Here is a 56,537-nt window from a genome sequence, read left to right as displayed (position 1 = left end):
GGCCAGGACCTCCGCCGCGGGCGCGTCGGCGGAGACGAACCGCACCCGGGTACGAGGGGTCATCACATCGGCCGCCGTACGCTCGCCGAAGTCGATCGAACGCGCGACGAGTTCCGCGGTCCGGGCGTCGAGGGTGCCCTCGCGGCCGGACCGGCTGACGAGCGAGGCGAGTTCCTGCGGGGATCGCGCCGAGGCCAGTTCCTCGGTTGGTTCGATGCCCATCAGGCGCAGGATCCGGTTGGCGGTGCCGTTGAGGACACGGATCAGCGGGCCGGCGGCGGTGGTGAAGCCGCGCTGCGCCCCGGCGACGGCGCGGCCGACGCGCAGCGGTTCGGAGATCGCCCAGTTCTTGGGTACGAGCTCACCGAAGACCATCTGGAAGCCCGTCGCCAGTGCCAACGCCAGCGTCAACGCCACCGCGGTCACCGCGGAGTCGGAAAGGCCGGTGAGCCCGAGCGGGCCGCGCAGCAGCGTGGCCAGGGACGGCTCGGCCAGGAACCCGACGACCAGACTGGTGACCGTGATGCCCAACTGCGCCCCGGACAGCTGCGTCGACAGGGTCCGCAACCCTGCCAGTAGTCCGGCGGCGCGGCGGTCGCCGTCCTGCGCCCGGCGCTCGACCGTCGCCCGGTCGACCGTGACGAAGGCGAACTCCGCGGCCACGAACAGCGCGTTCGCCGCGATCAGCAGGACCGCGACGGCCAGCAGCAGCCACTCGGTCACCGGCACGCCGCCTCTCGGACCTCAGGCTGGCTGGTACTGGGAGGCTCTCCGTCACGGAACATGCCGGCCAGGTTAGGCAGGCAGCCTGAAACCTTGCTGTGTGCCCACTGCCACGCCGTAACCGGGGAACACCACGCGGTGATGTGGGTACCGCTCCACCGAAGGCGAGTAGGCATCAGCGGTCCGTTGTGCTGGATTGTGGGGTGTATGGGCTTCTGTGTGCCGGCCACCGTTACCGTTGATGCTCCGGATGGTCCGGTCGAGGAGGCGTCGAACAGGCCGTGGGTGGCTATGGCGTGCAGGTCACGCTGGTGTTCGTGTTGGTGTTGGTGAACGCGGTGTTCGCGGGCAGCGAGATGGCGTTGGTGTCGCTGCGGGAGAGCCAACTGCAGCGTCTGGAGCGGACCTCCCGGGCGGGGCGGGTGCTGGCGAAGCTGGCGCGGGACCCGAATCGGTTCCTGGCCACCATTCAGATCGGCATCACCCTGGCCGGTTTCCTCGCCTCGGCGGCGGCGGCGGTGTCGCTTGCGGCACCGCTGGTGGAACCGCTGGGGTTCCTGGGGTCAGCGGCGGAGCCGGTGTCGATCGTGCTGGTCACCATCGTGCTGACCTTCGTCACCCTGGTTTTGGGTGAGTTGGCGCCGAAGCGGATCGCGATGCAGCGCGCGGAGGGCTGGGCGCTGCTGGTCGCCCGCCCGCTGGACGCGTTGTCGGCGTTCTCCCGCCCGGCGGTGTGGCTGCTGAGCAAAGCCAGCGACGCGGTGGTGCGGCTGACCGGCGGTGACCCGCGTGCCCGGCGGGAGGAGGTCACCACCGAGGAGTTGCGGGACATGGTCGCCGCGCAGCGCAACCTCACCCCCGAACACCGGTTGATCATTTCGGGGGCGTTCGAGGTGGCCGAGCGGATCCTGCGGGAGATCCTCGTCCCGCGCCGGCAGGTGGTCACCCTGTCCGAGACGCTGTCCGCGCCGCAGGCGCTGCGGGAGCTGGGCAGGTCGGGGCAGACCCGCGCCCCGGTGGTGGGCCGCGGCGGCCTGGACGACACCGTCGGCGTGGTGCACATGCGGGACCTGCTCGACCAGGACGGCCCGGTCGCCGAGCACGCCAGCCCTGCGCTGTATCTGCCGGAGACGTTGAAGGTGACCGAGGCGATCCGGGAGATGCGCGCCCAGCGGCAGCAGTTCGCCCTCGTCGTGGACGAGCGGGGCTCCATCGACGGCATCGTGACGATGGAGGACCTGGTCGAGGAGATCGTCGGGGAGATCTACGACGAGACCGACCGGGACGTGCAGGCCGTCGTGCGCGAGGCGGACGGGTCGCTGCTGATGCCGGGCGGCTTCCCGCTGCACGACCTGACCGACGTCGGCATCGACCTCGACGAGGACGTCCTCGAGGCCGGCGACTACACGACCGTGGCCGGCCTGGTCCTGGCCCACCTCGGCCACATCCCGAAGACGCCCGGCGAGGTGATCGATCTACCGGGCCTGACCGCCGAGGTCGCGGAGGTGACCGGACGGGCCATCACCCGGGTACGCCTGCGCACCACACCGGTGCGCGGCGACGGGCACGAAGCCAGCGGGGACGAGACCACCTCCTGACAGGCCCGACCGACGACTGACGAGCGCGTGCGGTGAGGGGTGGCGGCCACACTCGACGAGGGCAGGATCCGACAGCCACACCATGCTATCCGAGAGTAACGCTGCGAATGCACTCAGCTACTTCTCAGGTGGCGTTGGTAGCTTCCCGGCGCGACGGCATCCAATATGGACGTCGTTGATCTCGTTGCGACACAAGGGTTCTGGTGGAAATCCCACCGGATCCGGGTGTCGTTCGTCCGGTGGCCGTCGAGGGAGAGGCTCGTGGTGTTCAAGAAGATGCTTGGTGCGTTCGGAGTGGGCGGCCCGAGCGTCGATACAGTCCTGTCCAATCCGAACACCCGCCCAGGGCTGATGCTGGGCGGGCAGGTCAACCTGACCGGCGGCAGCCACGACGTGGAGATCGACCACATCACCGTCGGGCTGGTCACCCGGGCGGAGATCGACGGGGCGGAGGAGGAGTACGACGCCCTCGTCGAGTTCCACCGTGTTCAGGTCGCCGGTGGCCTGCACCTGCGCGAGGGCCAGCAGTTGTCGCTGCCGTTGCAGGTGGCGATGCCGTGGGAGACGCCGGTGACCGACCTGTACGGGCAGCACCTCCACGGCATGACCATGGGCCTGCGCACCGAGGTGGCCATCCGTGGTGCGGTCGACAAGGGCGACCTCGACCCGGTGTACGTGCACCCGCTGCCGGTGCAGGAGCGCATCCTGGAGGCCTTCGGCCGGCTCGGCTTCGGGTTCAAGGGCGCCGACCTGGAACGCGGGCACATCTCGGGGCTGCACCAGAGCCTGCCGTTCTACCAGGAGGTCGAGTACTACGCCGCCCCGCAGTACGCCCACACCGTCAACGAGGTCGAGCTGACCTTCGTCGCGAACGAGCACGGCGTCGATGTCGTGCTGGAGTTCGACAAGCGCGGCGGCATGTTCACCAGCGGCCACGACTCCTACGGCCGCTACCACGCCGCGCACGCCGACGCCGACCGCGTGGACTGGGCCGCGCAGGTCGACGGCTGGGTCCGCGAGGCCCTCGACGGCTACCAGAGCCTGCACGCCGGCCACGGCTACGCCCCGCCCGCCCAGGGCTACGGCACACCGGGCTACCCGCCCCCGCCGCCCGGCTACGGGCAGCCCGGCTACGGGCACGCCGGACACGGCCACCCCGGGGGGCATTACAAGGAGGAGCACCACGAGCGGCATGGCGGCCCCGGAATGGGTGCCGTCGCCGCGGGTGTGGTCGGCGGCGCCGCGCTCGGCTTCGCCGGCGGCATGGTCGCCGACGAGGTCTTCGACTCCTTCGGCGACGAAGAGGGCGGCGACGAGGAGGCGTGAACCACTGCGATCCACAGTGGATTCAAGCGTCCACTCCATGATCTAATTCCGCAGGTTTGTCCGTAGCCGGTCGGATTGCCCGACCGGGACTTCGAAGGAGTGTGCATGCCCGTCACCGCCGACCTCACCAAGCTGGTCGACAAGGCCTACCAGGACAAGACCCTCACCGAGATCGTCGACGCCCCGGTGTCCGCCCTCGCCGGGGTCAGCGACGGCGACGCCAAGCTGCTCAAGGACGCCTTCAACATCACCACCGTCGGCGATCTGGGCCGTAACCCGTACTTCCGCACCGCCAACGCCCTGGTCGCCCTCACCGGCGGCAAGTAGCTCCCTCGCGGCGTGGTGCCGGGCTTCCGGCGCCACGCCGCACGCTGTGGTGTGCGCTACCGGCTCGGCAACCTCGGATTTCGTGCTCCCACCTGCGCGAGCACGCCCGCACGGGCCGAACCGACGGCCGCGCGGGTTGTCGGACGCGGCTCAGCTGGCCAGGACGGCGACGATGGCGAGGTAGCTGCTCGTAGCAGGACACCCTCGAAACCCACTCGGCCCCAGCCGCGGGGTTGGCGGACCAGCATGCCGGCGAGGACGACGGCGGTCATGAAAAGACCTGCGGCGGTGACGAAGAGCTCGTCGGTCTGTGCGGTGTGCATGGGAGGCTCGATGGGTATCGACGACAAGGTCGGTAACGCCTCCGAAGAGGCCACCGGCAAGCTGAAGGAAGGCGCCGGCCGGGCTACCGACGACGAGCAGCTCGAAGCCGAGGGCCGCAGCGACCAGACCAGCGCGAACGTCAAACAGGCCGGCGAGAAGATCAAGGACGCCTTCAAGAGCTGACCCGCACCGCGCAGGGCGCGGCACGGGTGAGACGACATACAACGGCCACGGCGGCACCGTCCGCCGTGGCCGTTGTCGGCGCCAGCGGCTACCGCTCGACCACCGGCATCGTCCCCACCCGGAGGGCGATGTCGTCCCCGGCCTTACGCGCCCACCGGCCGGCGATGACCGCGTAGCCGACCGCGAGGCAGCCGTAGCCGACCGCGGCGACACCGAGCAGCACCGGTGACCGCCCGTCGTCCGGGATGAACCGGGACGCGACCACCATGCCGAGCACGTAGGCGAGGTTGAACGCCGTGTCGTTCACCGCGAACACCCGCCCCCGGAACGCGTCGGCGCACTCGTGCTGCACCGTTGTGTCCACCACGATCTTGATGCCGTGCCCGGCCACGTTGACCACCAGCACGACAACGACCAGCAGCAGAGGGTCGAACGGCAACCCGAACACCGGCAACACCACCGCCACCGCCGCGAGCAACCCGACCACCCACCGCCATCCGCCGACCCGGCGGGCCACCGCCGGAGTCACCGCCGCCGCCAGCAACACGCCGGCCGCGCCCGCGGCGAAGACCAAACCCAACTGCGCAGGTACGCCGTCGAGGTCGTCGCCGGCGAACCGGTTGCGGTAGAGCAGCAGCATCGCCAGCGCCAGCACCCCGAACAACAGCCGGAACCCCGCCTGAGCCCCCATCGCGTACGCGGCACCACGCGCCCGCCCCAGGTGCCGTACCCCGTCGACCATGCCCCGTACCACCGCCGCCGCCTCCCCGACGAGGCCCGGCCGGTGCGGCAGGGCCTCGTCGGGGCCCAACTCGTCGCGGGCGAAGGAGAACCGGGTCAACACTGCGGACGCCAGGTAGCCGACCGGCGCGAGCAACGCGATCCCGGCGTAGCCGGCGTCCCCGGCCGGAAAGACGCTCTGGAGCAACAGCAGGGCACAACCCAGCCCGAGCGAGTACGCCACCGACCCCGCCGTACCGCCGACCGCGTTCGCGGTCACCAGCCGCTGGTCAGGCACCACGTGCGGTGTCGCCGCCGACAATCCCGACAACAACAGCCGGCCCAACCCGATCACCACCACGGTCGCCACGAAGAACAGCGGCCCTTCCGACCCAAGGAAGATCAACGCGGCGATCGGCAGCACGACTCCTGCCCGGACCAGGTTGGTCACCACGGTCACCGTCCGGCGGCTCCACCGGTCCAGCAGCACCCCCGCGAACGGACCGACCAGGGAGTACGGCAGCACCAGCACTGCGGCGGCGAACGCGATCGCCGACGGCGTGGCCTGCCGGTCCGGGTTGAACAACACGCTGCCGGCCAGGGCGGCCTGGAACACCCCGTCGGTGAACTGCCCACCGAGGCGGACGGCCAGCAGTCGCCGGAACGCCGGCACGGCGAGCAGGGCACGGAGGTGGTGAGTACGGCGATGAGCCATGATCCGGCAAGCCTACGGTGGCGCGTCCGCCACACGGACCTCGACGACCACCCGGCGCCCACCACCATCCCCGACCTGTCCCACCAACTCAGCGCCACCGCCCTGCCACTGGGCTGCCGACGTCGACCGCCAGTCAGCCGATCTGAGAGGCGCGACCAGCCCGAAGACGCAGCCGCCGCACGATGGCCCCGCCCATTGGCCTCATCGATGCTGGTATCGAACGACACTGACATCCGGTGTAGGTGAGAGCGACGTAGCCACCCATTGAGCCTTCCGAAGGCCACCGGGCCCCAGACGCCACCGACACCTACTCTGTCGGCCAGCTGGTATGGGTGTACCGAACGGCTTGGCAGACCGGAATCGCCCTCGACGCGTCCCTGCGCGCGGTCCTGGTCCGTTACCGCCGCCACGGGCAGACGCTCGGCGTCGACACGGTGCTGCCCTCGTAGGCAGCGGCGCGCGAAGAGCCGCACCCACTAGTCCTGCTGACGCTGGTCGCGGAGACACCCCGCCGGCGCCGGCGCCGGCCGCGTCGGCAGACCCCTCCGCCGGGCGCACTCAACCTGCTGGACTCCCTCGTCCAACCGGCATTCATCGAGGACCGATATTTCGACATCGTGGCTTCGAACAGCCTGGCCAGGGCGCTTTCTCCGAGCCTCACCGTGGGCGGCAATCAGCTCAGAGACCTATTCCTGGATCCGGCCGAGCAGGCCCTGCACCCGGAACGGGAAAACGTCACGGAGTGCTTGATCGCCAACCTGCGGCAGGCCGTGGGCAACGATGTCGACGATCCGCGCTTCATCGAACTCACCGGAGAACTGTCGCTCGCGAGTCCCCGATTCCGTCAGCTCTGGGCCCGCCATGAGGTCCGCGGGCAACGGGGGACGCCCATTCGCATGAACCACCCGCAGGTCGGCGAGCTCACCCTCAACCGGGAGAGGCTGACCGTCGCCGGAACCGACGACCTCATGATGGTCGTGTACCACCCGGACGCCGGTTCGGACAATGCCGAAAGCTCGCCCTGTTGGCTTCCGCAAGCCTGGCCACGGCGAACACCAGATCGCCGTCCGCGTCAGTCCGGCACTGACGCCGGTAGCAGATCCACACCCCTCGACGACGTACCTCCGAAAGGACATCCGTGACCACGATCGGCATCATCGGCGCTGGTGAGGTCGGGAGCCAGCTCGCGCGGGCGGCCATCGCCGAAGGCTACGACGTCGTCATCGCCAACTCGCGCGGACCGGAAACCCTCCGGGCGCTCATCGCCGAGCTGGGCCCGTCGGCGCGCGCCGCGTACGCCGCCGACGCCGCCGCGGCCGCAGACTTCGCAATCCTCGCCTACCCGTACAAGCCCAGCGACACCTTGCCCGTCGAGGAACTCGCCGGCAAGGTCGTGCTCGACACGAACAACTACATGGTGTGGCGCGACGGCCATCACCCGGACATCGACTCCGGCCGCAAGACGGAGCACGAGCTGCGCCAGGAACAGCTGCCGACGTCGAAGATCGCCAAGGCGTTCACCCACGTCCAGGCCCCCAGCCTGTTCCGGCTGGCCCGCCCCGCCGGCGCGCCCGACCGACGCGCCATGGTCGTCTCGAGCGACCACCCCGAAGCCGTCGCACTGGTCACCAGGTTCTACGACCAGCTCGGATACGACACCGTCGACAACAGCCCGCTCAGCGAAGCCTGGCGGAGCACTCCCGGCACACCCATGTGGCGCCACCACGTGCACGGGCAGAGCCGTCAACAGCTCATCGACAACCTGCGACGAGCACAGCGCACCGCCCGGCCGTGACGACGCGCCGGCCCGGCCCAGCGCGCGAGTCCGTACCGGGGCGGCACCCCACGTTTTGAGCTGAGGCTCCCCAGCACGGCGGGCCCGGCGCTTTCTCCCACCGACCGATGCGTACAGCAGCGGTCGTGTCGGTGACGATGGCGCCGGGCCCGAGCTCGTTGTGACGTCTCCGACCGGCCCGGGCGTGCACGTTCCTGAGCGGCCTGATCCGGCTCGGCCGGGTCGCCGTCCACGGGCCGCACCCACATGCCGGCGAGGATCCGCACCCGACGATGCGCGAAGCCACCGCAGAAAAGAATGTCACGGAGCGTGATGACACCCGAGTGGCACCCACCGTCCGAACAGGCCGGACAGCAGAAAGGGCCCGAACCGCGTTTCCGCAGTCCGGACCCCTCTTGATCTTGTGCGCCCGAAGGGACTCGAACCCCTAACCTTCTGATCCGTAGTCGGGCGGGCAGGGCGACCCTGACCTGGAGTTTTGCAGGTTTGTCCGGGTTCGGTATGTAGCAATGTCGACGGAACGTGACGGCAGACGCGGTTTCCCTCCCCTACCGCGCGCCCATGGGCGCGCGACCTCGCGCCGGGTCTCCGACTCGTTCAAGCCACCTCACCCTCCGGGGCGGCGGTGTCTCGGACCGCGTGGAGGATCGTGATCAGGCGGTCGACATCGGCGGACGGGAAGATCGAGTCCGGCCCGTGCGGGGCGATGTCGCTGAACGGCGAGTCGTAGAGGCGCTCGGGCTCCATGACACCGTTCTGGGTCAGGTGGGCGACGATCAGGTTCACGAAGTTGAACTGATTCGCGCTGAGCGTCCGGCCGGTCAGGAAGTCGCCGAACGCTTCGGTGGCGGCTTCCCTGTCGAGTCCGACCAGCGAGCGGATGAACAGCCCGAGGCCGTGGGCCGAGCGGCGGGCCTCGTTGATCTCCTCGGTGCCGCCGCCGCTAGCCGCGAGCATCCGCTCCAGCTCGTCGAGGTCGGTCGGGGCGAGTTGCTTGTTGCGGCGCAGCTTCTGCAATGCCAGGTGGTCTTCGTGGGCGCGCAGGTACACCCGCGCCTTGGCGCGGAATCGCTCGAAGTCCGTACCGATCTTGATGTCGTTCAGCGTGACGACAGAAATCTCGCCCAGCTCATCGGTGAAGTCGGTGTAGACGATGGCCCGCTTGGACCTCTCGATCAGCTTGACCAACCCGCGCAGGCGGCGGCGCATCAGCTCCAGCAGGGGCAGGGTGACGTCCTGCCACCACTCGTCGCCGGCCACCTCGTCAAGGAGCTGCTGCTGCTCGCGGACCGCCGGGATGCTGGTCTGCTCCAGCAGAGTCGAGGCGATGTCCTGCACCTGCCGGCGCAGCCGATCGTAGGCGGGTTCCACGTCGAGCTGGCCGAGCTGCAGGCGCAGCGCCATAAGGTCGAACCGCTTGGCCGCCTCGTCCTCGTCCTTCACAGCGGTGGGTAGGCCGGCGAGGTTGCCGCCGATTTCGTCGACGGCTTCAGGGGTGAGGTGGTGCCAGTGCTCGAAGTCGATGTAGTACTCCACCAGGCGCCGCTTGGGGCGGACGACGAAGTTGTCGAGGTAGATGTTCTCCACGCGGCGGTGGAGGTTGCGTGCGATGTCCCAGCGCAGCGCGGCCTCGCTCTGCGTCCCGTCGCCCTCCGAACCGCTGCCGGAATCGGAGGGGAGGCGCTGGTCGAGGCGGTAGATCAGTTCGAGCTGGGCCTTGAACAGCCGCTCGGTCAGCGACTCGCCCAGCTTGCCCTCGGCCGCCTTCGGGTTGTGGTTGAAGAACTCGAAGTTCTGGCAGAAGTCGAAGATGTAAAAGTTTTGCTTGTCCTGGCCGGGGCCGTAGAGGTCCTTGCGGAGTCGGGTGCCGCGGCCGATCATCTGCCAGAACTTCGACTTCGACCGCACGATCTTGAAGAAGACCAGGTTGACGACCTCGGGTACGTCGATGCCGGTGTCGAGCATGTCGACCGAGATCGCGATGTGCGGGTTCTTCTCCTTCTGCGAGAAGGCGTCGATGAGGCTCTGGGCGTACTCGGTCTTGTGGGTGATGACCCGGGCGAGGTGGCCGCGGTGCATCGGGTAGGCGAGGTCGAACCGCTTCTGGATGAAGTCGGCGTGGGCGTTGTTCTTGGCGAAGATGATGGTCTTGCCGATCCGGTCGCCGCCGGCGACGTGGTGGCCGTGGGTCATCAACGCCTCCAGGACCTTGTCCACGGTGTCGGCGTTGAACAGCCACTTGTTGACCGCGTCGGGGTCGACGCTGTCCGGTGGCCCGTCCTCACCCCAGTCGAGGGCGTCCCAGTCGTCCTTCTCCTCCTCGGTGAGGTCGTCGTAGCGGATGCCGTCGCGCTGGAACTTCAGCGGTACGGAGACCGCGCGCGGCGGGACGAGGAAGCCCTCGTTGACCGCGTCGTCGAGGTCGTAGTGGTCGGTGGGGACGCCGTCTTCGAGGTTGAACAGGCTGTAGGTATTGCGGTCGATCTCGTTGCGCGGGGTCGCGGTGAGCCCGACCAGGAGGCTGTCGAACCAGGAGAAGATCGCCCGGTACTTCTGGTAGACCGAGCGGTGCGCCTCGTCGATGATGACCAGGTCGAAGTAGCCGGGGCCGAAGCGCCGCTCGCCGCTCGCGGTCTCGTTGATCAGGCCCATCATGGTCGGGTAGGTCGAGACGTAGACCCGGGCCTCTGCGGTCTTTTCCTCGACCAGGTTGACCGTCGCCGCATCGGGCAGGTGCGCCTTGAACGCGTTGACCGCCTGCTTGACCAGGGCGTTGCGGTCGGCGAGGAACAGCACCCGCTTGACCCAGTTCGCCCGCATCAGCAGGTCGACCAAGGCGATCACGGTGCGGGTCTTGCCGGCACCGGTGGCCATCACGACGAGCGCTTGGCGCTGCCGCTGCGTCTCGAACGCCTCGCCGATGGCCCGGATCGCCCGGTGCTGATAGTACCGCTCGACGATCTCCTGCTTGATGGGCACTTCCGCGAGCGGCTTGCGGGTGGCGCGGCGCCGGATCAGGAGCTGAAGTTCCTCCTTGGTGTAGAAGCCCTGCACGGGGCGCGGAGGGTAGGCGGTGTCGTCCCAGAGCCAGGTCTCGTAGCCGTTGGTGTAGAAGATGACCGGGCGCTGGCCGTACCGCTGCTCCAGGCAGTCGGCGTACAGCTTGGCCTGCTGCTGGCCGACCGTGGCGTCCCGGCGGGTCCGCTTGGCCTCGACCACCGCGAGCGGCTTGCCGTCGTCACCCCACAGGACGTAGTCGACGTACCCGGTGTCCGTGGTGTTGGGCATGCCGGTGACCTCGAACTCGCGGTCCTCCGGGCGGTCGAGGCGCCAGCCGGCCTCACGCAGCATGAGGTCGATGTAGAGGTCTCGGGTCTGCGCCTCGTCGTAGTCATGGTCGTCGGGACGAGCCTCGTTAGCGGCCTTCGCGGCGGCGATCTCGGCGCGCAGCTTCGCCAACTCGGCGTCGAGGGTGGCGGACTTCTCCCGCTCGGCGGCCAGCGCCGCGTCCTGCGCGGCGAGCTTGTCAGCAAGCGCCTTGAGCTCGACCTGCGTCTGCTGCCGGACCTGCGAGGGGATCGGCCGGGGGATCAGGTCCAGGTTGAAGGCCAGGGCACTCGCCGGGACCTTCGCCTGATCGCGCGTGTAACGCCGGGCGATCCAGTACATGACGTGGAACAGCTCACGGACGACCGGCACCGCCTCTTTCGACGTCACCGGCGTGCTCTTGTGAACGGCCGTGTTGCCCTGCTTGCGGATGATGTTCATCTTCGCCTGGAGACTGTTGCCCACCAGGTTGCGCAGCGACGGCTCGTGGATCATCGCCGACAAGTCGTCCTTGTACGGCTTGGTGAGGGTGCTGTCCGCCTCGAAGAGCCAGGTGAGGGCGAGTTCGAGCGTGCGCCGGGCGTAGAAGCACGAGGCCCGCGGGTCAGCGACGGCCAGTCGCTCGGCCCGCAGGGCCTCGTCAAGCAGCTCGGGCCACTCGGCCCGCAGGAACGCGAAGTTGCTCATCGAACGCCAACTCCCCACAGTCGACAGCCCTCGATCGTCTCACATCAGAGCAACCCCCGAAAGGCCCGATCCTGCAACGACGCGAACAGCCCATCGAGTTCCGCCAGGTGTGTGCGTTGTAGTGTGCGCAACTCGTCGAGGGCCTTCACTCGTTGGGCAAACTCTTCTTGCAGGGGCATCGGAGGTAGAGCTACGGGAAGCTCACGCAGTCGAGCAAGGGTGATTTCCCGGAAAGTCGCACCCTTGATCTGTCGGCTAATCCAATGCTGGGCGGCCGATGAGCGGAGGTAGTGCAGGAGATAGGTCCCGTTGGTGCTTCCACCCGGGGAGATGCGAGCTGTTCCTTGCGTCAGGTTGGCCCCGTCGAGCCCTGCCGGGACCAGAGCAGTTGTGCCGACAGTCGCCCGGATACTCATGACGATGTCGCCAGGGCTGACGGAAGATCGCGCGAAGCGGTTAGCAATCTCCGGATCGGTGTGACGCAGTCCTGCTACCGCAATTTCTCCGTCGATGATGTCACCGGTCCGGATGTATGGCACACCACCGGCGAACTCCTCGCCCGCTTGCACGATCCCATACGTGACGATGGTGCCCGACTTGACGACCTTCTGCAGCTCTGCAGTCGGCCACTTCGAGAGGTACCCGGAGCCGAACATGTCGAGGAAAGTGGACCGAGTGAGGTCATCGAGGTGGGCAAGGGCTTGACGGCGCTTGGCACGCAGCTCGTCCGCCCTATCCAGCACGTCCGCCACCCTCCGCTGCTCCTCAAGCGGAGGCAGAGGTATCTCTACCTGCGAGACGATGGCTTTGGAAATCTCCTTGAAGGTGGCACCGTTGCCAAGGCTCTCCAGATAGGACCTGTGTGCCTTCAGCCACCAGTACAGATACTTCGCCTCGACTGCCCGGGCGTCAGGGACGAGGCTCTTGAAGCCCTGATTCGTGGCCATCGGAATGGTGTTGATGGCAACGTGTCCGATTGGCGCCCTGGAGCTGAGTAGAACCGAGCCAGCCGGAAGTACCGATGCCGCACAGCTTTTCAAGCCAGCTGCTGTGATCTTCCGGGGCGTGTCATGAAGATAGGCGCCGCGAAGGACGCTTAGGTCCTTCGGCGTTGCCCAAGGAATCTCGCCGTCCCAGTATCCCTCGACACCAGTTTTGGGCGTGGCGCCGGAAACGATCTCGCAGCAGTCGCTCAGCCTCGCCTTTTGCCACGCGCTCATGCGAGAAGCGCCTTCAGGTCGGACATGCCCTTCTGGATCTCAGTCTCCAAGCGTTCCAGGTCGGCGAGAATGGCGAGCGGCGAACGATGCTCGGCCTCCTCGTGGACAACCTCCTTGTAACGGTTGAGGCTGAGGTCGTAGCCCTGCTCGATGATGTCGGCCTTGGGCACGCAGAAGCTCTGCTCGGTCCGCGCCCGCTGCAACTCGTCGCCGTCACGCCGGAACCACCGCACCAACGCGTCCGGAAGATTGTTCTTCGCGTGCTCGCCCTCGGCCAACGCCACGTCCGGCACCGGCCCAAGCTTCTCGGCCGGCAGCAACGGGGCGCGCTTGTCGTCGAGGCTCCAGCCGTCGGCGGTCGCCTCGTAGAACCAGACGTTGTCGGTGCCGCCGCTGTTGGTCTTGGTGAAGAGCAGGATTGCGGTGGAGACTCCGGCGTAGGGCCGGAAGGCGCCACTCGGCAGCTTGACCACGCCGTCGAGCTTCTGGTCCTCGACCAGCATCCGGCGCAGCTCCTTGTGGGCCTTGCTTGAGCCGAAGAGCACGCCGTCCGGCACGATGACCGCCGCACGACCACCTGGCTTGAGCAACCGCAGAAAGAGGGCGAGGAAGAGCAGCTCGGTCTTCTTCGTCTTGACGACCCGCTGGAGGTCCTTCGACGTGCTCTCGTAGTCGAGGCTGCCGGCGAAGGGCGGGTTGGCCAGAATCAGTGAGTACTTCTCCGACTCGTTGCTGACGTTCTCGGCCAGGGAGTCTCGGTAGCGAATGTCCGGGTTCTCCACACCGTGCAGCAGCATGTTCATGCTGCCAATCCTCAGCATCGTGCGGTCGAAGTCGAAGCCGTGGAACATGCTCTCGTGGAAGTGCTTCCGCTGCATCGCATCGAAGATCGCGCCGGGATGGGTGCGGCGGACGTACTCTCCCGCCTCCACCAGGAAGCCTGCGGTCCCGCAGGCCGGGTCGCAAATCTCGTCCAACGGCGTTGGGGCGGTCATCTCGACCATGAGCTGGATGATGTGCCGCGGGGTACGGAACTGTCCGTTGTGGCCAGCGGTGGCGATCTTGCCGAGCATGTACTCGTAGAGGTCGCCCTTCGTGTCCCGGTCCTCCATCGGGATTTGGCCGAGCATGTCGACCACGCGGGCGAGCAGCGCCGGGTTGGGGATGGTGAACCGGGCGTCCTTCATGTGGTGCGAGTACGTCGACCCGTCGCCGCCGAGCGTCCGCAGGAACGGGAAGACCCGCTCGCCGACGATCTCGAACATCTCGGCCGGCGCAGCGCTCTTGAAGTGCGACCAACGCAGGTCGTCGTACTTACGCCACTGGTCGTCGCAGCCCTCCGGGAAGACCCGGCGCTCCATCGGCTTGCCCAGCCGGTTCGCCTTGTTCTCCTCCAGCGTGTGCAGGTCATCGAGCCGCTTGATGAAAAGCAGGTAGGTGATCTGCTCGATTACCTCCAACGGGTTCGAGATCCCACCCGACCAGAAGGCATCCCAGATGCGGTCGATCTTGCTCTTCAGCTCACCGGTAATCACGTAGCCTCGGTCCCACCCCGTCGTACTGCCAAGTCGACCTAGGTTAATCCCGCCTCCCCGCCGGGCGGGATCGGGTGTTGGGGCGAAGACTCCCCATGCCAGCACAACAGCGCCCAGCAGAACATGGGTTCGACCTGTGCCCGGCTCGCGGGCAGCGACCACCCGAGCATCTGACTCGTCGACAGGGCCGCCGTCACGACCCGACCACTCCCGCGCCGCAGGAACGGTGCCATGGGCCACTCTCCGTCACGGGAAAGCAGTGTCGGCGGCCGGCGCGCGCCCATGGGCGCGCAAGAAAATGCCCCTCCGTCGATGAACGGAGGGGCATTTTCCCTGGTCAACTCTGTGCGCCCGAAGGGACTCGAACCCCTAACCTTCTGATCCGTAGTCCGAAGTCCTGAGCACACACTCCTACAAATAGCACTCTACCTAAAATCCGTCCGGCCGCAAGCGTTCCGGTCCGTTCAAGTCCAACTGCGTCCTCCCAGGTCCGCGCCCTGAACAGGCAGCCAATCCGCAGTTGTCGATAGAAGAACGGGTGTCGCGTTTCCTGGTGGGTCCGGTTGCGTAGCGCTAAATCCGCGTCAGTTCCCCGTCGGCCGAGCAGCCACCGAGCAGCCACGATCGCTGCGGACCCAACCGTCGCGCCCGCCGCCACCGTTCGAGCAAACGGCATCACCGCTCGCACCACCTCTGCCGGCACGCTGACCACCGCCATGGGGAGTTACCCCCGTCTCGCCACGACCCCGTGGCGACGGGCAGGGGAGCTGGCTGGCTACTGACCCGACCTGAGCTTGGCCCACTTGGCGGCTGCGCGTTGTGCGACGATCCGTGCGCCCGTTCCGTTCATGCGCCAGCGCGCGACCGGAAGGCTGACGTCGAAGAGGTCCGCCACTTCTTCGTCGGTCCTGCGCTCCTTGGCAGCTTTGTATGCGGCAGCCAGCGGCAGAAGCAGCTCGACGCCAAGTTCTTCGGCTTCCCACTCCTGGTCCTTGCTGCTGGGGTTGGCGCAACCGTGGCGCCCCTCGGCGCTGAACATGACCCGGTCGAATTCGTGTTCAAGGAGTACGTGGGCCATCTCGTGGGCGACGTTGAATCTGCGGCGGCGCGGCAGGTGTGAGGTGTTCTCCACGATGAACTGGCCCGTTCCTGCTGGCACCAGCGCCGCAGACCAGACATCCGGACGCTCGGAGGCGTAGAAGGTGACGGAGCCTTCAGGGCACCCGAACTCTGTCAGGCCGTCGAGCGGGTGCACTGCGATCCCGTGCTCGCGGGCGAGTTCGTAGGGGCACAGCTGGACGAATTCGGTGAGATCGAGGTCGTTCTTGCGGATGTCGATCGCCCGGCGCTGGATCTCGGCCTTGGAGAGCCTCTTGGCCACGGGTCACCGGTTCCGAGCCGCGCGTTGGGTGGCGTGCAGCTTCATGGCCGCCTCGAGCACGTTCTGTAGGTGTTGCCTCTCCTCCTCGCCGAGGTCTTTGCGAGCCCGCAGGAGAACGCCGACCTCGGCGAGGAGTTCGGGCTCCTCGTCTTGGCTTTCTTCTGTCTCGGAGATCCAGAAGGTTTCCGCTGGCATCTTCAGCCACTGGGTGAGGGTCATGAAGGCGTCGGCGTCCGGCCGGTAGCCGTTGGCCAGGCGGGTCATCGTTGAGGGACTGCATCCCACCTCTGCGGCGAGTTGTCGCCAGGAGAGGCTCTTGCTTTTCCTGGCTGCATCGAGGGCGGCGTACAGCGCGGGCACGTTGATCCTGGTCTGAGCCATGGACAGGGCTTCTCCTCGCAGGGTTGCGCGAACCACCTTTCTACCACCGTTCGACACGTCGAACACTCGCATGGTAGCGTCGATCTCGTTCGAGAAGTCGAACGGTGTCCTACTCGTAGGACACCTACCGTACCCGCTGCACTCCGAGCGCAGCAAGAATCCGAGGAGATCAATGTGACGACGAGCGCGACCGAGAGCGTGAACGAGAGCCACCGCCCGCCCCGGACCATCACGGTCTCGGTCAACAACCAGCAGGTCGAGTTGCCCGAGCGGCGGCTCACCGGCCTGGACATCAAGCAGGCCGCCATCGCCCAGGGCGTCCACATCCAGCCCAACTTCCAGCTCTCCGTGAAGCGGGGCAACCGCTACGAGGTCATCGGCGACGACGACACCGTCACGGTGCACCCCCGCCAGGAGTTCCTCGCGGTCGCGCCGGACGACAACTCGTGACCGAGCTGACCCCGGCGGTCACCACCGCGGTCGACGCCGTCCGGGAACACTTCGCCGGCAAGCCGGTCGAGGTCACCCCGGACGGCGCCGGCGGCGCCTTCGTGATCGTCAACGACATCGAGATCGGCCCGGGCTACATCCCGTCGACCACGTGGCTGGGCTTCCACGTCAGCGCCGCCTACCCGAACGCGGACGTCTACCCGCACTACACCGGCAGGCTGACCCGCACAGACGGGCAGCCCCACGGACAGGCAATCCAACAGGTCGACTGGCAGAACCGGCCCGCGCTGCAGTTGTCCCGCCGTTCGAACGGGTGGCGGGTCGGGATCGACAACGCCGCCCTCAAGGCCGAGAAGGTGATCACGTGGCTCAGTATCCAGTAGTGAACCCGCCGGCGGACGGTTGGAGCCTCACCGTGCCGGCTCGGCTGTGGACCGCCCTGTCCGATCACCTATTCCGGGGCGACAGGGACGAACACGGCGCGGTCATTCTCGCGGGCCGCGGCGATGGCCCGCGAGGACCCCGACTGCTCGCCCGCGAGCTGATCCTCGCCATGGACGGGGTCGACTATGTGCCCGGTGAGACCGGGTACCGGGCCCTCGCGCCGTCCTTCGTGCGCGACGCCGCAGTCCGGGCACGGGAGGAGGGGCTCGCCTACCTCGCCGTTCACAACCACTTCGGCGGTGCCACGGTCGGCTTCTCCCGGATCGACCTGGCCAGCCACGATCGGGGTTACCCGGCGCTGCGGCAAATCACCGGGCAGGTCGTGGGCGGACTGGTCCTCACTGCCCAGGCCGCCGCCGGTGACCTGTGGTTGCCCGACGGGTCCCGCGTCGACCTCACAGAGGTCGTCATCCCCAGCGGCAACCTCATCCGCCTGCGGCCTCGCCCCGCCCGCGCCGGCACGGCCGAACTCCTGCACGACCGGCAGGCAAGGCTCTTCGGCCAGCTCGGCCAGGAATCCCTCGGCCGCCTGCAAGTCGCCGTCGTCGGCCTCGGCGGAGTCGGCAGCATCCTCGTTGAATTCCTCGCCCGCCTCGGTGTCGGCAGTCTTCTCCTCATCGACGACGACGTCGTCGACGAGACCAACCTGCCCCGGCTGTTGGCCGCCGAGCGCAGCGACATCGGCAAGCCGAAAACCCTCCCCGCGGTCCGGAACGCCCACCGGGCGAACCCGGATATCGACCTGACGGTGATGGCGGAACGGGTCGAGACCAGCAAGGCGCGACAGTCGTTGAACTCCTGCGACTGGATCTTTCTCGCCGCGGACAGCCACTCCGCCCGGTACTGGGTCAACGCCGCCGCCAACCAGTACCTGATCCCCACGACGCAGATCGGCGTCAAGATCCCCGTGGGCGACGACGGCGTCGTCGGCGAGATCCACGCTGTCGCCCGGTTCGTCGTTCCTGGAAGCGGCTGCATGTGGTGCAACGGCCTCATCGACCCGACCGAACTCGCGATCGACATGCAACCCGAACGGGAACGGGCTGCCGCCCGCTACGTCGCAGGCGTTCCAGCGCCCAGCGTCATCGCCCTCAACGGCCTCGTCGCCACCGAGGCCATCAACCACTTCATGCTCGCCGTCACCGGCATGCACCACGATCCCGACGACACCACCTCCGCGATCCACCTGCCCAGACGGCGCGAACGCACAGGCCAGATGCCACGTCGTGACAAGGACTGCCCATGGTGCTCCCCAAACGGGCACCTCGGGCGCGGCGACGGCTGATCAGGGTAATGGCGATCTCGCCGACGGTGGGGGTGCGCTGGCCGGGCGCCCGCCGTGGCGATGCCGCCGCTCCCGGCTCGATCCGCGCACCGAAATAGGATGCCTCGAGTGACGTTCGACTTCATCGAGAAGCGGCCCGGACCGGGTGACCAGGTGATCTGGTTTCCGTTCGCGGAGAACAACGACTTCAGCCCGAGCTGGTGGGACTACCGGTCGATCGACGGCGTCAAGTCATACACCTTGCTGGAGGTCCACCAGGGCGAAGTCGAGGTAGCACGGATCGAGCTCGACCCCGGCGTCGTGATCGATCATTACCTCGGAACCCCTGCACTCGGCAACACCGCACTCGAGATCGAACTGATCGAGGTGGCGGAGTCGCACCGACGCCGCGGCATCGGGACCAAGATCATCCGGGCGTTGGCGTCCAGGTACCCCAAACGACGACTGCTCGCCTTCAGCGAGGAAGCCGACGACTTTTGGGCGTCGCTGGGATGGACGCGACACGACCACCCGGAGGGCCCGCAGCTCAACCGCCCCTTGTTCATACAGCCGGCCGCAGGAGTCTGAGGCACCTGTGCTGGGCGCGGCGGCGGATCATCGGCACGGATTGAGCCGCCGCCGAACGAGCGACCCGGACCTCGTTGTGCGAGGGTCCGGGCCCGTTCTACATCCTCGCTGTGTCAGGCCTTGACTGCCGCCGTGTTGTTGTAGGCGGCGCGGGATGCGGCGATCAGCGATGCGCCGAGTTCCGCCGCTTTCTGAGGGGTGAGCCGGATCGTGGTGCGGTCCCAGCAGCCCGACAGCAACGACGCCGCCAGGCCCCGGACCGTGCCGTGGCCCAGTCCGTCGAGCTTGGTCATGTCGGCGGTGCTCTGTTGCGGGTTGTCGATGGCCAGCGTGACCGATGGCGGCTCGTCGCCGTACCCGTCAGGCGAGTTGAAAGCCTCAAGGTCGACCGTGGCCACCTTAGGTTCGTTGGCGTCATCGCGGTGCTGCCCGTACACGGCGCCCACGTGCCGGTCGTGCAGGCGGACGCCGTCTTCACAGCGGCAGTTCCCGGCGCACCACGCCGGGCACTGCGGCTCGGCCGGCCTCGCTGGTGGGAGCAGGTAGCCGGCGTGCGACCACATCGCAAAGTCCACCCCCGCGTCCATTGTCTGCTCCTCGGTGCAGTTCAACCGCGCGGCTTGCTCAGCGACGCTCAGGCCCTGCTCGGTGAAGTGCTCGGCGAGCGCGCCGCGAAGCACGCTGATCTTCTGCCCAGCCGTCAGGCCTTCGTCGTCAATCACTCGGTCGACCAGGGCCGAGTCGAGGCTGGGCCGGTCCGGCGCCGGGGCTTGAGTGGCCTCGGTCGGTTGGCTGTCTGCGTCGTGGGCCATGGTCACCACTCGGTCAACGGCCGTCCGTACCTGCTCGGCCTCGTCGAGGGTGAGACGCAACGCCGCCGTCGCGCCCTCGATCACGAACTTCACCACCGGCTCGACCGCGTCGGCGTGCTGCTCCAAGTCGATCTCCAGCTGCTGCGGCCGGTACGCCTGACCGCGGCCCGATTCGCCGGCCGTGCTCACCGCGTCGTGCAGCGACAGGAGCACCGGCGGCGAGTCGTCTGGCCAGTGGAGTCGATCCTCGAGGTCGTCACCGTCGAGGTGGGTCGCGTTGCACCAGGACGGACACGCCCGTTTCAGCCAGTACGGTCGGTGCGTCTGGCGGGCCAACGTGACCGCCTTGCGGATGGATGTAGCGAGGTAGCCGGCGTCGGCCAGGTTGAGCGGCTCCAGGGCGGACACGGACACCTCCGCCGCTGCGCTCTCCTCCGGCCGGTCAAGGTGCTCCAGTGCGCGGATCTCCAAGGCTGTTCTGCTGGCCTCGCCGTCGGGGGTCTCCATCACCGTGCGGGAGTGCCGCCGGGTCCGCCCGCCCGCACCACTCACCGCCTGCCTGGCGTGGACCTCGACGCACCACGGCGGGCATCCGTCGAGGCGTGTCGTCATATGCGAACTCACGATCGGTTTCAACAAGTCAACCATCTCGGAATGGTCACGCACGTTCTTCGCCCAACGACGGACAGCCTGTGCACGGCCTTGCAACGGGCCGGTCGGTTATCGGACCGTTCGAGGGTCCCGGACCACCAATCTGCTGTAGGCACCTTTCAGCCCATTTCATTTCTACTCGGCGGATGCCGAACATTGAGATCGAAAGCGCCCCTCGTCATCGACGGTGTCGCGACGATGAGCCCACACCAGGTCAAGGGAGAGACCATGAACAGTCAGGGCAGCATCGGGAAGCGGTGCGGGTGCGTCGACACGGCGACGGGTCGCCGCCGGGGTAGTTCCTGCCCGCGGTTGCCGGAGCGTGAGCACGGCAGTTGGTACTTCCACTGCTCGACACGTAACCTGCTCGGCCAGGCGGAACGGATACGCCGGGGCGGTTACCCGTCGCAGGCGGCGGCCCGGCGGGCGCGCGACGAGTTGTTGGCGCTTTCCCGGGAGGAGCAGGCCGGCCGGTCCTGGACGGTCACCCGCTGGTTGCGGTACTGGTTGTCGACCAGGACCCGGATCCGGCCGACCACACGGATGCACTACACCCGCGACATCGAGCAGTTCCTCATCCCGCACATCGGCCAGCTGATCGTCGGGGATCTGACCTCGCGGCAGCTCACCGCCGCGTTCACGGCGATCGCGGCCACCCGCAACCGTGCCGGACAGCTCCAGTCCGCCTGCACTCTGCAGCACGTGCACACCACGCTGCGGGCGGCGCTGACCGGCGCGGTCCGCGAGGGGTTGATCCGGGACAACCCGGCCCGTCGAGTGGAGCTGCCCGTTCGATCCCGCCCGCAGGCGCAGGTGTGGACCGAGGCTCGCGTCGCCGAGTGGCAGGCCAGCGGCGAGCGGCCCCCCATCGCGGTATGGACGCCGACGCAGCTGGCCTGCTTCCTCGAGTACGTACGCGACGACAGCCTGTTCGCTTTCTGGTGGCTGGTCGCCCTGCGCGGGCTGCGCCGGGGTGAGGCCGCCGGGCTGCGCTGGACCGAGGTTGACCTGCACACCGGCCAACTATCGGTGGTACGGCAGCGCACGACCGCCGGCTACGACGTCCACGAAGGGCCACCCAAGTCACAGGCCAGCCGCCGCAGCGTAGCGCTGGACCAGCACACCGTGCGGGTGCTGCGCCAGCACCGAGAGCGCCAACGCCAGCGACGCGCCGCGCGAATCGACGCCGGGAAGGTGGGCCACGACAGTGGCTACGTGTTCACAGGTCCCGACGGGCTACCGATTCATCCCGGCTACCTCACCCAACGCTTGCGGCTGCTTGTCGGCCGGGCCGGGCTGCCGCCGATCCGGCTGCACGACCTGCGGCACGGAGCCGCGACCCTCGCCCACGCCGCCGGCGCCAACCTCAAGACGCTTCAGGACCAGCTCGGGCACGCCACCATCCACCTGACCGCCGACACCTACACCAGCGTCCTACCCGAGACGCAACGCGAAGCCGCCGAGGCCACCGCGCGCCTCGTCCTCAACGCCGCCACACCCGGCGACGAAATCCGCCGCCAAATCGAGCACAACAGGACACCACCGCAGGACCCGACCGCGGACGAGCAGGCACCCTCAGCGCGTGGATGCCGGCCGCGGTGGAAGCCGTCACGACCTACCGGGGAATCCGGGAGACGGACCTCGAAGCGGCGCCTCAGTCGCGTCCGCAGTCACTCTGACGGTTCGGGGCGTGAGGGCCAAGCGCAAGAAGGTCACGATGTTGGCGGCCGGTTCCTCGAACAGGGCTAAGGGCCAGGGCAAGAGCGCCCAGGAAGCCAGTGATCGTCTTCTCCAGTGGAGACGCTGGTCGCTTGACTCACGCCTGAGAGGCACCCTCCAGCGACATATGGGTCTTCGCGTGCGACAGCAGCAACGCGGCGCTCGCTCGCACCGCCTCCTTGTCCATCTTCCTGAACACGTAGATGTACGTCTCGGCATTGGTGACCGGGCTAGCGTGGCCGAGGTCGCGCTGGATCATGTTCAGGTCGACCCCGCCGCCGGCGTCACCCCCTCGGCCGGGTGCCGCAGGTCGTGCGACCGCACCGGCGGCAGCCCCAACGTGCATGGATCGGGCTCTGCCACAAGCACGGATGACTGGCGAGGCGGCGCTATCGGGTGATTCGTTCGTCGCTGAGTGTGACGCTGTGGCCGGTGCCGGACATAAACACGGTAGGAGGTGCCATGGACGTCGCGGAGAAGCAGTTCACCGAGTTGTACGAGCGTCATCACGGGGATGTGTGGCGGTACGTCGCTCGGCGGGTCGGCAGGTCGGACGTCGGTGATGTTGTTGCCGAGGTCTTTCTGGTGGCGTGGCGACGTCTGAGTGATGTTCCGGCGGGGTCGGCGTTGCCGTGGTTGTACGGGGTGGCTCGTCTGGTGCTGTCGAACGAGGCCAGGGGCCAGCGGCGGTGGCAGGAACTGGCGCTGCGTGTTGCGGCGGAGCCGGACCGGTCGATAAGTGTGGATCATGCGGACGAGGTGGTCAGCCAACGTGACGTCGCGGTGGCGTTCGGCCGGCTGTCCGCCGCGGATCAAGAGGTCTTGCGGCTGGTGGCTTGGGAGCGGCTGAGTGTCGCTGAGGCTGCAGTCGCTCTCGGCCAGTCCCGAGCGACGTGTGCGATGCGGCTGATGCGGGCTCGCCGCCGGCTTCGCATGCAACTGGGCGTGGTGGGTGACGGGGCGCAGCGGGCAACGCGGGCGACGCCGTCGATGTCGAATTGGGGTGCATGAGATGAATGCCGTCAATGAGGTCCGCCAGTTGCTGGGCGGCCTGGATCCGGCACGAGACGTCCATTCGGCCGACGAGAATCGGCGCGTGCGGGACCTGGAGCGCATCCTTGCCTCTGACCGCGCTGTGGGCAGCGTCAGGCCACGTCTTCCGCGGCGCCGTCTCGTGGTGGCGGCAGCCGGCGCGGCGGTCCTGGCAGCGGCTGCTGGCGCGGTGGCGCTGGAGACGTTTCGGCAGCCGCAGCCCGCGTTCGCGGCGACACCCGCGATCCTCAACTACGGTCCGCCCGCAACCGCGGAGCCGGCCAGCGCCAGGTTGCAGAGGCTGGCTGCGCTCGCGGCGGCGCAGCCGGTGCCGCAGCGCCCGGCGGGGACGGTGGAGTACCTGGAATCGGCGAACTGGTTCCTGAACTCGTCGATCTCCGGCGGCCGGACGACGTCCGCTGTGGTGCCGCAGCAGTGGCGGTCCTGGCGAACCGACGAAGACGCCGGGCGGATGGTCAAGAAGGACCTGCCGCCGACGTTCCGGACAGACGCCGACCGACGAGAGTGGCAGCGGCAAGGTGGCCGCATCGGCTCCTCCGAGGAGGTGCGCGACTCCGCCACCGGCGGCTTCTACAGCCGCTTCCAAGGCCCGGTGCCAACGGACGCCGGGGTACTGCGGCAGTGGCTGACGGCCGGCGCCTCGGCGCATGAAGCGCCGGTGCAGTATCTGGAGGACGTCGCCGAGCTTGCCGGTGTGCGGTTGTTGAACCCGGCGCAGCGGGCTGCGGTGCTCCAGCTACTCGCCGACCTTCCGGGCGTCACGGTGAGCGGGAGTGTCACGGACCGGGCTGGGCGTCCTGGGGAGGCGTTCTCGATCGTGTCAGACGTTCATGGCCTGCCTGCCCAGTACACAGTGATTGTCGATTCCGGTACAGGCGCGCTGCTGGGGTATGAGGAGATGTTGACCACGACGGCGGGGAAGCTGAACGTGACGGTTCCTGCCGTGATCAGTTACCGGTCCTATCTAGTCGCCGAGTATGCCGCGATGCCGCGTTGACAGCGCTCGGGTGGGTGGCGTCCTCGACGCCACCCACCCGACGGTCGCTGCCGTTCAGCTCAGGGCGTCAGCCGTAGATGTCCTCGGCCCTGTCGTTGTAGCTGCCCAAATTTCCCGAGGCGGAGCAGGCACCCATGTTGCGGTTGTCGCCGGCCCCATCGCCGAGGGTGCCGCTGTCGCTGCCCGAGCAACCGGTCCAGCCGCCGTCCTGGTTGTTGACCCACGAGGAGGTCTTGTCCTTGAACCCCCACTCGTCCAGGTCGTGCCAGTACTCGTCGCTGAACTGGAGCTTGCGGCCGGCGAAGTTTGCGTGCTCGAAAATGCACAGCCAGTCGTTGTCGCAGCCGTACCAGGCGAAAGTGCCGATGGGGCCGTCGACACCGAGCGACGCGCGAGGAGCCAGATCGGAATGCCGCGACGCGGTGGCAGTTCTGGAAGGCCAGTTTCACATTGAAGTGGCGCTCGAGGCTGGACCGGATGGCGTCGCTGGCCAGGGCGCGCAGGAGCTCGCCCCGTTCGGTCTAACTGGGCGGTGGGACGACGTTGTCGGCGAAGTCGGCGTCGGACGACTCCAGCTCGGCCGCCACCCGGCTGACGACCTGCCAGGCGTACGGCAGTGAGTCGCGGACACAAGCCACGAACGCCTCGTCGTCGACTGGACCCGTCTCGGCGGCTTGCAGCAGGCTCGGTGGCACGGCGAGAGACATGCTCCTCCTCACACGATAACGATCACTGTTGTCGTTAGCGGGGCGTCATGAGCACACCACGCACCGTCTGTCGCGTCAATGACCCCCGTCGGTCTCGGCGACGTGGGCCACCGGGTTCTTGCTGGTCGTGCATGCCGGCAGAGGTGGGGGCCGGCCGGCGCGAGGCCCGGGTGGGCGGTGGGCTCGCGCCGGCCGAGTCCGCCGGTTGCAGGTACCCCCTACCTCGGCGGACGGCGGTGTTGGACCACTACGGGGTGGCGGTGGTCAGGGGAGGACGTCGAAGGTCCAGGTCCTGGCGCCGGAGCTGATGGTGCTGCCGTTGGAGGCGAGCACGCCGGTGACTTCGAAGGTGACGCTGTAGGTGCCGGCGGCGTCGAAGCCCCAGTTGACGTGGGCGTGGGTGTTGCGGTTGACGTTGAGGCTGTCGGGCAGGCCGTTGCCGCTGTCGAACAGCACCGTCGGGGTGCCGCCGGAGACGGTGTAGACGCTGAAGCCGGCCGGTCCGGTGACGTTGGTGAGTTTGAAGGTGACCCGGTTGTTCTGGAACACGCCGCTGGGCACCTCGGTGGTGTTCCAGCCGCCCCAGAGCAGCCCGGTGGTGCTGGCCTGCGGCAGCACCCACGCCTGCCCGCCGGTGCCGAGGAACGACCAGGCGCTGCCGCCAGGCACGGTGAGCTTGGCGGTGTTGGGCACGCGCAGGACGACATCGGCGGGGTTGCGTTCCACCGACGGGCTGACGGTGTCGTCGAGCAGGTTGACGCTCAGCGCGCCGCCGGCGTAGTCGACGTCGATGACATCGACGTGGCCGCTGGACAGCACGAGCGGCACCGCGGCGGCAGGGGCGGCGGCGCCGGCGAGCAGCGCGGCGGTCAGGGCGAGGCCGGCGAGGATACGGCTGCGGGTACGCATGGCGATCACGCCCTGACCACGACGTGAAGGGTGACCGGCTCGCTGGTGACCTGCTGCCCGGTGGCGGCGAGGGTGCCGGTGGCCCGGAACGTGATGCAGTAGGTGCCGGCGCGGTCGAAGGCCCAGTTGGCGTGCAGGTGGTCGCCGGCGGTCAGGGCGATGGTGTCGGGCAGGCCGTCGCCGCTGTCGGCAAGGACGGTGGGCTGCCCGACGGCGTTCTCGGTGTAGATGGCGAGCTGCCCGGGCCCGCTGACCGACTGCACGCTGAGGGTGAGCGCGTCGGCGGTGAAGGTACCCGGCTCGATCTCCTCGGCGGCGATGCCGGGCCAGATCAGGTCAGTGTTCTGGATCTCGGGCAGGATCCACACCTTCGACACCCCGGGGGTGCCGAGGAAGCCGAAGGCGGGATCGTTGGGAACGGTGACCTTGGCCTGCCGCTTGACGACGACCTTCACTTGGTCGGTGGCGTACTCGACGTCGTTGTCCTCGTCGTGGACGCCGAATTCCAGCTCACCGGCCTCGTAGGCGATGTCGACCAGATCGAGGTGCCCGGAGCTGAACGTCACGACGGTGGCCTGCGCCGGTGGCGCTGCCGCGAGCAGCGCCGCGGTCACCGCCCCGGTGGCGAGCAGCAGGCGGATGGGCTTGCGCACGAAGAACTCCTCTCCCGCGATCCCCTGTGGACCACAGTTATTGGAAACGATAGTCGTTAGCGATAAAGGGGGGAAGGGCTGATCGGTGGAGGCGGCCACGGCCGCACCGGCGGTGCGCTTCCGGCGAGGCGTCACGGTGCGGCTGCGGCGGCGACCGCGGCCATGGTCGGCCCGCCCGCCGCGGTCGGCCTGCGTTGCCTTCCGATACGTGATCGGTACGTATCGAGGCGCAGGTACTCGCCAGCGCCGTCGGAACACCGGCCGGACCGTCTCAGCCTCTTTGTCCGGCGCCGCCGTCGCGGCATGCGGGCTGTCCGGCGCTACGCGGCTCGCACCTGGTTCGAGGTGACGAGGCGGCATATCTGTAGGCGCGGCGGGGCGAAACAACGGAATGGGAAGCACGCGTCCTGGCGATGGCATTCGCAGCAGGCACCCGGTTTAGCTGGGTCGGCACCGGCACCGACGTGGCGGCCTCGTCACCGAGACCGCCACGCCTCCCCCGATCCGCCCACCGGAGGCACCACGCTCCTCGACGGATCTCAAAAATGATAACCGGGTTCATCTACTCCACGGCCGCTGGGCCACCGGACGCTGGTGCCGGGCAGGACACTGGAGGTCACCAGCGCTCTGTTCCGTGAGGAGCGCCGGGCGCACCCCACCGCCACCAGCGGGGAGGTCCGCTTCGCGGGAAGCGATGCCGGCTCCGGCGACCGGGTCACCCACCCGCGCCCGGCTCGCCCGGCTCTTATCGCACGGCCGGTGACGGGTCCTGCGGGTGTGCGAGGTCAGGCAGCGGCGGGGGCCGGGTGAGGTCGTGGGGTTCCTGCCCACTTGCACGTCGCCATCGTTTGGTCAGCAGGCCGTGGCGTGGGGCGAGCAGCCAGGCGGTGAGGAAGACGGTGGTGGCGACCAGGACGATGGTGCCGCCGACGGGTGTGTCGTAGCTCCAGGATAGGTACAGCCCGACGGTCGCCGACGTGCCGCCGATCATGGGGGCGAGCAGCATCATCACGCCGAGCCGGTCGGTGAGCAGGCGGGCCGCCGCGGCGGGGGTGATCAGCAGGGCCAGGACGAGGATGGTGCCGATGGTCTGCAGGGAGATCACCACGGCGAGGGTGACCAGGACGTAGAGCACGATGTCGAGCCAGAAGACCGGCAACCCCATCGCCCGGGACATCTCCCGGTCGAGACAGACGGCGACGAATTCCTTGTGCAGGGCGAGCACCAGGCCGAGGATGACCAGGCCGGCGCCGCCGACGACGTACAGGTCCCGGTCGGGGATGCCGGTGATCGAGCCGAACAGGAACTGCTGTAGCGACCCGGCGTATCCGGGGGCCTGGGAGATGATCACGATGCCGAGGGCGAACGCGCCGACCAGGAAGACGCCGATGATGGAGTCTTCCTTGACGCGCCGGTTCTGCGCGAAGATCGCGATCAGCAGTGCGGTGGCGACGCCGGCGACGGCGCCGCCGAGGACCAGGCTGCCCTGCAGGACGAAGGCGACCGCGATGCCCGGGAAGACCGCGTGGGCGACGGCGTCCCCGATGAAGGCCATGCCGCGCAGGACGACGTAGCAACCGACGACACCGCAGACGATGCTGGACATGATCGCGATCGCCAGCGCCTTGGGCAGGAACGCGAGGTCGGGATTGAGCAGGTCGGCGAGGAAATCGGTGATCGACATCAGGTCGCCCTCACAAGTTTCAGCAGCGGGGAGGTCTCGCTCACCCCGAAGGTCCTCGTCCACAGCTCGGCGTCCTGCAGGTCCGCAGGGTGTCCGTCGGCGATGATCCGGCCGTTGAGCAGGACCAGACGGGTGCAGGTGTCCACCGCGGCGACGAGGTCGTGGGTGGTCATCAAAACTGCGTGGTCCTCGGCGGCCAGGCTGGTGAACAACTGGCCCAGCAGTTCCTGGGTGGGCATGTCCAGACCGGTGAACGGCTCGTCGAGCAGCAGGATGCGCGGGGCGAGGGCGAGGGCCCGGGCGACCAGGACGCGTTGGCGTTGCCCACCGGACAGCTCGCCGACCGGCCGGCGGCGCAGCTCGGTGAGCTGGACCCGGTCCAGGGCGTCGCCGACGGCCCGCCAGTCGGTGACGCCGGGGCGGCGGAGCAGCCCCATGCGGCCGGTCCGGCCACTCATTGCGGCTTGCTCGACGGAGATCGGGAAGTCCCAGGTGAACTCGTGACGCTGGGGCACGTAGCCGATACCGGACCGGCCGGGACGCGACGGCTTGCCCTCCACCAGCACCCGGCCGGCGCGGGTGCGGGTCAACGCCAGGATGGCGCGCAGCAGGGTGGTCTTCCCGGCGCCGTTGGGTCCGAGCAGCCCGACCAGCTGGCCCCGGTCCAGGGTCAGGTCGATGTCCCGCAGGACCGGCCGGCCGCCGAGATCCACGTCCAGCCCTTCGATGTCGAGCGCTCTCACAGCTTCTCCTCCGACGGTGCGGCGGCGCGTTCCCGTTCGGCTCGCCGCTTCGCGCCGCGGCCGCGCAGGAGCAGCAGGACCAGACCGACAGCCAGCAGGACGGCTGCGACCGTCAGCCCCACCACCAGCAGCCTGTCGGAACCGTCGGTTCGCTCGGCGGCCTCGGTCCGATCGCCGGCGGGCGACTGCCCCGCTGGCACGGGGATGTCCGCGGTGGCGGCGTGCGCCTCGGCGGCGCTGGTGGCGTCTCCCACGGCGAAGCGCAGCGTGCGGGTCGCCGTGACCGTCTCGCCGCTGATCAGGTCGGCGGAGACCTGCACCGCGATCAGGTAGACGCCGGGTGCGGTGAAGACCCAGTTGGCGTGGGTGTGGGTGTTGACCTCGGCCCAGAACGGCTGCGCCTTCGCCTCGGCCGACCGCCACAGCGGCTGCGGCGCGGCGAAGTTACCCGACTGCAGGAACGTCGTGAAGGTCCCCGGTCCGCGGACGCCGAGCAGGGTCAGGGTGACGCCGCGGTTGATGCTCTGCATCACCCGGGGGTCCTGGGTGTTCCAGCCCAGCCACACGACGTCGGGGTTCTGGACCTGCGGCACCACGTACACCTTCTTGCCGGCGTCGACGCCGAGGAAGGCGTACGCCGGGTCGTCCGGAACGGTCTGCAGCGCGGCGTCGGAGACCCGCAGGACGGTCTCGTCGGGGTCGCGCCACACCGGCTGCGCCTGGGTGCCGTCGTGGATCAGCAGGCTCCACTGGTTGTCGACGTAGCGGGGACCGATGTCGACATGCCCGGCGGACAGTTCCGCCCGGCCAGTGGCCAGGGGCTGGTCGGCGGCGATCGACTGGCCGAGGCCCGGTGTCGGCTGCTCGGCCCGCGCCGGGGTCTGCGTCGTGGCCAGCAGGATCGCCGTGGCCAGCGCGCAGCGCAGGATGGCGGTCGTCGTGCGGGTGCCGCCTCGCGGCCGTCCTGCCGTCACTAGCTCTCCCATCAGTTGTCTCCGGTCAGGCAGTCGTGCAGTGATCCGGCGTTGAACCGCATCATCTGCGCGTAGGTGGTGACGTCCCGGTCGAAGGTGTCGCCGTAGATGGAGCAGATCCGCAGTCCTTCTTCACGGGCCACCTCGGTCAGGGTCGTGGAGCGGGCCGCCAGGCCGGGTTCCAGGAACACGGCGGGGATCTTCAGGTTGCGGATCGTCTCGACCAGCCGGCGGCGGTCGGCCAGGCTCGGCTCGGTGGCCGGGTTCGGGGTGACGAACCCGGAGATCTGGATGCCGTACGCCTGGCCCAGGTAGCCGAACGCGTCATGGGTGGTGATCAGGTGCCGCCGCGACGGCGGGATCCGGGCGATGGTGTCCCGGACGTAGGCGTCGAGCTGCTCCAGTTCTCGGATGTACGCCGAGGCGTTCGACCGGTAGGCCGGCGCGCCCTGGGAGTCGGCTGCGATGAGGGTGTCGCGGATGAGTTCGGTGTAGGAGATGGCGTTGCGGACGTTCTGCCACAGGTGCGGGTCGATCTCGCCGTGCACGTGCTTGCCGAGGACCGCCTGCGGCAGCTGGTACACCTGGGTGCCGGGCCGGCCGAGGAACCGGAACTTCCGGTCACCGGGCACCTCGAGCAGCGCCTTGCTCGGTACCTCGACGACGGTGCGGGCCGGGTCGTAGACCCGCTGGTTCGCCTCGCCGCTGCCCTCGGGGTCGGCGAACAGGTAGAGCCGCCGCTGGTCGAGGTCGACGGTGAGGTCGGCGTGCCCGGAGTTCAGGACCGCCGCGCCCGTCATGCCCGGCACCGAGTGCGGATCCACCCCGACGGCGAAGGTGAACACCTGCTCGCCCATCGCCACCGGCGGCGACTGCGCATCGACGGCCAGCTGCGCCCGCATGGTCAGCCGGTAGACACCGGGCTTGGTGAACGCCCAGCTCATGTGCGTGTGCGCGTCGGGCGGCAGCGTGGCGGTGTCGTCGCGGTATCCGTTGGCGGGGTCGAACCCGTCGGTGGAGTCGACGTAGAACGACGGGTTGCCGAACGACTCGGTCAGGTAGGCGACCACACCGCCCGGACCGTCGGCGGAGGTGGCGCTGAGCAACACGTCCGAGGCGCGGTTCGCCCCGAGCATCGCGCCGGTGCCGCGTACCCGCATGCCCAGCCAGATGGTGTCCAGCGACACGTCCTCCACCAGCGGGATGATCTCCGCGGCGTACTTCACCGCTCCCTCGGCCAGGGAGATGTTCGGTACGCCGTCGCGCAGGTTCGCGTCCAGCGCCTTGATGATGGCCTGCTCCTCCAGCAGCAGGTAGTTGCTGAACGCGACGTCGGCGTAGACGACGTCGCGGATGTCGCGCAGCGACGGCTCGTAGCTGTGCGGGTCGGCGCCGTCGGGCACCAACGAGCTGACCGCTACCCGGTCACCGCCGACGTTGCTCACCAGGTCCCGCAGGATTCCGGTGGTCGTGATGACCTGCAGGCGCTCGTCGTTCGCACTCAACGCCACCTCTGACCGGCAGCCGGCGACCAACCCCACGATCAGCAGCGGCAGGACCGCCCACCGCAGCCGTCGCGCGACCAGCCGGCTCACGTGTTCCCCGTTGCGGTGTCGGCGAGGCCGGCGCGGCGCCGACGGGTGAGCAGCACCAGCACGGCCCCGGCGGCGACGAGGACCACGCCGGCCGCGCCGGCCGACAGCACCCAGCCGGTGCCGGTACGCGGCAGACGGCCGGCACTGCCCTGCTCTTTGCCGTCGTTGTCTCCGCCGCCTGCGGAGCCGCTGCCCGGCCCGAAGCCTCCGGTGGGGTCGGTGCTGTCGCCGACGGCGATGGTGAGCGTTTTGGTGTCGGTGACCGCTTTGCCGGCGGTGGTGGTGCCGCTCATCTGCACCGTGAGGCGGTACAGGCCGGGCTTGCTGAACGCCCAGTTGCCGTGCGCGTGGGTGTTCAGCGGGACGGCCAGCTGCTGCGGGAACGCCTTGGCGGAGTCGAACAGCACGTCGGCCTTGCCGAACGAGCCGGTCAGGAACAGGGCGTACCGGCCGGGCCCGTTGACGCCCTTGAGCGTCCAGGTGACGGTGCTCTTGATGCCGGACACGACGGACGGGTGCTGGGTGTTCCAGCCGGGCCAGACGATGCCGGCCTGCTGGGACTGCGGTAGCAGCCACACCGTGTCGCCCTGCTTGCCGAGGAAGTCCGCGCCGGCCGGAACGGTGATCTTCGCGTTGTCCTTGACGTGCAGGACCACGTCGGCGGTCTCCCGCCACACGGCGGGGCTGGTGCGGTCGTCCTTGATCCGGATCGTCCACGCGTCTCCCGCGAGTTGCGGGCCCATGTCGACGTGCCCGTCGGCGATCACCTGCCGGGCACCGGCCGCCGTGGTCGCCGCCTTCGCGGCCGGCGGTGGCGCGGCGGCGGGCTTCGGTGCCGCAGCCGGCTTCGCCTCAGCGGGAGCGGCGAACGTGCGCGCCGTCGGCTGCCCGGTGGGCCGTGTCGTCTGCTGCGGTGCGGCCGGTGGCGGTACCTGCCCGGCCGGCACGATCGCCGGTACACGGATCCGGTAGGTCGCCTCGGTGCTGACCGTCTTGCCGGAGCGCAGGGCCGCCGATGCGGTCAGGGTGAGCCGGTAGTCGCCGGCGGCGTCGAAGGCCCAGACCACACCGGCGGTGCGCGTTGCCGCCGGCAGCTTCACCGACCGGGTCACCTTTGCACCGCTGCCGAAGAGCGGGCTCGCCGTGCCGAGACCGGACAGGGTGTAGGCGGTGAACGTTCCCGGCCCCTCGACCGCACCCAGGGTGAGGGCCACCATGCCGTCGGCGAGGGCATCGGGGCGTACGCCGGTGGTGTCCAGGGCTGGGAACCCGGTGTCGCCGGCGGACAGTGACCACACCGGCTGGCCCGCCGGTCCGAGGAAGGCGAAGGCCTCGCCGGGCGGTACCCGGCCGGCCAGGCCGCCTTCGGGGCCGAGTATCACCTCGGCCGGGTCATGCCCGGGCACGTCGCGAGCTACCTGCGCGGCGTCCCGGATGCGCAGCGACAGCGCGTCACCGTCGAGCGCCACCGAGACCAGGTCCGCGCCGACAGTGGTGATCGCGGCCGGTTCCGCGGCCGCCGGCGTCATCCCTGCGGTCAGGGCCAGCACGGCCAAGGCGAGGCCGGCGGCGCCGGCACGCATGCTTCTCATCGTCATTGCTCGCTTCCCAGGCAAGGTGGTGGTGTGCCGTCGTGCCCCGTCGCGACGGCGTGGCCGGTGCCGCTGCCCGACGCGGTCCGGCAGGCAGGGCGTGACCGGCTCACGGCGTGTCCCTTCCCGTGTGGTCGATGTCCGGTCGTCGGTTGTCGCGGCCCTGGTCGGGCCGATCGACCCGCGACGTCGAACGGTCCGGCGTCGTCGGGTCGTCGCCGCCGGACGGGGCGCTCGCACCGATCGCGGCGGGAACCGCGGCGTCCCGGCCGCCGGAGGTCCGGTCGGTGTCCCGGCTGGCCTCCATGCGGCCCTGCTCCCGGGCCGTGGCCACCGCCCGCGCGATCTGTCGCGCCCGCCGCCGGCGAGCGGCGATCAGCGCCCAGACTGCGAGGGCGAGCAGGGCCAGCAGGGCCAGCTGCGGCCAGGGCACCGCCCAGACCGAGGCCCGCGCCGTGTCGACCCCCGGCGGCGGGTCGAGGACCTGGTCGCCCACGGCGGCGGGCGTGACAGCGCCGCTCGCGGTCAGCCGGAACAGCGGCGGGACGCCCGTCATGCGTACGGAGGTGGTCAGTTCACCGCCGGGCAGGATCTCCGGCAGGGCCGCCGCGTCCACGGAGCGCCGGCCGAGACCGAACGGGCCGGCCACGCCGAGCGTAGGTCGGCCGGTGAGCCGGACGTTGCCGGTGTTCCGGACGGTGAAGGTGGCGGTGAGCGTGCCACCGGCCAGGGGGTTGAGCGAGCCGGTGTGTCGCACCCGGAGGTTCTCGACGGTCAGCGCGGGCTGCAGCTCACCGGTCACTCGCAGGTAGATCCGTGCGCCGACGCGGTGGTCGACGGCGACCTGGTTGCCCTGGGCGTCCGCCGACGTGGCGGCGAGTGAGGCGACGATTCCCCCGGCGTGGTCGCCCGGCGTGGCGTTGCGCGGCACCGTGAGGGTGAACGGGACGTTCAGGCGAGACGTCGAGGGGATCGTCACGCTGCGTTGGGTCAGTCGGACCCAGGCGCCGACATCGGTGGGTTGCTGGCCGCCGGCCAGCAGGTCGAAGCCGCCCTGTGCGGTGGTGAACGCGTCGCTGGCGTAGAGGTTGAGGGTGAGCGGGCGCGGCGAGTGGTTGGTGACCGCGACGTAGTCGGTCAGGGTGGCGCCGGGGTCGAGCTTGTAGGTGAACGCCGGCCGGCCGTTCGGACCTTTCGCGGTCGACGGCGCCACGCCCCAGGTGACGGCCGACGGAGCCGACGGAGCGCCAGGCGTCGGTGTGGGCGGCGTCGGGGCCGCGCCGAGCAGGGCGATGCCGGTGGCGATGGCGGCGAGCAGGCGCATGGTGCAGACGGTTCCGTTCCTGGGTGAGGGATGGAGCGGGGTGGGCGGGGCGCGGCAACGCCCCGCCCACCGCGCGGCCGTCCGGTGACGCGGCTCAGCGCCGGGTCACCGGACGGGCTCGGGCGATCAGATCGCGGTGAGGGTGAGGGTCGCGGTGTAGGTTCCCGCGGCCGTCTCCGTGGGCAGGCTCAGCCGCAGGCCCGCGCCGAGCTGTGCGGTACCCCGCCCGGCGCCGGCCGAGGCCGATCCCAGCACCGCGCTGGTGCCCAGACCGCCGCCGCTACCGACGACATACGGTGCTACCTCCGGTCCGGCAATCACGCCCTGCCGGGAACCCTGTGCCAGCACCCGGGGGCTCCAGCCCAGGTAGCCGGCGCTGAACGTGGCACCGTCCGGACCGGTGAAGTCGGCCGGGATCTGCCCGGAGGCGCTCCATCCCGGCTGACCGGCGCGGGTATCGGTCACCGTGACCGGCCGGAGCTCACCGGTGCTCTCCCACCGGTCGCCACCGGCGGTGAGCTGCGCGGGCGGCAGCACCACGGCCCGGTCGTCCGGGTTGACGCTGATCACCAGAGCACCCTGCGTCTCGTCGATCGACGCGGTGATCGTCTGCGAGGTGCCCGGCTCCTGCGGCGGGAATGCCACCCAGAGGGTCACCGGCTCGCTGGTCGCGGCCACGCCGTGGTCGTCGTCGTAGAGCTTGGCCACGTACTCGCAGGCGTTCAGCTCCCGGGTCGCGGTGAAGGAGTAGCTCGCGCCCCCCTCACCCGCGATGACCGTCCAGTCGTCCGCGCCGGGGCACTTGCTGAACCAGTGGTAGTGGTCCAGCTCGGTCTGCGGCGTCTGCACCGCGGTGAGCGTCACCGTGTCGTTGGGCTGGTACTCGTCGGCCATGCCGCTGACCGACAGGCTGACCTCCGGCCCACCGCCGGACAGCTCGCCGACAACGAACGAGTAGTCGACCGGCCCGGTGCTGACCGTCGTGCCATTGGCCAGGGTCGCGTCGGCCTGGAACTTCAGCGTGTAGCTGCCGAGCGCGCTGAACGCCCAGTTGGAGTGGGCGTGGGTGGGCACCTGCACATCGATCGCGTCCGGCAGCCCGTCGTCGGAGCGGAACTTGATGATCGGACCACCGAACGAGTCCTGCGTGAACAGCGTGACGTTGCCCGGCCCCTGCACACCGACCAGACTCAGCCGCACCTTGTTGCCCTCGAACACCCCCGTCTTCAGGGTCGTGGTGTTCCAGCCCGGCCAGAGCAGATCCGGATCCTGGGTCATCGGCAGCAGCCAGACCTGGCTGCCCGCAGGCCCGAGGAAGGCGAACCGGGGATCGTCCGGAACGGCCATGGCCGCCTCCGGCAGGACCTGGAACGTCACGTCCGCCGGGTCCCGCTTCACCGCGGGGCTGACCGTGTCGTCGTTGACCTTCAACGACAGCTTCCCGTCGCTGAAGTGCACGTCGACCGCGTCGGTGTGCCCCTTGGACAGCACCACCTTCTCCGCCGCCGACGCAGCCGCGGGCGCCAGCACCGCGCCGGCGACCACCACCGCCCCGGCGACCAGGGCCGCGAAACCGCGGCCCCTCAGAGTCGCATTCATTCCTCCCCTTTCACACCGCGCGCCTGGCGCGGTGGTTCATGTGGTGACATCACCACGACGCCTTGCGCACTCCCGGCATCTCGCCGCGCAGGGCCAGCTCCCGGAACCGCACCCGGGACAGCCCGAACCGGGTCAGCACCCCGCGCGGGCGCCCGTCAATCTGGTCGCGTGACCGCAGTCGCACGGGGCTGGAGTCGCGCGGGAGTCGGCTGAGCCGACGGACCGCCTCGGCGCGTGCGTCCGGGTCGGTGTCCGGATGGGCGACCAGCCGCTTCAGCTCCGCCCGCGCCTGCGCGTGCCGAGCAACCAGTTCCTCGCGGCGCGTCTGCCGGTTGACCAGGCTTTTCTTGGCCATCAGCGGGCCTCTTTGAACTCGACGTGCCGGCGCACGATGGGGTCGTATTTGCGCAGGACCAGGCGGTCGGGGTCGTTGCGGCGGTTCTTGCGGGTGACGTAGGTGTAGCCGGTGCCGGCGGTGCTGCGCAGCCGCACGATCGGGCGGACGTCGGTCTGGCGGGCCATCAGAGCGTCACTCCCCGGGCGCGCAGCTCGGCGACGACCTTCTCGATGCCCTTGCGGTCCACGGTCTTCAGCGCCTTGGCGGTCAGGTTCAGTCGCACCCAGCGGCGCTCCGAGGGCAGCCAGAAGCGGTGGTTCTGCAGGTTGGGGTTCCAGCGGCGGCGGGTGCGCCGGTGGGAGTGGGACACGGCGTTGCCGAAGCTCGGCTGCGCGCCGGTGACGTCGCAACGTCTGGACACAGCGATAACTCCTCACTCAACTCGGTAACGGTAACGGTAACGGTTTTCAGTCTTGCATCAGCTGATCGGCCAGTTCCACGGCGGGGTCGTTGACGATCTCGACAGAGCAGTCCGCGCCCAGGCGGTAGCCCACTCCGCGCAGCGTCGTCACCACCGGTAGATCGACGCCGATCTTGGCGCGCAGCCGCCGGACGTGGACATCCACGCTGCGGGGGCTCGTGTAGGGCTGCCCCCAGACCCGGTCCAGCAGCTGCGTCCGGGTGAAGACCTGGCGCGGATGCTCGACCAGGCACCACAACAGGTCGTACTCGCGACGGGTCAGCACGATCTCGGTGCCGCCTCGGTAGACCGCTCGCGCCTGCGGATGGATCCGTAGGTGTGCATCCGGTTCGCGCGCCGGCGGCGACACCGGCCACTGGCCACCGCCCACCAGCGCCAGCAGAACAGCGAAGCGGTCGACGTCCTGTTCGCGAGCACCTGAACCGAGCCTCAGGTGGACCGTGACGGTGAGGACCTCGTCGGTTCGACGCGCCTCGTCCACACCCGCCGGCACGTCCCTGTTCACGTCGACGACTCGCATGTGCTTAGAATGACAATCGTTTTCAAATAAGTCGAGAGGATGCCGATGTCGTCGTCACCACAGGCCCCGACCCGCGTCGTGACCGCCGACGCGGACACCCGTCCGTCGCTGACCGTGCTGTCCGGGTTCTGGCCGACGGCGACCTTCGCCGTCGCCCGCGCGTTGCTCGCCGCCGACACCTCGCTGCTGCTGGTCCGGCACGACCTGACCGGCATCCGCGACGGCCTCGTCCGGCGGGTGGTCCGCACCGGCGCCGGCATCGTCGAGGACGAGCAGGTCGTGCTGCGGCACGGCTGCGTCTCCTGCACCCTGCGCGAGGACGTGCTGCCCACTCTCGTCCGGCTCACCCGCAGCCACCCCGGCCGCGACCTGGTGCTGATGCTGCCGGAGGTGGTGGAACCGGAGGCGGTCGCCGCCGCCTGTGCCCACTGCCTGGTCGAGGGCGCGCCGATCACCGACCTCATCCGGGTCGACTCCTACGTGACCGTCCTCGACGCCGAACATCTGCTCGATGGCCTGGCCAGCACCGACGACCTCACGACGCTGGGTATCCAGGCCGCCGAGGACGACCACCGCGCGCTCGCCGACGTCGTGGTCCGGCAGGTCGAGTACGCCGACACCCTGGTGCTCTGGGGACAGTCCCGAGAAGGCGAGTTCGACACCGGCCGGATGGCGGTCCTGCTCCAGCGGATGGCCCCGTGGGCGACCCACATTCGCGTTGACGGCGATGTCGTCGACGCCGGCATGCTCACCCGCCAGCTGCGCCACACCCACCGGCACCGGCCGGAGACCCCCGGCGTGCTCGCCCGCGGTCTGCAGGGCTACACCCTCGGCGCGCACGAGCCGGAGCCCGACTGCGGAGTCGTCTCCGCCGTCTTCCGGGCCCGCCGACCGTTCCACCCGCAGCGCCTGCACGACGTCCTCGAAGAGGTCAACGCCGAGGTCATCCGCTCCCGCGGTCACCTGTGGCTGGCCAGCCAACCCGACACCGTGGTGGCCTGGGAGTTCGCCGGCGGCGGCCTGGCCATGGGATCCCTCGGGCACTGGCTGGTGAGCCTGCCCGAGGACCGCTGGGAACACGTCGAGGACCAGCGCCGCCTCGCCGCCGCCCTGGACTGGGATCCCTACTACGGCGACCGGCACCAGCACCTGGTCTTCATCGGTCTCGACTTCGACCCCGTCGAGCTGCACCGCAGCCTCGCCGGTTGCCTGCTGACCGACGCCGAACTCGCCGACGGCGAGGACACCTGGCGCACCTACCACGACCCGTTCGCCGGCTGCTTCCCCCTCGGGGCGGAGGAGCTGACCGACACCGACACCGAAGGAGTACGACCCGCATGAAGCCCGGCATCCACCCCGAGTACCGGCCCGTCGTCTACCGCGACAAGGCCGCTGGCTTCGCCTTCCTCACCCGCTCGACGGCCACCAGCGACCAGAGCCTCGAGTGGACCGACGGCAACACCTACCCCGTCATCGACGTTCAGATCTCCTCGGCCAGCCACCCCTTCTGGACCGGCAAGCAGCGCCTGCTCGACACCGCCGGCCGGGTCGAGAGGTTCCGCGCCAAGTACGCCCGCCGCGGACCCCAGGGCGGATGAGCACCGACACACCGGTCGACTGGACCGGACTGGCGCCGCAGCTGGTCGACGCCGCCCAGCAGGACCGGGCCTGGTACCTGAGGATCGCCCGCGAGTTGGTCGCCCCCGGCGACCGGCTCGCGGTCGACGTCGGCTGCGGCGCCGCCGGGATGGCCCTGGCCATCGCCCGGATGATGACCTGCGGCCGGGTCGTCGCGGTGGACGCTCACCCTGCCGTTCTCGACGCCGCCCGCGACTACATCCACGCCGAATGGTCGGACCCACGCGTCCGCGTCGAGCCGCTACGTGCCAACATCCCCGCCGAGATCACCGACCTGCGTGACACGCTCGGCGCTCCGGCCGACCTGGTCTGGGCATCCGCCGCCGTACATCACGTCGGCGACCAGCAGGCGGCGGTCACCGCACTGGCCGGACTGCTCGCCCCCGGCGGGCGGCTGGCCCTCGCCGAGGGCGGCCTGCCGGAGCACCACCTGCCCTGGGACGTCGGCCTGGGCGAACCCGGCCTGGAGAACCGCCTGCACGCAGCCCAGGACCGCTGGTTCGCCCGGATGCGGGCAGAACTCCCTGACAGCCGGCGGATGCCCTACGGGTGGACCGAAGCCCTACGCCGCGCTGGCCTGTCGCCAGTGACGACCCGCACCGCCCTCGACGAACAGCCGCCACCGCTGGCCGACACCGCGCGGCGAGCCGTCCTGGAAGCCCTCGCCGCACGGGTCGGCCGATTGCGGCCCACCGGACTGCTCACCGCCGCCGACCTCGACGTCTGGGACCGCCTCCTCGACCCGGCCGACGAGGAGTGGCTGGGCCACCGCGAGGACCTGTTCCGGCTGTCGGCCCGCAGCGTGCACCTCGGCGTCCGCCCCTGAGCCGCCATGACCACCTTCCTCGTGGCGGACGCGCAGCTGCGGGTCGTGGGTCTGACGCCCACCGCGCAGCGCCGCGCCGTCCTGGCGCTGCTGGTCGGACGTTCCCGCCCGCTCACCGCCCAGCAGGTGCACGCCGAGCTCACCAGTACCGTGCGGCACATCGGCCTGACCACCGTCTACCGCGCGCTGCACAGCCTCGCCGACGCTGGACTGCTGCACACCTTCGACCTCGACGGCCAACGCGCCTACCGCCACTGCGGAACGGCACCGCACCAGCACCTGATCTGCACCGGGTGCGAGACCGTGACCGAGTGCCCACCCGAGGTCGTGACGAGCTGGCTCACCGAACTGCACCAGCACACCGGTTTCACCCCGCACCCGGACCGACTCGACCTCAGAGGAATCTGCGCGACCTGCGCCAACACGTGACGATGGGCGCCGTGGCGCAGCCCGAGCGGTGTCCCGACCGCGACACGCCGCCGAGCCACGATGGCCACGGGCCAGTCTCGGCACGTCGCACAGCCTGGGCCGCTACAGTGTCGTGAGTGGAAATGGTTTCCACTTACATCATCGTGGAGCAGGCTGAATGAAGATCGCGTTCGTCGGCAAGGGCGGCAGCGGCAAGACCACGCTGGCGGCCCTCTTCGCTCGCCACCTCGTCGCCGGGGACCGGCCGGTGCTGGCCATCGACGCCGACATAAACCAGCATCTCGCGGTGGCGCTCGGCGCCGGCGAGGAGGCCGCGGCGCAACTGCCGGCGCTCGGTGACGCCCTACCCGCGATCAAGGAGTACTTGCGCGGGGACAACCCGCGTATCACCTCGGCAGCGGAGATGGTCAAGACCACGCCACCCGGTGCCGGCTCCCGGCTGCTGCGCGTCGCCGAGGACAACCCGGTGTACGAGCGGTGCGTCCGCGAGATGGGCGGGGTGCGGCTGGCCGTCACCGGCGCGTTCCGCGAGGAGGACTTGGGGGTGGCCTGCTACCACCTTAAGGTCGGCGCGGTGGAACTGCTGCTCAACCACATGGCCGACGGCCCGGCCGAGTACGTGGTGGTGGACATGACCGCCGGCGCGGACTCCTTCGCCTCCGGCCTGTTCACCCGCTTCGACCGCACCGTCCTGGTCTGCGAGCCCACGGTGCGCAGCGTCGGCGTCTACCGCCAGTACGCCGGCTACGCCCGCGACTACGGCGTCGCCCTGTCGGTGGTCGGCAACAAGGTCGAGGACACCGCCGACGTGGACTTCCTCCGCGAGCACGTCGGGGCGGACCTGCTCACCTGGGTCAGCCGGTCGGCGTACGTGCGCCGCGCCGAACGCGGCATCGTCGGCGCCCTGGACGACCTGGAGCCCGCCAACCGGGCGGTGCTGACGCAACTGGCCGACGCCGTCGACGCCACACCGCAGGACTGGGAGGCGTTCACCCGCCACGCCCACGAGTTCCACCGCCGCAACGCCCACGCCTGGGCCAACGAGCGGGCCGGTTGCGATCTGACCGCCCAGATCGACCCCGACTTCGTCATGGGACCCGTCGCACGCGCCCTCAGCTAAGCCCTCGGCCGATCATGATTGACGAGACCCCGAGCCATCCGGATGCCCGGCTCGCTTTTCCGTTCAGCGGGAGCAGTCCGCGCAGACGCCGAAGATCTCCAAGGTGTGTGCCACGTCGGTGAAGCCGTGCTGAGCGGCGACCTGGTCGGCCCACCGCTCCACGGCGGGTCCGGCGACCTCCACCGTGCGTCCGCAGTCGCGGCAGACCAGATGGTGGTGATGCTTGCTCTGGCTGCACCGGCGGTACAGCTGCTCGCCGCCGGGCAGCCGAGTGGAGTCGATCTCCCCGGCGTCGACCAGCAGCTGCAACGTCCGGTACACGGTAGTGAGACCGACCCGCGCCTTGCGGGCGAGCAGCATCTGATGCAGCTGCTGCGCCGAATGGAAACCCTCCACCTCGCGCAACAGCGCCAGCACCTCGCCACGCTGGCGGGTGTTACGTGTCGCGTTCGGTATCACCTGGGTCACCGTGGTCGCATCCTTTGTGTTGCCCGTCGCCTGACGTCTCACCATTCGTGTGCCGTACGGCTGTGCGTCGTGCGAGCACGTCCGCGCCCCCCAGGCCTGCTCGGGGAGCAGGCGGCACGCCGGACCGGGCCAAAGCCATCCACGGCCTGCGACTGGTGAGATCCCTCGGCAATTATGCCCGGTGTGCGGTACCGGACGGCAGCGCCGCTACTGCCACCCGGATCAGAGTGGTCGCGGTCGAGCTGGCGGACGGGACAACCGGGCTGCTCAGCGCCGCCGGCCATCGGCCGGGCCGGTGCATGTAGCGTCCTCAGCGGTACGCGCCACCATGGCCGCAGCGAGGTCGGCCCCGGTGACGCGGCCGTTCGGCCCGGTGGCGATCGGTGGCGCGTTCGAGAAGATCCAGAGTTCGCCGTCGCACCCGCCGGCACTGGTGCCGCCGGCTCCCGGCACAGCCGACAACGAGGCCACGATCACCAGGCCGCGCCGCGACCCCGCCGGTGGAGTCAGGGGTGCGGTCTGTCCGGGTGCCGAATGAGTTCGACAACCTCATCCATGTGCTGCGGATCCTCGATCGGGCCGAACAGTATTCCGCGTCGCCCCGCCGGTTCCGTTCCGCTCAGGAGCAGGACAGCGGGTGCGCGATGACAGGCGCCGAGGCACTCCGCCCGGATGAGGACGCCGCCCTGGCTGGAGCGCACCGCCTGCCGGAGGACGTCGGCGAGGTCCTCCGACTCGCCGTCAGCTTCTCCAGGGCGGCCACGGTGACGCAGGGCGCGGCACCGGTGGCCGTCGCAGTAGACGGGTGACATCGGCATCGCGGAACGTGGGGATGCTCATTGGTCGTCGGGAGGCGCGAGGAACGCCATCAGGGCGTGGCCCGCCCGCCGGCGGACCACCGTGGCGTCGGTGAATCCGGCTGCCAAGGCCGTCTCGCGGTGCCAGTCGGGCGGCGCGACGAACTCCGCGCAGCCCAGATCACTCAGCGCGGCCGTTCGCTCGTGCAGCAGCGATGCCATCGCCGGATCCCGGGCCAGCATCGTCCACCAGGCGGTCCACGGGTCGCTGCCGCTGCGGTGCGCCCGCGCCGCGGTGGGGGCGTCAGGCATGGCGTCGCTGACGAGGAGCAGCGCGTTCGGGCTCAGCAGCCGGCGGGCCTCGGCGTACCAGTCGCGCACCCGCTCCTCGGGCAGGTAGTGCACGGTCATCAGGGCCAACACCAGGTCGTACGGGCCGCCGGCCGACGCACGCCACCCTGCCGAGGAGATGTCGGCCCGCACGGCGCGTACCTGCGGCAGTGCGACGTCGGCCAGGGCCAGCAGGGCCGGGTCGACGTCGAGCACGGTGACATGCGCATCGGGCCACCGCCGCAGCACCGCCTCGGCCGTGGTACCCGGGCCGCCCCCGACGTCGAGCATCCGTTCGGGTTGACGACCGCGGATCTGCTCGGCGGCGGCAAGGCCGGCAGCGAGGAGATCGTCGCGGTCGGGGTGGTAGTGGCGCATCATGGTGTCCCAGTCGCGCCGCCACCGCGCGACGTCTTCCGGGTTGAGGGTGCTCGGCCTCGTCACGCCGGGACCGCTTCGGCATGGTCGTGGACGTCCCCAAGATCCCACTCCGGAAACGGGTCGGGCAGCGCCCGCCAGGCAGTCTCCCCGGCGGCGACCTCCGCGTCGGTGAGCAGGCACCCGTGCAGGGCGTCCCGCAGGCCGGCGCTATCCAGGCCGACGCCGATGAGCACAAGTTCCTGCTGCCGGTCCCCGAAGGTCGGATGCCAACGGGACTCCAGTTCGGCTCGCTCGTCCGGGTCCTGCGGCCACTCCCCCGACACCGCCACCGGTACGCCGACCGGGTCGCACTGCCCGGACGGGCCGGCCTGTGACCAGAGTGCCTGCACGTCCGGGCGGCTGGCCAGCCACAGGAACCCCTTCGAGCGCACCACACCGTAGCCGTCCAGGCCGCCGGTGAGCAGGTCCCACAGCCGCTGCGGGTGAAACGGCCGGTGGTCGCGGAAGACGATGCCGGAGATGCCGTACTCCTCGGTCTCCGGCACATGCCCGCCGTTGAGCTCGGCCACCCAGCCCGGCGCTGTCTCCGCCCGCTGCAGGTCGAACCGGCCGGTGTGCAGGATCTCCGCCGGAGCAACGTGGCCGTGTACGGCACGGACCTGCCGGGCCGCCGGGTTCAGGCGGGTCAGCAGGGCCTCGACCACAGCCAGTTCCTCCGCGCCGATTAGGTCGGTCTTGTTGACCACCAGCACGTCGGCGAACTCGATCTGGTCCACCAGCAGGTCGGCGATACCGCGATCGTCGCCCTCGTAGGCCGCCAGGCCCCGCGACTCCAGGCTCTCCCCCGCCTCGATCATGCCGCGCAGACCCGCCGCGTCGACCACCGTGACCGTGGTGTCCAGTCGGGCCAGGTCATCGAGGACCTGCCCGTCCTCCACGCCGAAGGCGAACGTCGCCGCGACCGGCATCGGCTCGGAGATGCCGCTGGACTCGATCAGCAGGTAGTCGAAGCGGCCCTGCCGGGCCAGCCGGGCCACCTCGTCGAGCAGATCATCGCGCAGGGTGCAGCAGATGCAGCCGTTGGTCAACTCGACCAGCCGCTCCTCGGTCCGCGACAACGCGCCGCCGTCGCGCACCAGCGCGGCGTCGATGTTGACCTCGCTCATGTCGTTGACGATCACCGCCACCCGCAGCCCGTCCCGGTTGGCCAGCACATGGTTGAGCACGCTGGTCTTGCCGGCACCGAGGAACCCAGACAGCACGGTCACCGGCAGCCGGACGGTCACGGCTGGTCCACCACCTGACGGCCCTTGTACAGGCCGCAGTGGGTGCAGGCCCGGTGCGGCGCCACCATCTCCTTGCGCGGACACGGGCAGGGGGCCAGCGGCGGAACGCTCGCCTTCCACTGCGCCCGCCGGTGCCGGGTGTTCGACCGCGACATCTTCCGCTTCGGTACGGCCATCACGCTCTCCTTCTCAAGGGGTCACGCCACAGCTTAACGATATTGGTTTTCGTTTCGCTGTTCGGCCCTGCGCCTGGCCGGAGGTGCCGCGCAACGGTGTCGATCACGCCGGCCTTCATCTCCGTTCCCGTTCAGCCGACCTGCCAGGTTCGCCGCACGCTGGTGAGCGGGAGACCAACGTCAAGGCCGACGGCAGCAAGGCGGCTGCGTCCTGCCGATCAACGAGACACTCGACGCCGCCATCTCGCACCCGAACGCGCTGGAAGTGCCCAGCCGGTTCTGAACACGATCGCTGAAGGCGTCGATGCGGCACCGCTTCCAGCCTGCTGACGGCAACACGATCCAGGTTCCCGCAACTGTGGTCCTATCGTGGACGGGTGACCACGGTGTTCCTACTGGGTGCGGGATTCTCGAAATCGGTGCACGACTGCATGCCCACGCTGCCCGAACTGCGTGACCTCGTCCTCGCCAGGCTCGGCGCCGACGGAGTGAAACCCGACCTGAGGGCCTTCCAGGACGATCTCGAGCAGTGGATGTCCTACCTGGCCGCGGACCAGCCGTGGTTGACCGACGCCGAGAATCTGCAAAACCGGGCGACCTTCCTCACCGTCGCGCAGGAGATCAACGCCGTGGTCGAGGAGCGGGAGCTCCTAGCGCGGCAGGCGCACGGTATGAACCCACCGGACTGGCTGATGCGGCTGGTCGAGGCCTGGTCCGACACTGAGGTCGGGATCATCACGTTCAACTACGACCTGCTCGTCGAGCGAGCCCTCAACGAACTGGGTCGCCTCGGAACGCTCGGGGACCTGTACCCTCTGCCCCTGACCACCCGCTTCCCTGCCGGCAGCAGCGCCTTCCTTAGCTCCGGTCCTCCAACGCAACCGGTGCCCCGGCTACTCAAACTGCATGGCTCAACGAATTGGCGATTCGGCGGGAGCACCGCCCCCGTCACCGAGGAGCTGTACCTCACCGAGAACCGTGCGGTGTGGGATCCGGCTTCCGCATCCCCAAGGTCTGACGCGCCGCGCGAGGCATTCCGCTTCGCGCACAAGATCCCGTTGATCATTCCGCCGACTGGAGCGAAGGGCGGCTGGTACGCAAACCTCGCTCTGCGAGCCCAATGGCGCCACGCCGCCGAGGAGATCCGCCGCTGCGAGCAACTGGTGGTGATCGGCTACTCGTTCCCGGCTACCGACCTGCTGGTGCGGCACCTCGTGGCGCAACACCTGCCCACCACGAGCCGAGTCGAGGTCGTCGACCTGTCTCGCGCGCCAGCTGCGGCGCTATCAGACCTGTTACGCCGCCCCGTCGTTCAGCGGTTCGACGGCCGCACCGCCGTACACGACTTCGCGGTCAATCACGCCGGCAAGGATGCCCATTAACGCAGTCGCTGCGGCTTCGCCCAGCCGAAGCCGTACCGATGAGGGAAAGACGCACATGCGACCGATGCCTAGACAGCACGCGTCACCAGTCAGGCCTGGTAGGCCCCCGCCAGGGACGCCCTGACTCGTACATGCTGCAGGAGCAGCTCGGCCGACGCCCGTACCGCCTGCTTGGCCATCTGCTGGAACACGCAGATGTAGGTCTCGATGGTGGTCAACGGGGTGTGGTGGCCCATATCCTCCTGGATCTGCTTCAGGTCCACCCCGGCGGCCGAGGCGATCCCCGCGGCGCCGTGCCGCAGGTCATGCAGCCGCACCGGCGGCAAACCCACGTCCTTGACCAGCTTCGCGAAGCGGCGGGTCAGCCAGTCCGGGCGTACCGGCCGCCCGTCCTCGTGCAGGAACACCCGCTGCTTCGCATCGACCCGACCGAAGCGCCGACGCTGCCGGTTCCACAGATCCGTCAGCAACCGCACGCTGAACTCATCCAAGGCCAAGGTCCGCACGCCGGCCGCCGACTTCGGCGGACCCAACCGCTCCACCCCACGCACGACGACCACCTGCTCACGGATGGTCAACTCGCCATCGGTCAGGTTGATGTCCTCCCACCGCAACCGATGTTCTGCCGGGACTTGCAGTGATGTGGCGGAGAGCCGGGCGCGGCACCCACCGGCAGCCGGGAACGCTCACCGCACGCTTCCCTGATCGGAGGCTGCTCGTGGACGCCGAGATCGCGTTGCCCACCGCGGCCACTCTGCTCGCCGCCCGTCCGATCCGCGCTCGGCGCCGGCCATGGACCGACGTATGAGCGGGAACCAGCACGACGCGGGCGATCCGAGGGGCAGCTCTCCGGGCGGGCCGGCGCATGACCGGGCTACGGGTCGTCGGCGCAGGCACCGAGCAGGTCGACGGCGTCGCGCAGGCAGCGCTACCCGGTGACCACCGACCTTCCGAAGCCGGCGAGGCGGGTGACGGTGTCGCCGTTGCGCAGGTGGGCCAAGGCCATCAGCGCCTGCTACCGCGGGAAGTCTGCGCAAGCGGCCACCGAGCGCGCGGCGTCGATCGCGGATCAGCTCGCTCAGGCGGAGTCAGGCTACGCATGGACAGCGGGATACTGGCAGGATAGGTCGGCAGATGAAGCCTCCATACGGGTGGTGCGTCTTGGGCGACTACTGTCCGACCGGGAGCTTCGTTCTATCCGGAGCAGTGGAACACCGCTGACGACCTGCCCGAAATCCTTGATCGCGAGATCATGGCTCGACGTCGAGTTCCGCCGATTAGGCTTCGACTTCAGGCTTGATCGACTGTCCATGGCTGGCCGGCGACGCGGGTTGCCGGTCGGGTCTGATCGGTGCGAGCCGGACCCAGACGGCCTTGTGACCATCGTCGAGATCAGTGACGCCCCAGCTCTGGGCGAGCGTTTCGATGATGGCTAGTCCTCGGCCTCCCTCGCTGTCGGCACTGCGCCGGCGCGGCACGACCGCGGATCCGTCGACGGCCGTGATCGTCACGTCCTGGCCGTGCACCCGGATCTGCAGCTGTAGACAGCCCCCGCCGTGCCGGACAGCGTTGGCGACCAGTTCGTCCGCGATCAGCACCGCGTCGTCCAACCAGTCACGATCCTCGCCTGCCCAATCGTCGAGGGCGCTGCGGACGGCCCGGCGGGCCACCGCTGGCGCGTCGGGCCCCAGCGGCAGATCCAGGCACGTGGTGAGTTCGTTCACGACAGATCCTGTCTTCCGGCGACCCGCCCAGCCTGACGACCGACCACGCTACCCTCACTCTGAGCAGCGAAAACTTGCCAGAGCGCAACAATCGGCGTGGCGCGCACGGAGCTACACCGCCCTTCGCGCTGATCGACGTTTCGGCGTGCGAAACCGCGGGAACGACAGGCCTTGCATCACGCCGTCACGTCCGCACCGCCGCGGTGGGCCCGGAGACAGATGGAGGTGGCCGCAGGCGGGTGACCGAAGAGGGGGCTCGGAGCGCCACCCGCCTGCGGCAGCAGCAGGGGACCGGTCAGCGACACAGGCCTCCATCACCCTTGGCATCAACGGGTTCCCATCCGTCACATCGGGGCCTGGCCGCCGCGCGGTGCTGTGCTGGGATGAGCCGCTCCTCCATCGAGGGCAACAGAGCGAACGGTTCCACCCCGATGACGGCTGCTACGTGACCACCGCCTGCCGGGGTAACCGTCGCTGAGCCGATCGTCCTGCCACTCGGCTGTCGTGCCGCGACCGGGTCGAGGGGGCCGTGTCGTGCACCTGGTCAGGTGATGGTGACGGTGACGCTGTGCCAGCCGGTCGCCCCGTCGGGGAACGGGGGCACCCGTTGGGCGGTCTGGGTGGCGCCGGTGGCATCGGTGGCGCGGACGCGCAGGGTATGGCTGCCAGGAGTCGCGTCCCAGCGGTAGGTCCACTGTCGCCACAGGTCCGGTGAGGGGCCGTCGGCGAGGCGCGCCTGCTGCCACGGGCCGTCGTCGACCTGGACCTCGACGGCGGTGATGCCGCGTCGCTGCGCCCAGGCGACGCCGGCGATCATGACGGGTCCGGCGGGACGTTGGGCGAAGGGTTTCGGGGTGTCGATGCGCGAGGCGGTCTTGACCGGCGCGTCGGGGGCCCAACCGCGTTGGACCCAGTAGGGGTCGAACGCGTCGAAGGTGGTCACGGTCATCGACGTCAGCCATTTGCAGGCGCCGACGTAGCCGTAGAGACCCGGCACCAGCATGCGCAGCGGGAAGCCGTGATCCAGAGGCAGGGGCTCGCCGTTCATCCCGACGGCGAGCAGGGCGTCGCGGCCGTCGAGGATCGCCTCCAGCGGGGTGCCGATCGTCATGCCCTCGACGGACCGGCTGACGAGTTGGTTCTGTCCGGGGCGGAGGCCGGCCTCGCGCAGCAGCGGCGCCAGGGGTATGCCGGTCCAGCGGGCGGTGCCGATGTAGGGGCCGCCGACTTCGTTGGAGACGCAGTTGAGGGTGATGTCGCGTTCGACGAGACCACGGGCGAGGAGATCCTCATAGCGCCAGGTGCGAGGTCGGTCGACGGCACCGTCGAGGGTCAACCGCCAGTCGGTCAGGTCGACCTGGGGGACGATCAGGGCGGTGTCCACGCGGTAGAAGTCCCGGTTGGGCGTGACGAAGGGCGGCATGCCGTCCACCCCGACCGACACGGTGGCGGGCAGCGGCGGCGCCGGACGCACCGGCGGCGGCAGTGACACCGAGGCGCGGGATTCCGCGCCCACGGGACGGCTACGGGCGATCGCCTGCCCGGCTGTGGTCACGGCGGCGGCGCCCACCGCGGTGCCGCCGGCGGTGGCGAGGAACTGCCGGCGGTTGAGCAGCCGTGGTCGGCCCGTGGCGGCGGAGGTGACCGTGCGGGCGGCGCGCACCACGAGCAGCATGGCCACGACCCCGGCGCCGGCCCCGGCGAGGACCGGCAGTACGTCCACCGCCGTGGCGGTGGGACGGGACAGGACAGCGACGGCACCCACGCCGGTGAACGCCACCAGACCGACCAGGCCGAAACGACGGCGGCGCAGCGCCGCCGCGCCAAGGGCGACCGCGGCCAGCACGAGCACGGTGTAGACACCGCCGAGGAGAACGATCTTGTCGTTGGTGCCGAAGGTGCGGATGGCGAAGGCCTTCAGCGGTTGCGGCGCCAGGTCGATGGACGCGGCGCCGACGGCCAGCACCGGGTCGGCGGCCGGGTCGACCACCGCGGCGCCGAGGTGGGAAACACCCAGGGTCACGGCTGCGGTGCACAGGCCCACCGCGACGGCGCGTACGACGGTGCCGGGGCGGGGTGGCCCCGGCCGGCGGGTCGCCGGCCGGGGCTCGATGTCGGTGGGCTCCATCAGCTCTTGGGCATCAGCACGGCGTCGACGATGTAGACGGTAGCGTTCGCGGTCGACACGTTCCCGCACACCACCATCGAGGTGCCGTCGACCGTGAACGACATGTCACTGCCGGTCACCGTGACGTCGCCGCCCTGCAGGGTCTTGTGGGTGCCCGCGAGGGTGTCCGGCGACAGCTGGGTCGGTACGACGTGGTAGGTCAGCACCTTCTCCAACGTGGCGTCGTCGGCGAGAACCTTGTCCAGGTCGGCCTTCGGGATCTTAGCGAAGGCGTCGTTGGTCGGTGCGAACACCGTCACGCCCTGCGCGCCGTTGAGCGAGTCGACCAGGTTGGCCTTCTTCACCGCCGTGACCAGCGTCGACAGCACCGGGTTACCGGACGCCGCAGTGGCCACCGGCACCTTGGCCATGGCATCGAAACTGCCCGGGTTCGCCGGGTCGGTCGGCACCGCGGCGCAGCCGGGACCGAACTGCGCGGACATCATCGACGGCGACGCCGACGGCGCGGTGGCCGACATGGTGGGAGCGGTCGTGCCGCCGCTGGCGGTGTCGTCGGTGTCGCTACCACCGCAGGCGGACAGGCCCAGCAGAGCGATCACGCCGGCGGCGGCGAACAGGCGACGGTTCATGGGTTTACTCCTTGATTGTGGTGACCTGCGTAGGTCGAGCTGTCATGGAGCATTCGGACCCGAAAGGCACATGGATGGGGGCAAGATTCAGAGAATCTGCGTTCGTGGGTGTCGGGGGCCGGAGCGCCCACCGTCGTCGGTTCCCGAACGGTCCGCACAGCGGTAGGGCCGCCCCGCAGCAGCCAGGGCAGCAGGGGTCAGGACGTCGCCTGCGGAGGGCCTGCCCTCCGGAGGCAACCGGGCGGCGGTCGAACGTCGGGGCCACGCCGAGACCGAGATCCAGCCGGTTTCCAGCAGGTTCAGCGGTACGAGGTCGGCGACGATGTCGTGGCCGACCAGGTCAGTAATGCGTCCCGCCTGCTCCCAGGCGGCTGCCTCGTCGGCGAAACCGCCGGTCAGCCCAGCTCGACGGTGCCCACGATCCGGGTGGGCGCGGGAGACCCGCCCGACGGTTCGCTGGACACACCGAACGTGGCGGCGGCGGAAACCGGGCCGATGACCATGGTCGTCCCGGTCGCACCGGTGTTGAGCAGCCCCACCGAGCGGGGCACGGCATCCCGGAGCAGCCACAACTGGTAGGTACGCCCAGCCTCGGGCTGAGGCAGGTCACGCAGCAGCACGACGCCCTGGTCGCGCTCGCGTGACACGACCACCGTGGCAGCGCCACCGGCCCGCAGCGGCTGGTTGTAGACCCGGGCGTCGGCGGCGGCCAGCACCTCGGAGACCTGTCGAGCCTGCTCACCCGCGGCCTGTTCCTGACCGAGCCGGTCGCTGCTGACCGACCAGGTGACCGCGCTCGCGCCGCTCGCGGCGACTACCACCGCGGCGGCTGCCGCTGCCCACCCCCGCCACCGCCGCCGCTCCGGCTTCACGCTGCCGGTCGTCGGAGGGTTGCGCAGCTGCGGTGTCCGGGCCACCTGCGCCAGGGTGCGTTCCCGCAGCCCCGGCGAAGGCACCGGGAGGTCCGTGTCGTCGGCTAGCCGAGTGGCGGTCTCCCGCAACTCGGCCACCTCCACGCGACACGGCTCGCACTCTGCCAGGTGCCGCTCGAACGCCGCCCGCTCCACGTCGTCGACGGCGCCGAGCGCATACGCGCCGGAGAGGGTGTGGACGTCGCCGCTCATGCCCCCGCCTCCAGACTGACACCGAGGCAGTCCCGCATCCGGATCAGCCCGTCCCGCATTCGTGTCTTCACCGTCGGCAGCGGCGTCGCCAGGTGCTCCGCCACCTCGCGGTAGGTGTGGCCGCCGTAGTAGGCCAGGGTGACCGCCTCCCGCTGGACGGGGGTCAACCGGCCCAGGCAGCGGCGGACCTGCTCCCGCTCCAGACGTGCTGCCACTTCCTCCTGCACCTCGTCGTAGGACACGTGTGAATCGCGGGCGGCGGCTCGCTGCATCCGATCGGTGTGGGCCTGCTCCGCACGTACCCGGTCCACGGCTCGGCGGTGCGTCATGGTCAGGATCCACGCCGACGCCGAACCGCGTCTCGGCTCGAAACGGCCGGCGGTGCGCCACACCTCGACCAACACCTCCTGTGTCACCTCCTCCGCCAGCGCCGGATCCCGCACAACCCGCCGGGCGAGCCCGAGTACCCTGCCCGCGACCGCGTCGTACAGGGCCGCGAACGCCGCTTCGTCGCCGCGGGCCACGCGGTGCAGCAACTCGTCGGCATCGGGACGTCCCGCGGCCCCCGACGGCACCGACCGTAGTCGCCGGGCCTGTTCACCGTCACCGCTCATTCCTGCATCCTCCTCTCATGATCGTCGGCACGGTCGAACCCGGACGGCGGCGAGCCCAGACTGGCACGCGCCGGCCGCGAAGCGGCGAAAATATGGCTGATGGCCCTGCGGATGTCACGTGCCGTCAAGCCGGATGGGTGTGGGCGAGGCGCGCGTAAACGACGACGTTATCGCGGTAGTGCTGCGTGACCTCATCGAACTCACCACCACAGGTGATCAGTCGTAGCGCGGCGTGGTCGGTCGGCCCGTACACCTGCTCGGTGGGGAAGCGGTCCTTGGGATGCTGCTGCACCTCGGTGACGGTGAACATCGCGGTGCTGCCGTCCTCACGCAACACGGTGATGCCGTCGCCGGCGCCCAGCCTGCCGAGGTCGAAGAAGCTTCCCCGCTTGCCCTTCCAGCTGACGTGCCCGGCCAGCACGGCCGGACCGAGCGCACCGGGTGCGGGTGCCTTGGTGAACCAGCCGACATCGATGGCGCTGTCGGGTACCTGCATGGCGCCGTTGGCCTGCAGCCCGAGCGGCACCGTCGACGCGGCGACTTTCAGGGAGGGGATGGACACCCGCACCGGAGGCGAGCTGGCCATCAGCGGTCCGGAGGTCAGGTCCCCGGGCCGGCTGGGCTGTTCCGGCGCTGTGCCGGTGCTGGATGCCGCGGTGGCGGGTCGAGGCGATGGCGGTTCCCGACCGGTCAGTGCGGCGGTGACGGTGGCGGCCGCGGTGAGGGTCAGGATGCCGGCCACCGCCGCGAGCGTGAAACGCCCCCGGCGGTGGCCGACCGGCTGAACGTTGCCGGTGTCCATTACTGATGCTCCGTGCCTCAGCGCTGGCCGACAAGGCGGCGGCGGGCGACGAGCGTGCCGGCGGCGCCCAGCAGCGCGACACCACCCACGGCGAACAGCATCGGCGATCGGTTGTCGGTGGTGCTGCCGTCACCGGTGTCCACACCACCGGCCGGAACCGAGCCGGCAGCGGCGCCGCTGACCATTCCACAGGTGGCTGGGTCGGTGGCCTCAGCGGGGATGCCGTTGACCCCGATCGACTTGGCGAACGTGGACTCGCCGAGCGCGTCCATGTCGTACGTGCCGTTGTTGTTGGCGTCGATGCCGTGCTGCACGATGTGCAGGTCCTTCAGGTGCTCGATCGTGCCTTCGGGCAGCTCGGCGGCGGGGATGGTGCGCTCGTAGGTGAGGTTGCCCTGGGCGTCGGCCTTGGGCATGCGGTCCACGGCCAGGCCGCTGGCCTTGGTGGTGTCGCCGGTGTTGGTCAGGGAGATGAAGATGTCGCCGTACATCTTCAGGCCCTCCTCGGTGCTGACGAAGCCGTTGCCGTTGGCGTCGGCGGACTTGTCCGGGCAGTGGAAGTCCATCCCGTTGGCCGCGCCGTGGACGTGCTGCGCGTGCGGCGAGTTCGGGGTCATCCCCTTCGACCGGATCACGATCTTCAGGTCGCCGCCGCTGGTGGCGGTCAACGTTGCCGTGCCGGTCGCACCGGTCTCGTTCAGGTCCAGCAGCTTCACCTGCACGCTCTCGTCGGCCTGGGCGACACCCGGGAAGGCAAGGACCAGCGCCGCTACCGGTAGGGCGAGTAGAGCTCGGGACAGTCTCACAACATCTCCTGTCGCAGGTGGCGGCATGACCGCCGGGATGTGGTCGCAGGGGATTCGGAGCACCAGCCACCGCGGATGGCCGACAGTCGACGATTTCCTGGTGGCCGGTCAGCCTGCGGGGCGGAAACTCGCGAGGACGAGGCGCTGGACGGCCTCACTGGCCTGCCAGCCGGCGTCCGTGGTGACCCAGCTCAGTTCGTACGCGCCGCCCGGCGTGGTGCCGTTGACCAACAGCCGGCGGGCATGCTGACGCTGACCGGCCGGGCCGTCCCAGGTGAACTCCCACTCGGCCGCCCCACCCGGCCGGATCACCGGCCCGATGCTGACCTTCACATACCCGGGCAGGCCACCGGCCTTCACGAGCCGGTCCGCCTCGGTGCGCCAGTAGCCGCCCGGGTCCCGTTGCTGGGTACCGCCGAGGTCGACGGCCAGCAGCCGTTCCTGGCTCGGATCCTGCAGGCAGACCGCCTCGCCGTCGCGGAACCGGACCCACCCCTGGGGCAGCCCGACCGTGAACCCGGTCTCGTCGGCGTACCAGGACCAGCCCGCCGGCAACGCGAAAGCCTCGTCCGGAGCGACCGCGGACGACAACGGGGTCCGCTCCGACGCCTCCGCTGCCACGCAGGGCACGGCAGGCACCAGCGGTGTCGGCTCCACGGTCACACTCGGTTCGGCGGTCACGCCCGCTGCGCCGCCCGACGGGCCGCTGACCGCGTCGTAGAGGCCACCAAGCGCGGCGCGGACACCCACCGCGCTGACGCCCAACACCCCGGCGAGCGCGAGAACGGCCACGGCGAAGGTGCCGGCCGAACGGCGCCCTACGCTGTTGCGGCGGACCACCGGGGAGGCCGAGCCGCGATCGCGCAACCGGACCCAGGTCGCGGCGTCATCGACAGTCGGCAGCCTCTGCGTGGCATCCCCCGCCGGCGGCAGGACCTGCGTGGCGCCCGGGTCGGCGAGTACCTGCGTCGTATCGCCTGCGGGGAGTATCGGCGTAGAGTCCGCCGCCGGTAGGACCTGCGTGGCACCAGCGTCGCCGCGCACGTGGGTGACGCTGGTGCCTGCGGGCAGTGTCGGTGTCGTGGTGTGGGCGTCGACCTCCGGCGCGCCCCGTCCGCGGCGGGCGGTGGCGACACGGGCAGCGCCGGCCGGACCGGCGATCCTCCTCAGGCGGCGGAGTACCTCAACGGCATTCATGCGACGGCGCGCGTCTCGCCGCAACAGCCCGGCGATCACCGGCGTCAGCGGACCGGCCCGACGCATCCGGTCCGGCGGATCGGTCGCGAGAGCCAACAGCGTCTCCACGACAGTGTTGCGCGCATACGGAGGACGTCCTTCGACGGCGGCGTAGAGAGTGGCGCCCACCGCCCACAGATCTGTCGCTGGCGACGAGACATTGTCACGGACCCTCTCGGGAGCGACGTACTGCGGCGACGCCGTGATGCCCCAGGACTGACTCACCGCCGCAGCGCCCTGCACCACCGCGATACCGAAGTCCCCCAGCAACGCCCGGCCGTCATCGGCGATCAACACGTTGCGGGGCGTCACGTCGCGGTGCAACACCCCTACCCGGTGCGCCGCACGCAACGCCTCCACCAACTCGACACCGAGACGGGCCACCGTCCGCGGCGGCAGCGGCCCCTCATCGGTCAACAACCGGTGAAGCGACCGCGACGGCACATACTCCATGACGATCCACGGCCGCTCCTCGAGGAGGATCACGTCATACACGCGCACCACGTGCGGGTGATCCAGCCGCGCCGCCGCCCGCGCCTCCCGCAACATCTTCCGCCTCAGATCCGCGACTTCCCCGTCGGTCAGCCCGACCCGGAACAGCATCTCCTTGACCGCCACCTCCCGGTCCAGCAACTCGTCACGGGCCAACCACACCCGCCCCATCCCACCCTGCCCGACACACCGCAGCAGTCGATACCGTCCCACCCGCCGCGCAGACTCCTCCGCCATACCAGTGCTTCGAAGCCGACCGCCGAGCGGATGGGGTGGTCCATCACCTCTCCAGCGGGACCACGAGCTGACGCCGTGGAACCAGGCAACGTCCCAGAGCCTCAGAGCAGGTTCAGTGGCAGCGGGTAGAGATCAGGCGCACCGAGCACAACCACAACAAACCACAGTCAACCACGGTCGCCAAACGCCGCCACTCGCCGAAATCTTTCCGGAATTCTATTCGCGGTCCTGCATCCAAAATCATGAAAAGTGCACTGAGCAGGGATTATGCCCTTCCCGCAACACGCGCCGCCCGTTTAGGCTGAGGTTTCCACAGACGTCACAATAACCTTCAACGGAGGCTCATTCATGAAAACAACTCCTCGCCGCAGGCTTGCCATAATTGGGCTCACAATTGTCGGCGCATTGGTCTCGTCAGTCGCGTCCGCTCCGGCTGCCGCCCGCCCGGACGAACGCACCCCACGGGGCAGCACGCCGGTGCAACCGGCTGCGGACACGCGCGGGTGTGGCCTCTGGTGGGAGGTGCTCGACGCGTCGCTGCCGGGGCTCGCCGCGGTTGGTCTGACCACCGACC

Annotated in this window: 56 protein-coding genes and 2 pseudogenes (1 of these 58 running past the window's edge); 20 read left to right on the top strand and 38 right to left on the bottom strand. The window is 69.6% G+C overall.

The window, feature by feature from the left end:
• Window positions 1-729: the 5' portion of a hemolysin family protein gene (locus tag D7223_RS30595; protein WP_202864719.1), read on the bottom strand. Its footprint begins 648 nt before the window's first position; only the first 729 of its 1,377 coding nucleotides appear in the window; its start codon is at window positions 727-729; its stop codon lies beyond the left edge, outside the window.
• Between the two features lie 275 nt (window positions 730-1,004).
• Here D7223_RS30595 and D7223_RS30590 point away from each other — a divergent pair, with 275 nt between their 5' ends.
• The 4 genes from D7223_RS30590 to D7223_RS30575 all read left to right on the top strand — a co-directional run bounded on the left by D7223_RS30590 (window position 1,005) and on the right by D7223_RS30575 (window position 4,481).
• A complete protein-coding gene (locus D7223_RS30590; RefSeq protein ID WP_120732861.1) occupies window positions 1,005-2,321 on the top strand; it encodes a hemolysin family protein in 1,317 nt (438 codons plus the stop codon).
• A 261-nt stretch (window positions 2,322-2,582) separates the two neighbouring features.
• Complete coding sequence (locus D7223_RS30585; protein ID WP_120732860.1) at window positions 2,583-3,647, top strand: sporulation protein; 1,065 nt, start codon at window positions 2,583-2,585, stop codon at window positions 3,645-3,647.
• Window positions 3,648-3,752: 105 nt separating this feature from the next.
• Window positions 3,753-3,974: a hypothetical protein gene (locus tag D7223_RS30580; RefSeq protein WP_120732857.1), complete on the top strand. Its 222-nt coding sequence runs from the start codon at window positions 3,753-3,755 to the stop codon at window positions 3,972-3,974.
• 333 nt (window positions 3,975-4,307) lie between these two features.
• Entirely contained in the window at window positions 4,308-4,481 is a 174-nt protein-coding gene (locus D7223_RS30575; protein WP_120732855.1) for a CsbD family protein, read from the top strand.
• 88 nt (window positions 4,482-4,569) lie between these two features.
• Here D7223_RS30575 and D7223_RS30570 read toward each other — a convergent pair whose 3' ends face one another.
• A complete protein-coding gene (locus D7223_RS30570; protein ID WP_120732852.1) occupies window positions 4,570-5,916 on the bottom strand; it encodes an MFS transporter in 1,347 nt (448 codons plus the stop codon).
• 482 nt (window positions 5,917-6,398) lie between these two features.
• On the opposite strand from D7223_RS30570, the gene D7223_RS30565 reads away from it, so the two are divergent.
• A complete protein-coding gene (locus D7223_RS30565; protein WP_158610947.1) occupies window positions 6,399-7,058 on the top strand; it encodes an MmyB family transcriptional regulator in 660 nt (219 codons plus the stop codon).
• Window positions 7,055-7,711 (top strand): NADPH-dependent F420 reductase, encoded by a 657-nt coding sequence (locus D7223_RS30560; RefSeq protein ID WP_120732851.1) that lies wholly within the window; start codon window positions 7,055-7,057, stop codon window positions 7,709-7,711. The genes D7223_RS30565 and D7223_RS30560 overlap by 4 nt, the downstream gene beginning before the upstream one ends.
• A 597-nt stretch (window positions 7,712-8,308) precedes the next feature.
• Here D7223_RS30560 and D7223_RS30555 read toward each other — a convergent pair.
• The 5 genes from D7223_RS30555 to D7223_RS30535 form a co-directional block, all read right to left on the bottom strand.
• Window positions 8,309-11,725 (bottom strand): DEAD/DEAH box helicase family protein, encoded by a 3,417-nt coding sequence (locus D7223_RS30555; RefSeq protein ID WP_120732849.1) that lies wholly within the window; start codon window positions 11,723-11,725, stop codon window positions 8,309-8,311.
• Window positions 11,726-11,769: 44 nt separating this feature from the next.
• Window positions 11,770-12,945 (bottom strand): restriction endonuclease subunit S, encoded by a 1,176-nt coding sequence (locus tag D7223_RS30550; protein ID WP_120732847.1) that lies wholly within the window; start codon window positions 12,943-12,945, stop codon window positions 11,770-11,772.
• Window positions 12,942-14,480, bottom strand: a complete 1,539-nt coding sequence (locus tag D7223_RS30545; RefSeq protein WP_120732845.1) for a type I restriction-modification system subunit M — start codon at window positions 14,478-14,480, stop codon at window positions 12,942-12,944. Before D7223_RS30545 ends, D7223_RS30550 begins: the two co-directional genes overlap by 4 nt.
• A gap of 775 nt (window positions 14,481-15,255) precedes the next feature.
• On the bottom strand, window positions 15,256-15,861 hold the full coding sequence (locus D7223_RS30540; RefSeq protein WP_120732843.1) for an ImmA/IrrE family metallo-endopeptidase: 606 nt from the start codon (window positions 15,859-15,861) through the stop codon (window positions 15,256-15,258).
• Window positions 15,862-15,864: 3 nt separating this feature from the next.
• Window positions 15,865-16,242 (bottom strand): helix-turn-helix domain-containing protein, encoded by a 378-nt coding sequence (locus tag D7223_RS30535; RefSeq protein ID WP_120732841.1) that lies wholly within the window; start codon window positions 16,240-16,242, stop codon window positions 15,865-15,867.
• A gap of 174 nt (window positions 16,243-16,416) precedes the next feature.
• On the opposite strand from D7223_RS30535, the gene D7223_RS30530 reads away from it, so the two are divergent.
• From D7223_RS30530 to D7223_RS30515, 4 genes are all read left to right on the top strand, one after another.
• Complete coding sequence (locus D7223_RS30530) at window positions 16,417-16,692, top strand: multiubiquitin domain-containing protein (RefSeq protein ID WP_120732839.1); 276 nt, start codon at window positions 16,417-16,419, stop codon at window positions 16,690-16,692.
• Window positions 16,689-17,075 (top strand): hypothetical protein, encoded by a 387-nt coding sequence (locus D7223_RS30525; protein WP_120732837.1) that lies wholly within the window; start codon window positions 16,689-16,691, stop codon window positions 17,073-17,075. Before D7223_RS30530 ends, D7223_RS30525 begins: the two co-directional genes overlap by 4 nt.
• On the top strand, window positions 17,057-18,421 hold the full coding sequence (locus D7223_RS30520) for a ThiF family adenylyltransferase (protein WP_120732835.1): 1,365 nt from the start codon (window positions 17,057-17,059) through the stop codon (window positions 18,419-18,421). Before D7223_RS30525 ends, D7223_RS30520 begins: the two co-directional genes overlap by 19 nt.
• A 108-nt stretch (window positions 18,422-18,529) precedes the next feature.
• On the top strand, window positions 18,530-18,988 hold the full coding sequence (locus D7223_RS30515) for a GNAT family N-acetyltransferase (RefSeq protein WP_120732833.1): 459 nt from the start codon (window positions 18,530-18,532) through the stop codon (window positions 18,986-18,988).
• 113 nt (window positions 18,989-19,101) lie between these two features.
• Here D7223_RS30515 and D7223_RS30510 read toward each other — a convergent pair whose 3' ends face one another.
• Window positions 19,102-20,448: a hypothetical protein gene (locus tag D7223_RS30510; RefSeq protein ID WP_120732831.1), complete on the bottom strand. Its 1,347-nt coding sequence runs from the start codon at window positions 20,446-20,448 to the stop codon at window positions 19,102-19,104.
• A 231-nt stretch (window positions 20,449-20,679) separates the two neighbouring features.
• Here D7223_RS30510 and D7223_RS30505 point away from each other — a divergent pair, with 231 nt between their 5' ends.
• Complete coding sequence (locus D7223_RS30505) at window positions 20,680-22,200, top strand: tyrosine-type recombinase/integrase (protein ID WP_120732917.1); 1,521 nt, start codon at window positions 20,680-20,682, stop codon at window positions 22,198-22,200.
• Window positions 22,201-22,267: 67 nt separating this feature from the next.
• On the opposite strand, the gene D7223_RS32900 is transcribed toward D7223_RS30505, so the two are convergent.
• Window positions 22,268-22,429 carry a hypothetical protein gene (locus D7223_RS32900; protein ID WP_158610946.1) on the bottom strand — a complete coding sequence of 54 codons (162 nt, stop codon included), beginning with the start codon at window positions 22,427-22,429 and terminating at the stop codon, window positions 22,268-22,270.
• Between the two features lie 203 nt (window positions 22,430-22,632).
• On the opposite strand from D7223_RS32900, the gene D7223_RS30500 reads away from it, so the two are divergent.
• Together D7223_RS30500 and D7223_RS30495 are read left to right on the top strand one after the other, a co-directional pair.
• Window positions 22,633-23,181, top strand: a complete 549-nt coding sequence (locus D7223_RS30500) for an RNA polymerase sigma factor (protein WP_120732829.1) — start codon at window positions 22,633-22,635, stop codon at window positions 23,179-23,181.
• A gap of 1 nt (window position 23,182) precedes the next feature.
• Complete coding sequence (locus tag D7223_RS30495) at window positions 23,183-24,220, top strand: CU044_5270 family protein (RefSeq protein WP_120732827.1); 1,038 nt, start codon at window positions 23,183-23,185, stop codon at window positions 24,218-24,220.
• A 67-nt stretch (window positions 24,221-24,287) separates the two neighbouring features.
• Here D7223_RS30495 and D7223_RS34385 read toward each other — a convergent pair whose 3' ends face one another.
• The 15 genes and pseudogenes from D7223_RS34385 to D7223_RS30420 form a co-directional block, all read right to left on the bottom strand.
• Complete coding sequence (locus D7223_RS34385) at window positions 24,288-24,587, bottom strand: peptidase inhibitor family I36 protein (RefSeq protein WP_420330357.1); 300 nt, start codon at window positions 24,585-24,587, stop codon at window positions 24,288-24,290.
• 37 nt (window positions 24,588-24,624) lie between these two features.
• Window positions 24,625-24,927 (bottom strand): annotated as a pseudogene (locus tag D7223_RS30485) (SCO5389 family protein); the annotation flags it as partial.
• A 264-nt stretch (window positions 24,928-25,191) separates the two neighbouring features.
• Window positions 25,192-25,845 (bottom strand): choice-of-anchor M domain-containing protein, encoded by a 654-nt coding sequence (locus D7223_RS30480; RefSeq protein WP_120732824.1) that lies wholly within the window; start codon window positions 25,843-25,845, stop codon window positions 25,192-25,194.
• Window positions 25,842-26,489 carry a choice-of-anchor M domain-containing protein gene (locus tag D7223_RS30475; RefSeq protein WP_120732822.1) on the bottom strand — a complete coding sequence of 216 codons (648 nt, stop codon included), beginning with the start codon at window positions 26,487-26,489 and terminating at the stop codon, window positions 25,842-25,844. The genes D7223_RS30480 and D7223_RS30475 overlap by 4 nt, the downstream gene beginning before the upstream one ends.
• Window positions 26,490-27,234: 745 nt before the next feature.
• Window positions 27,235-28,173, bottom strand: a complete 939-nt coding sequence (locus D7223_RS30470; protein ID WP_120732820.1) for an anchored repeat-type ABC transporter permease subunit — start codon at window positions 28,171-28,173, stop codon at window positions 27,235-27,237.
• Window positions 28,173-28,886: an anchored repeat-type ABC transporter ATP-binding subunit gene (locus tag D7223_RS30465; protein ID WP_420330356.1), complete on the bottom strand. Its 714-nt coding sequence runs from the start codon at window positions 28,884-28,886 to the stop codon at window positions 28,173-28,175. Before D7223_RS30465 ends, D7223_RS30470 begins: the two co-directional genes overlap by 1 nt.
• Before the next feature lie 26 nt (window positions 28,887-28,912).
• Complete coding sequence (locus tag D7223_RS30460; RefSeq protein ID WP_120732816.1) at window positions 28,913-29,902, bottom strand: choice-of-anchor M domain-containing protein; 990 nt, start codon at window positions 29,900-29,902, stop codon at window positions 28,913-28,915.
• A complete protein-coding gene (locus tag D7223_RS30455) occupies window positions 29,902-31,485 on the bottom strand; it encodes an anchored repeat ABC transporter, substrate-binding protein (protein WP_120732814.1) in 1,584 nt (527 codons plus the stop codon). Before D7223_RS30455 ends, D7223_RS30460 begins: the two co-directional genes overlap by 1 nt.
• On the bottom strand, window positions 31,482-33,068 hold the full coding sequence (locus D7223_RS30450; RefSeq protein WP_186832312.1) for a TIGR03773 family transporter-associated surface protein: 1,587 nt from the start codon (window positions 33,066-33,068) through the stop codon (window positions 31,482-31,484). The genes D7223_RS30455 and D7223_RS30450 overlap by 4 nt, the downstream gene beginning before the upstream one ends.
• 118 nt (window positions 33,069-33,186) lie before the next feature.
• Window positions 33,187-34,401 carry a WxL protein peptidoglycan domain-containing protein gene (locus tag D7223_RS30445; protein ID WP_120732810.1) on the bottom strand — a complete coding sequence of 405 codons (1,215 nt, stop codon included), beginning with the start codon at window positions 34,399-34,401 and terminating at the stop codon, window positions 33,187-33,189.
• 126 nt (window positions 34,402-34,527) lie between these two features.
• Entirely contained in the window at window positions 34,528-36,000 is a 1,473-nt protein-coding gene (locus D7223_RS30440; RefSeq protein ID WP_186832311.1) for a choice-of-anchor M domain-containing protein, read from the bottom strand.
• Window positions 36,001-36,049: 49 nt separating this feature from the next.
• Window positions 36,050-36,355 (bottom strand): 30S ribosomal protein S14, encoded by a 306-nt coding sequence (gene rpsN / locus D7223_RS30435; RefSeq protein ID WP_120732808.1) that lies wholly within the window; start codon window positions 36,353-36,355, stop codon window positions 36,050-36,052.
• Entirely contained in the window at window positions 36,355-36,522 is a 168-nt protein-coding gene (rpmG, locus tag D7223_RS30430) for a 50S ribosomal protein L33 (RefSeq protein WP_091439946.1), read from the bottom strand. Before rpmG ends, rpsN begins: the two co-directional genes overlap by 1 nt.
• Window positions 36,522-36,758, bottom strand: a complete 237-nt coding sequence (gene rpmB, locus D7223_RS30425) for a 50S ribosomal protein L28 (RefSeq protein WP_120732806.1) — start codon at window positions 36,756-36,758, stop codon at window positions 36,522-36,524. Before rpmB ends, rpmG begins: the two co-directional genes overlap by 1 nt.
• Before the next feature lie 46 nt (window positions 36,759-36,804).
• The gene (locus D7223_RS30420; protein WP_120732804.1) at window positions 36,805-37,338 is read right to left on the bottom strand and encodes a winged helix-turn-helix domain-containing protein; all 534 of its coding nucleotides are present in this window, start codon (window positions 37,336-37,338) and stop codon (window positions 36,805-36,807) included.
• 45 nt (window positions 37,339-37,383) lie between these two features.
• Between D7223_RS30420 and D7223_RS30415 the strand changes: the two genes are divergently transcribed.
• The 5 genes from D7223_RS30415 to D7223_RS30395 all read left to right on the top strand — a co-directional run bounded on the left by D7223_RS30415 (window position 37,384) and on the right by D7223_RS30395 (window position 41,351).
• Window positions 37,384-38,679, top strand: a complete 1,296-nt coding sequence (locus D7223_RS30415) for a CobW family GTP-binding protein (protein ID WP_120732802.1) — start codon at window positions 37,384-37,386, stop codon at window positions 38,677-38,679.
• Window positions 38,676-38,936 carry a type B 50S ribosomal protein L31 gene (locus D7223_RS30410; RefSeq protein WP_120732800.1) on the top strand — a complete coding sequence of 87 codons (261 nt, stop codon included), beginning with the start codon at window positions 38,676-38,678 and terminating at the stop codon, window positions 38,934-38,936. Before D7223_RS30415 ends, D7223_RS30410 begins: the two co-directional genes overlap by 4 nt.
• Window positions 38,933-39,802, top strand: coding sequence for a class I SAM-dependent methyltransferase (locus tag D7223_RS30405; protein WP_120732798.1), 870 nt, complete (start codon window positions 38,933-38,935; stop codon window positions 39,800-39,802). Before D7223_RS30410 ends, D7223_RS30405 begins: the two co-directional genes overlap by 4 nt.
• Window positions 39,803-39,808: 6 nt before the next feature.
• Window positions 39,809-40,231: a Fur family transcriptional regulator gene (locus tag D7223_RS30400; RefSeq protein ID WP_120732796.1), complete on the top strand. Its 423-nt coding sequence runs from the start codon at window positions 39,809-39,811 to the stop codon at window positions 40,229-40,231.
• Window positions 40,232-40,388: 157 nt separating this feature from the next.
• Window positions 40,389-41,351: an ATP-binding protein gene (locus D7223_RS30395; RefSeq protein WP_120732794.1), complete on the top strand. Its 963-nt coding sequence runs from the start codon at window positions 40,389-40,391 to the stop codon at window positions 41,349-41,351.
• Window positions 41,352-41,414: 63 nt separating this feature from the next.
• Here the strand turns inward: D7223_RS30395 and D7223_RS30390 are convergent, their stop codons facing one another.
• Window positions 41,415-41,864, bottom strand: a complete 450-nt coding sequence (locus tag D7223_RS30390) for a Fur family transcriptional regulator (RefSeq protein ID WP_120732792.1) — start codon at window positions 41,862-41,864, stop codon at window positions 41,415-41,417.
• Window positions 41,865-42,346: 482 nt separating this feature from the next.
• Between D7223_RS30390 and D7223_RS30380 the strand changes: the two genes are divergently transcribed.
• A complete protein-coding gene (locus D7223_RS30380; protein ID WP_147252663.1) occupies window positions 42,347-42,628 on the top strand; it encodes a hypothetical protein in 282 nt (93 codons plus the stop codon).
• Between the two features lie 27 nt (window positions 42,629-42,655).
• Here the strand turns inward: D7223_RS30380 and D7223_RS30375 are convergent, their stop codons facing one another.
• From D7223_RS30375 to rpmF, 3 genes are read right to left on the bottom strand one after another with little or no spacing between them, the layout of a single operon-like run.
• The gene (locus D7223_RS30375) at window positions 42,656-43,390 is read right to left on the bottom strand and encodes a class I SAM-dependent methyltransferase (RefSeq protein ID WP_120732786.1); all 735 of its coding nucleotides are present in this window, start codon (window positions 43,388-43,390) and stop codon (window positions 42,656-42,658) included.
• Complete coding sequence (locus D7223_RS30370; protein ID WP_120732784.1) at window positions 43,387-44,613, bottom strand: GTP-binding protein; 1,227 nt, start codon at window positions 44,611-44,613, stop codon at window positions 43,387-43,389. Before D7223_RS30370 ends, D7223_RS30375 begins: the two co-directional genes overlap by 4 nt.
• The gene (rpmF, locus tag D7223_RS30365; RefSeq protein WP_120732782.1) at window positions 44,610-44,789 is read right to left on the bottom strand and encodes a 50S ribosomal protein L32; all 180 of its coding nucleotides are present in this window, start codon (window positions 44,787-44,789) and stop codon (window positions 44,610-44,612) included. Before rpmF ends, D7223_RS30370 begins: the two co-directional genes overlap by 4 nt.
• A gap of 377 nt (window positions 44,790-45,166) precedes the next feature.
• On the opposite strand from rpmF, the gene D7223_RS30360 reads away from it, so the two are divergent.
• Entirely contained in the window at window positions 45,167-46,171 is a 1,005-nt protein-coding gene (locus tag D7223_RS30360; RefSeq protein WP_120732780.1) for an SIR2 family protein, read from the top strand.
• An 89-nt stretch (window positions 46,172-46,260) separates the two neighbouring features.
• Here D7223_RS30360 and D7223_RS30355 read toward each other — a convergent pair whose 3' ends face one another.
• From D7223_RS30355 to D7223_RS30310, 10 genes and pseudogenes are all read right to left on the bottom strand, one after another.
• Window positions 46,261-46,785, bottom strand: coding sequence for a tyrosine-type recombinase/integrase (locus D7223_RS30355; RefSeq protein ID WP_238162295.1), 525 nt, complete (start codon window positions 46,783-46,785; stop codon window positions 46,261-46,263).
• Window positions 46,786-47,102: 317 nt separating this feature from the next.
• Window positions 47,103-47,272 (bottom strand): annotated as a pseudogene (locus D7223_RS33795) (IS5/IS1182 family transposase); the annotation flags it as partial.
• Window positions 47,273-47,448: 176 nt separating this feature from the next.
• Complete coding sequence (locus tag D7223_RS30345) at window positions 47,449-47,895, bottom strand: ATP-binding protein (protein WP_120732778.1); 447 nt, start codon at window positions 47,893-47,895, stop codon at window positions 47,449-47,451.
• Window positions 47,896-48,439: 544 nt separating this feature from the next.
• Window positions 48,440-50,023, bottom strand: a complete 1,584-nt coding sequence (locus D7223_RS30340; protein ID WP_120732776.1) for a molybdopterin-dependent oxidoreductase — start codon at window positions 50,021-50,023, stop codon at window positions 48,440-48,442.
• On the bottom strand, window positions 50,023-50,652 hold the full coding sequence (locus D7223_RS30335) for a fasciclin domain-containing protein (protein WP_120732774.1): 630 nt from the start codon (window positions 50,650-50,652) through the stop codon (window positions 50,023-50,025). The genes D7223_RS30340 and D7223_RS30335 overlap by 1 nt, the downstream gene beginning before the upstream one ends.
• Window positions 50,653-51,047: 395 nt before the next feature.
• Window positions 51,048-51,776, bottom strand: coding sequence for an anti-sigma factor (locus D7223_RS30330; RefSeq protein WP_120732911.1), 729 nt, complete (start codon window positions 51,774-51,776; stop codon window positions 51,048-51,050).
• Entirely contained in the window at window positions 51,773-52,390 is a 618-nt protein-coding gene (sigK, locus tag D7223_RS30325) for an ECF RNA polymerase sigma factor SigK (RefSeq protein WP_120732772.1), read from the bottom strand. The genes D7223_RS30330 and sigK overlap by 4 nt, the downstream gene beginning before the upstream one ends.
• A 124-nt stretch (window positions 52,391-52,514) precedes the next feature.
• Window positions 52,515-53,192, bottom strand: coding sequence for a class F sortase (locus D7223_RS30320; RefSeq protein WP_120732770.1), 678 nt, complete (start codon window positions 53,190-53,192; stop codon window positions 52,515-52,517).
• A 17-nt stretch (window positions 53,193-53,209) separates the two neighbouring features.
• Window positions 53,210-53,998, bottom strand: coding sequence for a hypothetical protein (locus D7223_RS30315; RefSeq protein ID WP_202864718.1), 789 nt, complete (start codon window positions 53,996-53,998; stop codon window positions 53,210-53,212).
• Window positions 53,999-54,106: 108 nt separating this feature from the next.
• Window positions 54,107-55,963 carry a serine/threonine-protein kinase gene (locus tag D7223_RS30310; RefSeq protein ID WP_120732768.1) on the bottom strand — a complete coding sequence of 619 codons (1,857 nt, stop codon included), beginning with the start codon at window positions 55,961-55,963 and terminating at the stop codon, window positions 54,107-54,109.
• Between the last annotated feature and the right edge of the window lie 574 nt (window positions 55,964-56,537).

It is taken from the genome of Micromonospora endolithica (assembly GCF_003626595.1).
Taxonomy (GTDB): domain Bacteria; phylum Actinomycetota; class Actinomycetes; order Mycobacteriales; family Micromonosporaceae; genus Micromonospora; species Micromonospora endolithica.
Note: the sequence above shows the minus strand (reverse complement) of the source record. Positions and strands in the feature narration are given on the sequence as shown.

Bases quoted from the DNA above. Each gene is read 5' to 3' on its own strand.
- D7223_RS30580 (WP_120732857.1), top strand. From the start codon at position 3,753: ATGCCCGTCACCGCCGACCTCACCAAGCTGGTCGACAAGGCCTACCAG.
- D7223_RS30575 (WP_120732855.1), top strand. From the start codon at position 4,308: ATGGGTATCGACGACAAGGTCGGTAACGCCTCCGAAGAGGCCACCGGC.
- D7223_RS30570 (WP_120732852.1), bottom strand. From the start codon at position 5,916: ATGGCTCATCGCCGTACTCACCACCTCCGTGCCCTGCTCGCCGTGCCG.
- D7223_RS30555 (WP_120732849.1), bottom strand. From the start codon at position 11,725: ATGAGCAACTTCGCGTTCCTGCGGGCCGAGTGGCCCGAGCTGCTTGAC.
- D7223_RS30550 (WP_120732847.1), bottom strand. From the start codon at position 12,945: ATGAGCGCGTGGCAAAAGGCGAGGCTGAGCGACTGCTGCGAGATCGTT.
- D7223_RS30535 (WP_120732841.1), bottom strand. From the start codon at position 16,242: ATGGCTCAGACCAGGATCAACGTGCCCGCGCTGTACGCCGCCCTCGAT.
- D7223_RS30510 (WP_120732831.1), bottom strand. From the start codon at position 20,448: ATGGTTGACTTGTTGAAACCGATCGTGAGTTCGCATATGACGACACGC.
- D7223_RS30505 (WP_120732917.1), top strand. From the start codon at position 20,680: ATGAACAGTCAGGGCAGCATCGGGAAGCGGTGCGGGTGCGTCGACACG.
- D7223_RS32900 (WP_158610946.1), bottom strand. From the start codon at position 22,429: ATGATCCAGCGCGACCTCGGCCACGCTAGCCCGGTCACCAATGCCGAG.
- D7223_RS30500 (WP_120732829.1), top strand. From the start codon at position 22,633: ATGGACGTCGCGGAGAAGCAGTTCACCGAGTTGTACGAGCGTCATCAC.
- D7223_RS30495 (WP_120732827.1), top strand. From the start codon at position 23,183: ATGAATGCCGTCAATGAGGTCCGCCAGTTGCTGGGCGGCCTGGATCCG.
- D7223_RS30470 (WP_120732820.1), bottom strand. From the start codon at position 28,173: ATGTCGATCACCGATTTCCTCGCCGACCTGCTCAATCCCGACCTCGCG.
- D7223_RS30460 (WP_120732816.1), bottom strand. From the start codon at position 29,902: ATGGGAGAGCTAGTGACGGCAGGACGGCCGCGAGGCGGCACCCGCACG.
- D7223_RS30450 (WP_186832312.1), bottom strand. From the start codon at position 33,068: ATGCGTGCCGGCGCCGCCGGCCTCGCCTTGGCCGTGCTGGCCCTGACC.
- D7223_RS30445 (WP_120732810.1), bottom strand. From the start codon at position 34,401: ATGCGCCTGCTCGCCGCCATCGCCACCGGCATCGCCCTGCTCGGCGCG.
- D7223_RS30440 (WP_186832311.1), bottom strand. From the start codon at position 36,000: ATGAATGCGACTCTGAGGGGCCGCGGTTTCGCGGCCCTGGTCGCCGGG.
- rpsN (WP_120732808.1), bottom strand. From the start codon at position 36,355: ATGGCCAAGAAAAGCCTGGTCAACCGGCAGACGCGCCGCGAGGAACTG.
- rpmG (WP_091439946.1), bottom strand. From the start codon at position 36,522: ATGGCCCGCCAGACCGACGTCCGCCCGATCGTGCGGCTGCGCAGCACC.
- D7223_RS30420 (WP_120732804.1), bottom strand. From the start codon at position 37,338: ATGCGAGTCGTCGACGTGAACAGGGACGTGCCGGCGGGTGTGGACGAG.
- D7223_RS30415 (WP_120732802.1), top strand. From the start codon at position 37,384: ATGTCGTCGTCACCACAGGCCCCGACCCGCGTCGTGACCGCCGACGCG.
- D7223_RS30410 (WP_120732800.1), top strand. From the start codon at position 38,676: ATGAAGCCCGGCATCCACCCCGAGTACCGGCCCGTCGTCTACCGCGAC.
- D7223_RS30405 (WP_120732798.1), top strand. From the start codon at position 38,933: ATGAGCACCGACACACCGGTCGACTGGACCGGACTGGCGCCGCAGCTG.
- D7223_RS30400 (WP_120732796.1), top strand. From the start codon at position 39,809: ATGACCACCTTCCTCGTGGCGGACGCGCAGCTGCGGGTCGTGGGTCTG.
- D7223_RS30395 (WP_120732794.1), top strand. From the start codon at position 40,389: ATGAAGATCGCGTTCGTCGGCAAGGGCGGCAGCGGCAAGACCACGCTG.
- D7223_RS30390 (WP_120732792.1), bottom strand. From the start codon at position 41,864: ATGGTGAGACGTCAGGCGACGGGCAACACAAAGGATGCGACCACGGTG.
- rpmF (WP_120732782.1), bottom strand. From the start codon at position 44,789: ATGGCCGTACCGAAGCGGAAGATGTCGCGGTCGAACACCCGGCACCGG.
- D7223_RS30340 (WP_120732776.1), bottom strand. From the start codon at position 50,023: ATGGAGCCCACCGACATCGAGCCCCGGCCGGCGACCCGCCGGCCGGGG.
- D7223_RS30335 (WP_120732774.1), bottom strand. From the start codon at position 50,652: ATGAACCGTCGCCTGTTCGCCGCCGCCGGCGTGATCGCTCTGCTGGGC.
- D7223_RS30330 (WP_120732911.1), bottom strand. From the start codon at position 51,776: ATGAGCGGCGACGTCCACACCCTCTCCGGCGCGTATGCGCTCGGCGCC.
- sigK (WP_120732772.1), bottom strand. From the start codon at position 52,390: ATGAGCGGTGACGGTGAACAGGCCCGGCGACTACGGTCGGTGCCGTCG.
- D7223_RS30320 (WP_120732770.1), bottom strand. From the start codon at position 53,192: ATGGACACCGGCAACGTTCAGCCGGTCGGCCACCGCCGGGGGCGTTTC.
- D7223_RS30310 (WP_120732768.1), bottom strand. From the start codon at position 55,963: ATGGCGGAGGAGTCTGCGCGGCGGGTGGGACGGTATCGACTGCTGCGG.